The sequence below is a fragment of the Rhodococcus sp. IEGM 1351 genome (genome assembly GCF_030056875.1).
Lineage (GTDB): Bacteria > Actinomycetota > Actinomycetes > Mycobacteriales > Mycobacteriaceae > Rhodococcus_F > Rhodococcus_F opacus.
Genome location: NZ_JASHKU010000003.1, coordinates 285,195 through 342,865, shown reverse-complemented (window position 1 = coordinate 342,865; position 57,671 = coordinate 285,195). Strand labels below are relative to the sequence as shown.

Below are 57,671 nucleotides of genomic sequence, written 5' to 3'. Positions count from 1 at the left end.
GCGGCGCCACAACCCCGGTGGCCGGGTCGAATCGGGCCGACAGTGCCGTGATCGCGGCGTCCCGGTAGGCCAAGGTCCGCAGGGTCGCCATCACCTGCGCCGTCACCACCCGGGTCACCCGCGACGGCACATAGACCCCGTCCGGAAAGATCGGGTTCCAGCCGAGACGTGCCGCGGCGGCATGACCTTGCACGGGCAACCTACGGTCATGACGGTCACGACCGGCGGCAAGCACATCGAACGTCGCCGGCAGCCACAGCCGCGACACCAACTCGGCGCCGGCCGCGGTGATCAGGTCGAGGAGCCACCCCACCCGGGTATCGACGTCGTCGAGGCCGATCGGCTCACCGGTCGCATCGTCGACTGCCCCGTATGGGCGGGTGGTGAAGGCGAATTGCCGCGGCGCAGTCGTTCCCGGCCCGGTCATGCCGGCCAACCAGGATCCAGGCACAGCCGAACGAACCGAGTCACGTCCAGTTGACGACAGTGGTCGCCGCCGCAGCAACCAAAACCGAATGGTGGGCCGATGCCGTCGCATCCGCGAGGGTGTAGCGGGCAGGTGCTGTGATCGCCGGGATCAACTCCCGCCGCCCGCCAGACCGCCAGCGCTGCGTCGGACAGAACGTCCGCCCACGGCCCCCTGGCACGATCTTTCATCGCACGGAAAGCGACGCCGCGGACCGTCAGCATCGCTAATTCGGTATAGCGACGGCATCGTCGAGAAGCCAGAGTTGATTCCGTTTCGACCGCAGCCGATCGAACCGGCCGGACAACGATGCCAGCAACCATGACGTCATCCACCAACCCTCCACCAACGATTCATCGGCCTTGTCTCACAAGACCTCGACTGTAACGCCGACCCCCGACAAGCACCGCTCGGTCCACGCCACCTGCGAACCGGGCCAACCGATCTCGCCACACCCCCGGCCACACCGTAAACCGACCCCTTGGTCGCGTCGTCGAGCATCCGGCCGCACCCCGCCCGCCGGTCCCTCGAGACCCGAACCGCGATCCGTATAGACCCAATACACCTCGCCACCAATATTGCGACAACAGTTGGCGGCCTCCGGGATCGAACGCCCAGGAGAGGGCGGCTTCGAATCCCAGTCTTCTCTCACCCGCCGCAATACACACGAGTAGCGGACCACTCGGTTTGCAACTTTTTCGTCGGGCCGCGGGGGTCAGCTCTGCGCGAAGTTGAGGTAGGCCTTCGACGGCGTCGGGCCGCGCTGGCCCTGGTACTTGGAGCCGACGGCGGAGCTGCCGTACGGGTGTTCCGCCGCGCTCGACAGCCGCAGCAGGCACAGCTGGCCGATCTTCATCCCGGGCCACAGGGTGATGGGCAGGTTCGCGACGTTGGAGAGCTCCAGCGTGATGTGCCCGTTGAAGCCGGGGTCGATGAACCCGGCCGTGGAGTGCGTCAACAGCCCGAGGCGGCCGAGCGAGGACTTACCCTCGAGGCGTCCCGCAAGGTCGTCGGGCAGCGAACACACCTCCAGCGTGGAGCCGAGAACGAACTCACCGGGGTGCAGAACGAACGGCTCCCCCTCGGCCGGCTCGACCAGCGTCGTCAGCTCGTCCTGCCGCTGAGCTGGGTCGATATGCGTGTAGCGGGTGTTGTTGAACACCCGGAACAGGCTGTCGAGGCGCACATCCACGCTCGAGGGCTGGACCATCGAATCGTCGAACGGGTCGATGCCCAGACGTCCAGCGGAAATTTCGGCACGGAGATCGCGATCGGAGAGGAGCACAGGTAGAGGTTAACGGGTGTGGATGGCCATCGAGAGCAGCAGTTCGGTGCAGGTGTCCACGAGCTCCTCCTCGGGGAGGGTCACCGTGCCGTTCAACCACGCCGTCAGGGTCTGCGCCAGGCCACCGACCATGAAGTGCGCGGCCAGGTCGAGGCGCGGGCTCTCGGCCACCTCGTAGTACCCGACCGTCTGCTTCGTGACCAGGCCCGCGAACAGCCGCGAACTGTCGAGGCGGCGCTGCGCCAGCACCGCGCTCGACTGCGCCACCGAGAACATCAGACGGCCCTGACGCGGATCCTCGGCGACCTCCCGCACAATGTTGCGGACCCCGGCGCGCACGATGTCGCGTTCACCGGGCCCGGCGTTCGACACGGCATCCAGGGTGCTGGTGGCGATCCGATCCACGACGTGGTCGTAGACGGCGACGGTGAGCGCGTCGCGGTCGGTGAAGCTCTCGTAGAAGTAGCGGGTGGCGAGTCCGGCCTGCTTGCAGACTCCGCGCACGGTCAGGGCGTGGTCGCCCTCCGCGCTGCCCAGCAGGTCGAGTCCGGCCTCGATGAGCTGGCCACGTCGTTCCGATGTGCGCTGGTCGCGCTCCTGGCCGCCATAGACGCGTCCGCCGTCGCCCGTCGAGTGTCCGACCTTCGCGTTCACCGGTGCGGTAGCCATGCGCACCATCTTTCCACTGGACTCTGGACGGCGAACATATATGTGAGTACGGTCGTGTTCAGATAGCGAATCCGTGGTGGGGAGAGGGAACAAGAATGTCGACGTCACTCGAAGTACCGGACCGTCTCGATCAGGTCATGGACGGCGCCGGACTACTGGCAGGCGCAGCGAACATCATCATGCAACTCGCCCATCCCGGGGTCGGGTACGGCGTATACGAGAGCAAGGTCGAGACCGGCCAGCTGTTCAGGCATCCGATCAAGCGAACCCGCACCACGCTGACCTACCTCGTGGTGGCGGCCCGCGGCACCGACGAGGAAAAGGCGGCCTTCCGCAAGGGCGTCAACCGCGCCCACGCCAAGGTGCGCTCCACCCCCGACAGCCCCGTGCAGTACAACGCATTCGATCCCGAACTGCAGCTGTGGGTGGCCGCCTGCATCTACCGGGGCTTCGAGGACGTCAACCGCGCCCTGCACGGCGACCTCTCCCCCGCGGCCGCCGAGTTCTTCTACAAGGAAGGCGCCACGTTCGGCACCACCCTTCAGGTACCGCCGGAGATGTGGCCCGAAGACCGCATCGCGTTCGACGAGTACTGGAACAAGGCCCTCGACAAGGTGTCGATCGACGACACCATCCGCGAACACGTCCTCTCCATCGCACGCCTCGAATTCCTGCCCGCCATCGTCTCCCGCCTGTTCGGCCGGCTCAACATGTTCTTCACCAACGGCTTCCTCCCCCAGCAGTTCCGCGACGAAATGCACCTGACATGGACCGACAAGAATCAGAAGCGCTTCGACCGGACCCTGCGCACCATCGGCGCCGTCAGCAGGCGCATCCCCGTCCGAATCCGGGAGTTCCCCTACAACCTGCTCATGTTCGATCTGCGACGCCGAATGAAGGCCGGCAAACCGCTCGTATGACACACCGCGTGTGCGCCCGGGTAGTCCGGATCACCATCTGATAATGTTTCCGCCGCAGGGTGTTGGGCCTGCCTACGGGCGCCCAATATCGTGCGCGCCGATGTAGTTCAATGGCAGAACATCAGCTTCCCAAGCTGAATACGCGGGTTCGATTCCCGTCATCGGCTCCATCCATGGGGTGTTTACCCATTCGAGCCTGTTGGGTTCACCTATTAGGCCCAGGATCGGATTCGGACCCTACTTTCTGCGCATTCGACGCGGTTACGCCCGCTTCTTCGGTCGGTGTGCGAGACGTTCGACGCTGTAGCGCGGTGAATCTGGCGAACCGGTGCCTGATAATGGGTCATTTTCGACGGACAGGCGAGGTCGGCTACCGGGATCCGTGGATTCCGTTGCCGGGGCGGGGTAGCTATCTGCCGGGACGGGTGGCAGGCGACGATTCTGTGTGACACGTGGTGGCTCAATTGATGTGAGGCCGCCGGCGCGGGGTGCGCTCGGGTTCCGGTTCGCCGAGGAACCGGCCCCAACAGTCGAGCGTTCCGCGGCGGGTGGCCGCGTCGTGCAGGATCAGCAGGTTCAACGCAGCGAGGGCGAACCCGGCGAGCAGGGTGTAGCGGCGGATCCCGAAGCCGCGGAAGAACCCACGATGCATTGTCATCCGGTTCTTCTTCAGGTCGGCGAAGACGCTCTCGATGCCGACCCTGCGGTGATAGGAGGCCTCCCAGGCGAGGGTGCCGTGCTGGAACGGCATCCGCATGTTCGGGTAGTCCGAGTCTTCCAACGTAATGGTGCGCCCGCAACCGCATGCCGTGCCCGTTGGGCAGGAGGTCGTCGGCACGCTCTGCGGTGCGCGCATCGAGATCGGGTTGTTCGGGCAGCGCACCCGCGCCGGTGAAACAGCCGGCCCGCGGTAACGGCGGGACCCGTCCGGGCGCCGGGCCCCGTGCGGAACGAAGGCGTAGGCCTGCCGTGCCTGGTGACGTCGCTCGGTTCGGGCACGGACCTCGTCCTTCATGTCGACGTCGATCGGGTCGAGATCCTCGAGCCCCGCCGGCAGGCTCGCCGAGTACAGGGTGCCGTCGATCCATATCGTGTGTGTACCGTCGGGTCCCGGGTGCGTCCCGCGCTGGTTCGGGTGCAGGTCGTAGATGGTGGTGTAGCCCAGCCTCCAGACCGGGATCGCGAACTTGTCGTCGGTGACGAAGTTGTAGGCGCGGTCGGCGATGAGATGGCGCGGCTTGCCGATGCGGTCACCGAGCGCCTCGACAGCGGGCAGGCCGCTGAGTCCCTTGTTCGACCCCGCCGGCGAAAGGTTCATCGACCGCGCGACGTGCACCACCGGTAGTTGGCCGGGCGCCGACACAACATCGGTGACGACATGGAGATCGAACCCGCAGAAGAACATCGTTTCCTCGAACTCCGGACTGCGCCATCCCATCCGGGCGTCAATGTCGACCGTGTAGATGTAGCGCCCGTCCGCCCCGACCGGGGCATCCGGGAGGTGATGACCACTCCGGCGGGCATGCGGATAGTTCGGATCCGGTGGGGCGAGCGGATGATCGGGTGGCGGAGGCGAGTCGGGGTCGGCGTCGACGACCGGTTTGCGATGCCGCACCCGCGCCCACGTCGAGAGGTCGGTCGAATCCAGGGCGCCGGCACCGGTCGGCGGGAAACATCACAACGAGGCATCGAGCAGTGCCTGCGCGAAACGGCGCTCGTCCCACTCCGGATACCGCGGCGAGCGGCATGCCTTCATCAACCGGCGCAGCGCGTCGTTGACGCTCTTGTAGCTGACGTCGACGTCCGTCTGCAGCATTAGGACGCCGCGTTGCCAGTCCGACCATCCCCGCACGACTTCCGCGACCTTCGTCTGATGCAAGGGCAACCCGAGCATCGGGGTCAGCAGGTATCCGGCCAGGAACGCATCCGCGTTGAACACTCTCTTGGCTCCGCGATGGTGGTCGAACACCTCCCGCACGAACTCACGCGCCGCACAGTGTTCGATCACCGCGATCACCCGCTTGAACTGCCACGGCTCGGTCCGGTGAACAGTGGCGGACACCTCGTGCAGCCGCCGAACTCTCTGCCCGCGCAGCCTCGACCGTGAACGGGATGTCGGTGCGGGCCTTGTTTGGCTCACCACGGCGCCGCCTCGGCGAGGGCATCGAGTTCGGCCGCCGTCCACCGACGTCGCCGCCGGCGCGTTGCGCGCTTCACCATGGCATCGATCTGCCAGATCCCCGTCAGCCCCGACAGGTCCCGAAATACCGGCAGCGGGACCGCCTGCACCATTACCACCTCCCACGTGGACCGCAGACGCAACGACGTCACCGGCCTTAACCCGGTCGGCACCTCGCAACTCCCCAGCACCTTCCCCACGAACTCCACCCGAGGCACCGGGTCCCGGAACAGGTGCCCACCACCCGCATTTTCGAGCGCCGCGAGCACCGCGCCGCAATACTGCGGACGCACCGGAACCTCCCGCCCCCTCCGGCCACGAACCCGCACGATCACATGCTCGCCGCGGACCCGCACATCCGAGGCCCCGACGCCCAACATCTCGGTACCGCCCAACCCCGCACCGACACCGAGCGCCACCGCCGCGGCCAGACCCCGCCGACGGACCGCACTCGCCTGCCGCGGCGCCCACCACAACAACTGCGCCACCTGAGCCGGGGTATACGGCCGCCGCGGCGGCGGCGCCCGCAATGTCTCCCGCCGCGGCTCCCACGGCGGCTGACGTGGTGTTTCTCGTAGCCGAGGTGCTCGTCCATTTCGGCTTCGAGTGCGGTTTCGAGAACGTTCGCGGTGAGCTGGTTGAGCAGTCCGTTCGGGCCGACCAACTCGACGCCCTCGGATTTGGCCTGGGCCAACAGTTGTTGGGCCAGCTTCTGGTGGTCAATCTTCGACTGATCCATGGGATCCAGTGTTTCGGTCATCGTCTTGCCTTCTCGCCAAGAGAACTCGGCGTGTCGGCCAGATCCAGTTCAACCGTTATCCCGACAGTCCCACCTACCCCGATGTCAGCGCTCCTTATCCCATGCCAGGGAGCGCTACGCACTGTCCCCCCACTCTTGTGGATCCTCGACGTCCATGCCTGGGCGTGGGGGCGCGGCGGGAGCATGCGCGCGAAGATCGCTCACCGGGTTACCGTCGTAGGATCTGAAACACGAGAATGCCCCTCAGCGAGGAGGGGCGTTCGTCGTCTGTGGGTGGGCGCGCAAGGCTGGAAACCGCTGGCCGGGGCTGCCTATTGGGGTACTTACGCCCCGGAGACCTCCTACACGAACCACTTCCCTCGGCTACTGCCTCGGGGACTCACATTATGTCGGCCTAAATGTTGCACCCAGCGACGTCACCTGCGGGGATGACGACACTAGGACAGCCACCGTCAGGCTATCGGGGTGTAGTGGGCCACTCTCTTGACATAGTTGTCGGCGTTGCGTCGGATCTGGTCGAGTTCGTCCGAGCTGCAGTTGCGCCGGACTTTGCCGGGTATGCCCGCGACGAGTGAGTTCGGTTCGATGACGACGCCTTCGGAGACCAGGGCACCTGCCGCGATGATGGTTCCTCTCCCGATTCTGGCGTGGTTCATCACGATCGCGCCCATGCCGATCAGAACGTCGTCGTCGATGGTGCAGCCGTGCAGGACGGCGTTGTGCCCGACGGATACTCCGGCCCCGATGGTCAGAGGAGCTCCGGGGTCTGCGTGGAGCACGCATCCGTCTTGGATGTTGGTGCGCGATCCGATGGTGATGCGGTCGGCGTCGGCGCGTACGACGGCGTTGTACCAGAGGGAAGCTTCGTCGCCGAGGTGTGCGTCACCGATGAGGGTGGCGTTCGGTGCCACCCAGGCGGTGGCGGCGACGGTGGGTGTGTGTCCGTTGATGGTGATCGAGGTCGTCATTCGAGGACCTTTCCGGGGTTGAGGATGCCGCGCGGGTCGAGGGCGTTCTTGATGGCGGTCTGCATTGCCTGCACCGGCAGGGGCAGTTCGCGGGTGAGGCCACTCATTTTGAGTGTGCCGATGCCGTGCTCGCCGGTGATGGTGCCGCCGAGGTCGAGCGCGACGTCCATGATTTCCTCGAACGCCCGGTGGGCGCGAGCTTCTTGGTCGGTGTCGCCGGGGGTGGTGACGATGAGCGGGTGCAGGTTGCCGTCGCCGGCGTGGGCGATGGTCGCGACGAGGGTGTCGTGGCGGTGGGCGATGTCCTCGACCGCGGCGAGCATGGCGGGCAGTTGGTCTTTCGGCACGCACACGTCTTCGGTGAGGACGTTGCCGAGTCGTTCGACGGCGGGGTAAGCGAGTTTGCGTGCGGCGAAGAGAGCTTCGGCCTCGTCGGGATCGCTCGAGCGCATCGCCCACGTGGCGCCGGCGCTGGTGAAGCATTCCGCGATCGCGTCGGCTTCCTCGGTACCGGTGTCGCCGGGGGTGTCGGTGCGGGCGAGGAGCAGGACGTTGGCGTCGGTGGACAGGTCCATCTTCTTCCACTGGTCGATCGCTTCGAGGCAGTGGCGGTCCATGAGTTCGAGTGCGGCCGGGGTGAGTCCGGCGCGGGCGATGGCGCGGACGGCGTTGCCGGCGTCGACGGTGGAGTCGAAGGAACCGACGATTGTCGTCGGCGGGGCTTGCAGGGGGCGCAGGCGGACGGTGATCTCGGTGACGATCGCGAGTGTGCCCTCGGATCCGGTGAGGAGTCCGACCAGGTCGTAGCCGGCGACGCCCTTGGCGGTGCGGCGGCCGACGTTGGTGAGCTCGCCGGTTCCGGTGACGATCTCGAGGGCGAGCACGTAGTCCCTGGTGACGCCGTACTTGACGCAGCACAGTCCGCCGGCGTTGGTGGCGACGTTCCCGCCGAGGGTGGACCAGGGGGAGCTGGCGGGGTCGGGTGGATACCAGAGCCCTTCGGCGGCGCAGGCGGCGCGGAGGTCGTCGTTGACGACGCCGGGTTCGACGATGGCGAAGCGTTCGAGGGTGTCGATCGTCTTGACGCGGTTCATCTTCTCGAACGAGATCACCACGGCGCCGTCGACTGCGTTCGCTGCTCCGGCGAGACCGGTGCCGGCGCCGCGGGCGACGACGGGCACGCGGTGCGCGTAGCACGCGCGAACCGTCTGTTGCACTTCGTCTTTGGTGGTGGGGCGGACGAGCGCGATCGGGGTGCCGTGCCTCGCCCAGCTGGCCTCATCACGCGAGTACGTCTCGAGTATGGCGGGGTCGGTCGTGGTGCAGGCGGTGGGGAGTGCGTCGAGCAATGCGGCCGGCGGTGCGCCGGTGGCCAGGGTGTCGGTCATGCCATGCACCGCGTTCCGAGCCCACCGTCGACTGCCAGGCAGACGCCGGTGATGTAGCTGGCATCGTCGCTGGCCAGGAAGCGGGCGGCGTTGGCGAGTTCCCACACGGTGCCCATGCGGCCGATGGGAGCGATCGCGTTGCGGGCGGCGACCATCTCGTCCGCATCGGCGTACTGGCCGGCGATCTGGCGGTAGATCAGGGGGGTATCGATCAGTCCCGGCATGATGGCGTTGATACGGATACCGTGGGCGGCTTCGTCCACGGCAAGTGTGCTGGTCAGATGGTTGACCGCTGCCTTGGCCGCGTAGTACGAGCTGTACGGCAGTCCAGTGTGCCGGATGGCGGCCAGTGACGAGATGTTGATGATGACCCCAGCTTTGGCCTTACGCATATGGGGCAGCACGTACTTGCAGGAATGGAAGACGCCGGTGAGGTTGATGTCGAGCGCGCGGCGCCAGTCCTCGGTGGAGAGGCTGACGGGATCGCCCATCTTCGTCACGCCGACATTGTTGTGCACGATGTCGACACGGTCATGCTGGTCGATCACCGTGGCGACGGCGGCAGCCACCGAGTCTTCGGCCGTGACGTCGACCTGCAGCGCGGTGGCCTTGCCGCCGTCGTCGGCGATGGCGTCCACCGTGCGGGTCGCTGCCGCGGCGTCGATGTCGCCGCAGATGACGGTGGCACCGGCGCGGGCGTAGGTCAGCGCGGCGGCGCCACCGTTGCTCCACCCGTCGGCGGCTGTACCCGCACCGAACAGGAGGGCGATTTTCCCCTCGAGTGAGGTGTCACCGGTGGTTCGCGGCGGGATGGACTGTCGGAGTGTGTCGGTCATGGGAGGGTACTTCCTGGTTCGGACATGGCGAGTTCGAAGGTCATGGCGATCGGGTTGTGGCCGCGCACCACCGAGCCGGTGTACACGTTCCCGTCGACGGCGACTGCGGCGCAGGACAACTCGGCGTGCGGCCGCCCGTCAGCGTCTCGGGTGACCGCCCCGTCGAGGTACATCACCTCGGTCGCCGGCCCGGGCGCGGTGACGATCTGGTCGCCTTGGGTGAGGGTGGCGCCGACGAAGGAGCCGACCTTGCCGCGCACGATCGCATGGTCGAACCCGTGGGTTTCGGCGAGGTCCTCGACGGCTGCCACGATATCGACGTTGGGGTGGATGCGCGCTACGACCGAGCGCATCCCGCCCACGTATGTGGTGGTGGGTTGATGAACCGGTTGTGGCTGGAACACGGGGAAGTTGATCTCCGGGTCCGGGGTTACAGTCATGGCGACGTCGGCGGTGGCGTACAGGTCGGCCCGCACGCCGGCGCCGAGCACCACGGAGTCCGGGATGAGGTGCCCGGCGCGCATGATGCCGTCGGCGCCGACGAACATGGCGTGGCAGTGCGCGAATACCTTCCCGTCACGCTTACCGATGGTCACCCCGCCCCGGACGAACGCGGCGGGCCCGTGTCCGCGCCGGGGTTCGCTGAAGGTGGCCACGCTCGTGCCTGCGTGGCAGATCGAGGGAATGTAGTAGTCGAATTCAGCGAATGTTCCTCCGCGCAGTTCCCCGAAGGCGCTGGCGAATCCGCGTGCGAACACCGCGTCATGGAGTGCCGGGAGGAGGTCTCGGCCCTCGAGTAGTTCGGTGTCGACGTGGTGGAGTGTGGCCGGATAGTCCTCCACCCGCTGGGCCGCGGGTGGACCCGGGTGCGTGAGTCGCGGTACTCCGGTCAGCGAGGAGGTGTCGGTGGTGCTCACGATTCGACCTCTCCGGGCCACAGCCCCATCCGAGTGAACTCCGCCTTGAGCAGGATCGTGGTGACCTTGCCGTATCCGGAGGTGGGCAGTGCGGAGATGAATTCGATCCGCTTGGGCACCTTGTAGCGGGCCATGTTCGTTCGGCACCAGGTCGCCAGCTCGTCGGTGGTCAGCTCCGATCCCGGGCGCAGCACGCACAGGGCGTATCCGACTTCACCCCAGGTCGGGTCGGGGGCGCCGACGACTCCGGCGGCGACGACGTCCGGGTGCTTGAGCAGCTTTTCCTCCACTTCCCGGGGGTCGATGTTCGAGCCACCGGAGATGAACATGTCCGAGGCGCGGCCGGTGATGTACAGCAGTCCGGAATCGTCGAGGTAGCCGAGGTCGCCGGTGCGGAACCAGCCGTCGCGGAACGCTTTCCGGTTGGCCTCGGGATTGTCGAGGTAGCCCGCGAAGACGGCCGGTCCGGCGGCGCAGATCTCGCCACGCTCACCGGCGGGCAGTTCGCGGCCCTGGTCGTCCTGGATGCTGATGGTCATGCCGGTGCGGGCGTAGCCGGCAGTGCCGATGCCGTCACGTTCGGGTGTCTTGCCGTGAAGCTCGGGCGGCAGGACGGTGATGTTGCCGGTCACCTCGCACAGGCCGTAATACTGGACCAGGACCTCACCGAGCACGTCCAGAGCGATCCGCTGGTCACGCGAGGTCATCGGGGCACCCGCGTAGACGACGTAACGCAGGCTGCTGGTGGCCGGATCATGATTGTCGGCGGCCTGAACGAGCTTGTTGAGGATGGTCGGGACGGTGAACATCGTCGACACGGAGTGCTGGTCGATCAGTGCCCACGCCTCACCGGCATCGAGCGTGTCGCCGGTGGTCAGCACGACCGCGGCGCCACGGGCGATGTGCGTCAGGACGTGGACCCCGGCGCCGTGCGAGAGCGGCGCCAGCGCGAGGGTGGCGTCGCGGTCGGTCAGGTGCGGCATCAGATCGCACAGATGGTTGGTGACCACGAACGCCATCTGATCGTGGTTGAGCATCGCGGCCTTCGGCCGTCCGCTGGTCCCGGAAGTGAAGAAATACCAGGCCGGGGTCCCGACATGAACCGGGGCGTCGACGCTCACGGGGTCGGTCTGGTGCTTGTCGATCAGTTCGGCGACATGCGCGCTGCCGAAATGCGCGGCGTCGCGGTCGTCGCCGATCGCCCACGTCTCGTACCGGTTCAGGGCTTGGGCGTGGGATTCACAGGTGTCGTGGCAGATCACCAGGTCGGGTGCCACGGTCTCGGCGAGGGGGATCACGTCCTCGGGCACCAGCTTGCAGTTGGTGGGCACGATGATCGCGCCGAGTCGCCAGGTGGCGAAGAAGACGGTGAGGGTGTCCATGCAGTTGGGGCTGTGCAGCAGCACCACCGACCCGGCGCCCAGTCCGTGGCCGCGCATCGCGGCGGTGAGAGCGCTGACGCGCTCGTCGAGCTGCGCCCACGTCCAGGTGGTGTCCCCGCGGATGACGGCGGGCCGGTCCGGCAGCCGGGCGGCGGTCTGGGTCAGCAGAGTGGCCAAATTGGTGGTGCGCTGCGGTGCGGTGTTGGTGATCTCGAGGGTAGACATGCTGGTCACCACCTCTCCAGGATGGAGGCGTAGTTGGTGACGGCCGTACCGCCCATGTTGAAGATGCCCCCGAGGTCCGCGGTGGGCAACTGGAAGGTGCCGGCCTCGGCGGTGAGCTGCATGGCCGCGATCGCGTGCATCGACACACCGGTGGCCCCGATCGGATGGCCCTTCGCTTTCAGGCCGCCGGACCGGTTGATGGGCAGCTTGCCGTCGGGCAGGGCCAGTCCCTCGTCGACCACCTCGTGGCCGCGGCCGCGCTCGGCGAGCCCGAACACCTCGTACTGGATCAGTTCGGCGATGGTGAAGCAGTCGTGGGTCTCGATGAAGTCGAGGTCGACGGTCGAAGTCGCCGCCTGCTCGAGCGCCCGGCTCCAGGCCAGACGGGCGCCGGCGAACTCGATCGGATCGCGCCGCGAGAGCGGGAGGAAGTCGTTGGCGTGGGCACGGGCGCGGAACGCCACCCGGCGCGGTGCGGCCTTCGCGCGGTCAGCACTGGTGATTACCAGCGCCACCGCACCGTCGGAGAGCAGGGAGCAGTCCGTGCGCCGCAGCGGTTCGGCGACGTAGGGGTTCTTGTCGGAGACGCTGTTGCAGAATTCGAAGCTGAGATCCTTGTGCAGCTGGGCGTACGGGTTGCTCATGCCGTTGTGGTGGTTCTTGGCGGCGATGGCGGCCATCGCCGCGCTCGGATCCCCGTACCGTTCGGCGTAGGCGCGGGCGATCCCGGCGAAGACACCGGCGAATCCGCCGGTGACGTTCGATTCTTCGGGCCGGTAGCAACCGGAGAGCAGGATTTCCCCGGCGCGGGGGGTGTCGACTGCGGTCATCTTCTCGGCGCCGATGACCAAGGCGACGTCGCCGCGTCCGGAGTCGATGAAGTCGCACGCGGCGTACACTGCGGCACTTCCTGTGCCACAGGCATTTTCCACGCGCATCGCCGGGGTGTGCTGGAACTCGGGCATCGACAGGGACACCAGGGACGCCTGGAAGTCCTGGTCGGAGAAGCCGTTGTTGTAGACGCCGACGAAGATGCCGTCGACCTCATCGGGCGCCACCTGAGCATGGGTGAGTGCTCCCGGAACGACGGACCCGATCAGGGCGGTCACGTCGGGCTGGTCGAGTCTGCCGAATTTCGAGTGTTCCCATCCGATGATGGAGGTACGAGATGTCATGTTCTCTCCGTTGTCAGTGGTGCGGCGACGGGCTGGAGCCGCAGACGGTGGTAGTTAGGCTGAGGATTCGGTGCGCAGGGTGGGGGCGAGCCGCGCGGCTTCCTCCTTGAGCAGGATCGCCAGTCGGGCTTGCCGGTCCGGTCCCATCCGCGAGCTGATGGCCGCGATGCTCAGCGCGAGTGCGGGTTCGCCGTGTGCGTCGAGGACGGCGATTCCGATCGCCCACGATTCGGGGACGACCATGCCCTCATTGACCGCGATGCCGCCGCGTCGCCGGGTCCGCTCGGCTTGTTCGAGCAACCGGTCCGGGGTCAGCTCGGGATACCGCTGGGCCAGTTCGGGTGCATTGGCCGCCATCACACTCGCGGCGACCTGCGGCGGCAGGGCCGCCAGCAGGGCCATGCCGTGCGCTCCGACGCCGAGCGGATACCGGTCACCGGCCTGCAGTACATGGCTGCGGATCGGCCACGTTCCCTCCTCCCGGTGCACGCACACCGAATGGGTGCCGCGGCGCACCGAGATGAATGCCGCGTCTTCGGAGACCTGCGCGAGCCGCACCACCGAGGCCAGAGCCTGCTGTTGCAGTCCGTGCCGCCGTTCGGCGGCGCTGCCGACGGTGTACGCCTCCGGGCCGAGCAGATACCGCCGGTCCTCTGCCTGCTCGAGGTAGCCGGTGCTCACCAACTCCGACAGCAACCGGTGCACCGTCGGCTTACTGAGCCCGCTCTCGGAGGCCAGCTCCGCCAGGGACAGACCGCCGACGCGATCCCAGCCCGCCACCATCGAGAGCAGATCGAGGGCTCGGCGCACACTCTGCGAACCCGGCAGCGCGTCCCGGCCGGCCCGGGCCGACACCGATTCGCTGGAATCGTTCCGCATTGTGAAATCTCCCTTGAATCCGCATTGTGCGCGATTGGAATGGACTCCGGCCAGATGGCCTTGGGAACGACAGTAAAAGGTGATCTGGATCTCGGTCAACAATTTCATAATGTGGACCGATTTCCTGGGGCTTTTCCTCCCTGCTTGACTCCGCATGCCGAAAGGGAACACAGTCACATCGCAGCGTGACTCAGATCACGCACTCGGTCTCCGGGAAGGAGGGCGGTGCAGAACCCGCCAGTACTTCTTCCGCCCCCGTGCTCAGGAAAGACAGGACCCGCAATGACTCCGACGTCCGCGGCTGAACGCCCACCCCGCATCGACATCCGACAGGTTCGGTGGGCACGCATCGGAATCCCGCTGTTCGTGACCTACTTCATTTGCTTCATGGACCGCACCAACATCAGTGTCGCCTCCCCCCACATGGCCGACGAGCTGCAGTTGAGTGCGGCCGCGATGGGCCTGGTGTTCTCTGCCTTCTTCTGGGGCTACGTCGTCAGTGGCATTCCCGCCGGGGCCTGGGCGGGCAGGGGACACGCCAAGACCATCATCGTGGCGTGCATGGTCGTCATCGGGCTGTCCGCGGCGGTGACCGGCGTCGTCCACAACCTCCCGGTTCTGATGGCGGCGCGCATCGTCCTCGGACTCGCCGAGGGCGCCATCTTCCCCGCTTTCGCGGTCATGTTCATCAGCTGGTTCCCCTCCCGCGAACGCGGTCTCGCCGTCGCCTTGACGATGTACACCGTGCCGCTGTCCTCGGCGGTGATGGCACCGCTGTCCGGATGGCTGATCGAGGTCACCAGCTGGCGCGCCATGTTCATCATCCAGGCCGTTCCCGCGATCCTGGTCGCGGCCTGGCTGCACTTCTCGGCCACCGAGAAGCCCGAGGACCACCCGAGGCTGAGCGCCGAGGAACGGGACTACATCATCGCCACCCGCACCGTCGAGACCACCGACGAGTCGACCCTGATGCAGGTATTCATGCGGCCGGTGGTGTGGTTGCTGGCGCTGATCTACTTCTTCTGGGTCATGGGCATCTACGCACTCACGCTCTGGCTGCCCACCGTCATCGGCGACCTCACCGGACAGGGCTCGTTCCTCGTCGGCCTGCTGACCGCCATTCCGTTCCTCGTCGGCACCCTCGCCCTGTATCTGGTCACCAAACGCGCCGTCGCCAGCGGCCGATCCCTCGGCTCGTACATCGCACTGCCCATCGCGATCAGCGGCACCGCCATGATCGTCCAGCATTTCGTGGACCTCGGGGCCGTCTTCAGTTTCGCGATGCTCGTCGTGGCCGCCGGAACCATCTACGCATCCCTCGCGCTCTGGTGGACCTGGGTAATGCAGATCGTCCCCCGCAACCAGGCCGGAGCCTCGGTCGGTTTCGTCAACCTGTGCGGAAACTTCGGCGGCCTGGTCGGCCCCCTGCTCATCGGTCTGGTCGCCACCACCGGCAACACCGCATCGGGCTTCTGGATCATCGGCGTCGGAGTCATTCTCGCCGCGGCGATCGTGGCAATCCTCGACGCCCGGCGCACCAAGACCCACGCTGAATCCGACGACGCCGGACACCGCACGGCGGCCGACCCGGAGCACGCACCCCATCCCCATTGAAGACCGCTCCGGCGCGGGCGTCACCGCGCCAGCCGGCACCGAACCCCCTGACCGCCACGAAAGAACGCAGGAACCACGATGAATGAACGCATTGCCCTTGTCACCGGATCCGGGGCAGGGATCGGGGCCGCCATCGCCGAACGACTCGGTGAGCACGGGCGGCACGTCGTGCTGGCCGACCTGAATCACGAGGCCGCCCAGGCGCACGCCGCCGACATGACCAGCCGCGGCATGAGCGCGGACGCACTGACGATGGACATCGGTGACCGCGCCTCGATCGAGGCCGGCTTCAAATGGGTTACCGAAACCTACGGCCGCTGCGACATCCTGGTCAACAATGCCGGGATCGCCAAGACGCTTCCGTTCCTCGACTACCCCGACGATCACTGGGAAGCGACGCTGAACGTCAATCTCACCGGGGCATTCCGGTGCGCGCAGCATGCCGCCCGCCTGATGCTCGAACAACGCTGGGGTCGCATCATCAACATCGCCTCCACCAGCGGGATGCGTGCCGGCACGGGCCGCACCGCCTACGGCACCTCGAAGGCGGGGCTGATCGGCCTGACCCGGCAGATAGCGGTCGAGCTGGCCCCGCACGGCATCACCGCTAACGCCGTCGCACCCGGGCCCATCGAAACCCCGCTCTCGCAGGCCGTGCACACCGCCGCCACCCGCGCCGCCTACAACCGCCTGGTTCCGGCGCAGCGCTACGGCACCGCCGACGAAGTCGCCGCCGCCGCCAGCTTCCTCGCCTCCGACGACGCGGCCTACATCAACGGCCACGTCATTCCCGTCGACGGCGGATTCCTCGCCGCCGGCATGCTCAGCGACTGACAGTCCCGACGCTGCGAATGCGTAATTGGACGCAACTTCGTTGCAGCACAACATCGTTAACCAATAGGGATCGGCTCATTCCATCCGGCCGGACCATCACAGTGAAGGAAAGCAGCACACGTGCTCACCACAGAAACCAGCGACATGGCAGTCGAGATGTTCTACGACGACGATGCCGATCTGTCGGTCATCCAGGGCCGTAAGGTCGCTGTGATCGGTTACGGAAGCCAGGGCCACGCGCACTCGCTGAGCCTGCGCGACTCGGGCGTCGATGTGCGTATCGGCCTGAAGGAAGGCTCGAAGTCCCGCGCGAAGGCCGAGGAGCAGGGCCTGACCGTCGGCACCCCCGCCGAGGTCTCCGAGTGGGCCGACGTGATCATGGTGCTCGCACCCGACACCGCGCAGGCGTCGATCTTCACCAATGACATCGAGCCGAACCTGAAGGACGGCGACGCGCTGTTCTTCGGACACGGCCTCAACATCCACTTCGACCTGATCAAGGCTCCGGAGTTCGTCACCGTCGGCATGGTCGCCCCCAAGGGCCCCGGCCACCTGGTGCGTCGTCAGTTCGTCGACGGCAAGGGTGTTCCCGCGCTCATCGCGATCGACCAGGACCCGAAGGGTGAGGGCCAGGCCCTCGCACTGTCCTACGCCAAGGGCATCGGCGGCACCCGCGCCGGCGTCATCAAGACCACGTTCAAGGAAGAGACCGAGACGGACCTCTTCGGCGAGCAGGCCGTGCTCTGCGGCGGCGTCGAGGAACTGGTCAAGACCGGTTTCGAGGTCATGGTCGAGGCCGGCTACGCGCCCGAGATGGCGTACTTCGAGGTGCTGCACGAACTCAAGCTCATCGTCGACCTCATGTACGAGGGTGGCATCGCCCGCATGAACTACTCGGTGTCCGACACCGCGGAGTTCGGCGGCTACGTGTCGGGTCCGCGCGTCATCGACGCCGGCACCAAGGAGCGCATGAAGGAGATCCTGGCCGACATCCAGTCGGGTGAGTTCACCCGCCGCCTCGTCGCGAATGTCGAGAACGGCAACACCGAGCTCGAAGGACTGCGCAAGGCCAACGCCGAGCACCCCATCGAGGTCACCGGCAAGAAGCTGCGCGATTTGATGAGCTGGGTCGACCGCCCGATCACCGAAACCACCTGAGCACATGCCTCGATTCCGCCGGACACCCAGTTCATCGACACCGTCTCATCACGCCGGTCACGAGTCTGAGGTTTGTCATCTGCCGATCGATAAAGCCAGGCGGCGCGTTTCAATAGGAAAGGAAAATCGTGGTGACTTCTGGGCACGGTAATGCCGGAAACCCGTCGAATTCGGACGAGGAATGGTTCGCCGACAAGAATATGACCGTCGAGGATCGCATGGGATACGCGGCATGCGACGACACCCTGCCCGAGTACAGTCTCAGCCCGTACTCGCATCGGCGCGAGGGCATTCCACAGGGAAGTGTCACCCAGCACACGCATCGAAGCGAGGTGTCTTATCCGGGGGTCGAGCGGGACTACACGCTGTACGTTCCCAGTCAATACGATGAATCCGTCCCCTTGGCGCTCATTGTGTTCCTGGATGCAGCCGAGTACCTCGCCGCCGACTTCGGTGCCATCGCAGCGCTGGACAACCTGAACGCCGAGGGGCTGATTCCCCTCACCGCCGCCCTGTTCATCGACGCAGGCAAGACCGGGCCCGGATACCCCATCTTCGGCGGTTCCGATAACCGGAGCATCGAGTTCGATTCGATCGACGACACCTGGGTTCAGTTCTTGGTGGACGAGTTCTTCCCCACGGCGATCGGGCATCTCAACGTCTCTTCCGAGGCCGCCGATCGCGTCATCGTCGGATACAGCTCCGGTGGGAACGCAGCGTTCACTGCGGCGTGGCATCGGCCGGACGTGTTCAGAAATGTAATCTCTCACTGCGGGTCGTTCGTCGACATCCGTGGTGGACACAATCACATTCCGCAGGTTCGCCGGTCCCCGCGTAAGCCAATTCGCATCTGGATGCAGACCGGTCGACGAGATGCCCGAGTCGTGTTCGGCGATCTCGTCGCGGCGAACCGCGAGATGGCTGCCGCGCTCGAGTGGAGTTACTACGACTACAAGTTCGTCTTCGGTGAAGGCGGACACACATTGCGTCACGGCGGCTTCGAGTTCCCTCGAACGCTCCGATGGTTGTGGCGGGATCATCCAGCCACTGCACGGACCTACTGAATCAGCTCAGACATTGGAGATTTAGGTGAGCACAACTACCACCGCATCGGGGCCCGGTAATACGATCCCGTCGACGGCCGGCGACTCCACCACCCTGAAGGGCTCCCTCGGCACGTTCGGCCTGTTCTTCAGCATCATGTCGTTCAACGCTCCGCTCGTTATTGTCATGGGCGTCATTCCGATCATGGTCGCGACAGGGAATGGGATTGGGACGCCATTCATCTTCATCGCGGGCGGTGCTGTCGTGGCCTGCTTCGCAACCACCTTTCTCAGGATGTCCGCCGTATTGGATCGCCCCGGGGCGTTCTATGCCTACGTGACTGCCGGTCTGGGAAGGAAGATGGGACTGGGTGCGGGATTGACGATGCTCTTGGCGTACTTCACCTGCGCATGCGGATATCTCGCATTCGCCGGCACGTCCGTGGGCTCGCTCGTTTCCAGCACTTTCAACGGTCCCAGTCTCCCATGGTACGTGTGGGCTTTACTCATCTGGGCGCTGGTGGGCATCCTGGGTTACCTGCGTATCGATGTGTCAGCCAAAGTGATGGCCGTCATCCTGAGCCTGGAGATCGTCGTTGTCATCGTGTACGACGTCGTCGTCTTCGCTGCCGGCGGTGCCGATGGCCTCAGCACCGCACCGTTCGCACCGGCGCACTGGTTCGACGGTTCGTTCGCCACCGGGCTGCTCCTTGCGTGCGCGATGTTCGGTGGTTACGAGATGACGGTGTTGTTCCGCGACGAAGTGAAGCGGCCGGAACGAACTATTCCGCGTGCGGCGTTCGGCCTGATCGTGTTCGCGGTGGTCCTGTACGCAGGTACGAGTTGGCTCTACGTGAATGCGCTCGGTGTCCACGACGCCGTGGCGGTGTCGACCGCCGAGGGGACCGCCGCGTTCGACGCGACGATCCTCGAGTTCGGCGGACGCCTTCTGCTCGATGTCGCCACCGTCCTGCTTGTGACGAGCTCGTTGGCCGTCATCATCTGTGCGCATAACGTGGCAGCGCGGTATCTCTTCAACCTGGGTGCGGACGGGGTCGTATCACCCTCTGTCGCCGTGGCGCATCCCCGGTTCGGTTCACCGTATCGAGCGTCCATGGTGGTGAGCGTCGCGGTGTTGATCGCCAATCTGATTGTGGTCGTCGCGGGGATCGACTCAATGGTGTTCTACGGCGCACTGCTGGGGATCGCGGCATTGACAGGCATCTCCGTGATGGTTCTCACCTCCATCGCGGTACCTGTGTACCTGATCCGACACGACAAGTGGAGAGGTCACGTCTTCGCCTCGTTCGTAGCGCCGTTCGTGGCGCTGATTGGTTTCGGATGGTCCGTGGTGATGTCGATCGTCGACTTCTCGGTGCACACCGGAGGCGTGATGTGGTTGTCCAGCTTGCTGATCGCGATCGTGTACGGAACCTTCATCAGCGGATTCCTCGTCGCGATGCGGCTAGAGCGTACCAAGCCGGACATCTATCAACGGATCGGTCGCCAATGAGCACAGACCGTACCTACTGAGCCCAGTCAGAGGCGGGAGCCGGCGATCAGAGCGCGTGCCTCAACGCCAGGCTTCCCACCTCTGGCCCCCGCACCGGCTCGAGCACGCGCTGTGAGCCGGAACAGAAAGAGAGATCGATGAGCGGCACGAACCTGCCTCTGATGACCTCCGATGGCGTGACCATTCGGTACGACGACGAGGGTGAAGGTCGTCCCGTCGTGTGTGCTTCCGGCTTCGCAGATCAGGGCTCGAGCTGGGTTTTCCAGCGCGACGCCTTGGTGGAGGCCGGCTACCGCGTCATCCGATTCGATCACCGCATGCACGGCCGATCCGATTCGCCCAGTCACGGTCAGAGGATGAGCCGTCTCGGCCTCGACCTCGGCGAACTGATCACCACCCTCGACGTCCGCGACGTGGTCCTTGTCGGTCACTCCATGGGCGTATCGGTCAGCCTGGCGTACTTCTCGAGCGCCGCCGACGCATGGGACCGGGTCACCGCCTTCGTCGCGATCGATCAGTCCCCGAAGATCGTCAACGAAGGGGACTGGCAGTGGGGGGTTCGCGGCATCACCGGTGAAAACCTCTACGACGCCGCTGACTTCCGATTTGACTGGTCGAACGCGGACCGTGAACCCGCCGTCCCCGATCATGTGAAGCCCCTCCGACCGGCGGGTGACGAGTGGTGGGAACAGTTCCCAGTGGCAAGGGCCCGTCCTCTGCTGATCGACCATTTCGTCGCCGACTGGCGCGATGCCCTGCCCCGCATCCCCGTCCCCACCTGGATCGTCACCGGCCGACACTCGCCCTACTACGAGCTCGACGGCATGCGCTGGTTCGCCGACACCGTCCCACACGGCAGCCTCGCGGTCTTCGAACACAGTGGACACGAACCCCACCTGAACGAGTACAAGACCTTCAACGCCCAGCTGCTCGACTTCATCGGCCAGCACTGACAGCGGCCACCGATCGACGGGGAACAGCATGAACGGCGCCACGCTCCAGGAACACGCAAAATCGCGGGCCGACGAACTTCCGGGCGCGAATCTCGAGCACCCGTTCGGACCGGAATGGGAGGTATACAAGGTCCGGGGCAAGGTGTTCATGCTGCTCACCGCCGCGACCGGCGAGCCGATCGTAATCCTCAAAGCCGCCCCGCCGACGGCGAGGCATTGCGCAGCGCCCACACGGACATCACCGCCGGCTACGACATGAACAAACGGCACTGGATCACACTGTCACCGGGAGGGACGATCGACAAAGGCCTAGTGGACGATCTGGTGACCGAGTCGTACTTACTCGTGGTGAACAACCTTCCCCGCCCCGAGCGGCCGGTCGACCCGGAGACCTTTGGTCAAAGATCGGTCAAGTCAGAATGGCCAATGTCCGGTGCAACGGGGGACCTCTGCCGCAGGCGCTAGGGGGGAGCTACTCGATGCGCGAACTTCGCACTCCGCGTACAGGATGCGCTCTGTGCGAGCAATATCTTGCTGGGCCGTCGTCCACGCGCGCCCGCTTCCGAAACAAGGAAATCATGTCTGAGAACACAACGACCGGGTCTGAGACCGAAAACGGCGAAGGGAAAGAACTATCGATGGCGTCCGGCATGCTCGCTCTGGGAGTCGAATGGATGGGCCGCCGGACCATACATGGCAGTCGTGAATATGCGCGGGTTGACGCGTGATCGCCTACGTCCTGCTCATTGGGGCCATCGTCTGCGAAATCGTCGCGACGATGTCATTGAAGGTGTCCGAGGGCTTCAGCAAGCTGTCGCCCTCGATCCTGGTGGTGATCGGATACGTATGCAGCTTCACTCTGCTCGGCTTGGCACTTAACCGCGGGTTGCCGATCAGCGTCGGCTACGCCATTTGGGCTGCCGCAGGCACCACGGTCGTCGCGATCCTGGGCGTCGTATTCTTCCGAGAATCATTGTCCGGTATGGCGTTAGCTGGCATCGCGCTCATCATCGTCGGAGTAGCCCTATTGAATCTCGGCAACAGCCACGGTGGTTCGTCTGATCCCGCGCTGGACGATCACAGCGCGCACGACGTCGTGGAGAGCTGAAGTCTAAAGTAGTACGAACGCCGACCCGGATACACTCGAATTATCGGATCGACGGCTGCTATCCAGGCTCGTCAACCACCTCGAGGCCATCGGTGACCGCTCCGGCCTGCTGTCAGCGTGCGAGTGCAACAGCCCGGCCGACCTCACGCTTATCGAACCCCTGTGACCCGTGCCCAGGAGACCGACCGCATCCCGTTCCAAGCACGAAGACCCTGCACCGGATATCCGGTGTGGGGTCTTCGTGCCGGTAGAAACTAGCTGGCGAACGCTACGATTCGCGCTCAACACCTCCTGTGAGGGATCCGCCCTCACGGTGGAATGATGATCGACATGCCGAAGCCGTACCCGGAGTAGTTCCGCCGCGACGTCGTCGCCGTGGCGCGCAAACGTGAAGCCCCGCTGGAGCAAACGCGAAAGATTTTGGGATCTCCGATACCTGCCTGAAGAACTGGCTGCGCAAGGCCGACATCGAGGACGGAGCCGGACGAGGACGAACCTACTTCGAGCAGTTCTGGCGAGTTCCGCTCGGCCGCGATCGGTGACCAGCAGCCTCACGCTCCAGCCTCGGGTCAGAACGCGGCGATGTACTCGAGTGCGTCCTCCGGCGAAACCTCGACGAAACTCTCGTGGACCCGAACGCCGGTCGCGTCGAGGCGATTACGGTAGCGATCCCAGTGCTCGTCTCGGGTGTCCTTCGGAACCTCCAGGTGGCGGTCGAGCACCCGACTGGCCCAGCCGACCATATCTGAGGTGACCGAGGATCCGGGTGATTGGACGGGCCGTTCGTGGGCGATATCGTCCAGCATCTTCGTCGCCACCCCAACCGGATAGATGGTTTCGAAGACGTTGCTCTGTACCCGAGGATCGGACGACGAAATCTCGATGGTCGCATCGAGCACGTAACCCTCCGGACGATACGCATAGCAACTCTTCATCCGGTCCAGGAAGCTGGCGGGGTCGGCCCAGGTGTTGATTCCGCCTTCGCGCAACAACTGAAGCGAACCCGGTCCTCGCTGTGGCACAGCCAGTCTGGTGATGCCCTGATTCTCGATCGCGTTGAGTAGCTCCGCGGGTTGGCCACTCGCGAGTTGAATCTCTTTGCGCGGCGGCCACACGTCGAACATGCTCCAATCGCCGTGTGGACCGCCGACGTGGAATACGTACACTTCCGGATACAGGACCGGCCGAACCCCTTCCAGCCGCCGAATCCGGTAGAATTCGGCGATTGCCAACTGCATCAGCATGCTGGCACCCACCAAGCCCAGAGGTTCGTCCACGACGAACCCGAACCGGTCCGATCGCGACCACTCTGGAAACAGTGCCGACGACTCAATCGGCTTTCCGTCGACGAGGACGTCGAAGCTCGACGTGAAGAGTTGGTTCTCGGCATGCATCGCGCGTTCCTTTCCCAGCGAGCAGCGAAATTAGAGTTCTCGGTTCGCGTTCACCCGCGGTTCGCGGGTGGCGGCAAGAGCCACGCACGCGGCAGCCGCGATGATCGCCAAGGCCAACCAGCCGAGGTTCGATGCCACCTTCTCCGCCATCACTCCGTAGACGTACGGGAAGAGGACTGCGCCGGCGTTGCCGAGAGTCAGAATCAGACCCAGAGCCGTTCCGTAGTCACGAGGTGAGATCTCGTCCTCGTACTCGCCGGGTGCGACGACGACGATGGCGAAGTACATCGACCCGAGGAACCCGATGCCCGCGATGGCGATCGAGAACGTGACGGCGGTCGAGAACGGAAGGACGAACATACAGAGCACCATCAACGTAGCGGGCACCAGCAGAACGGGGATGAATCGCTTCGAGCGGTCGGCGATGTAGCCGGAGAGAATCGAGCCGGGGATTCCCAGGAACAGCATGATCCCGGACAATAATCCCGCGGTCGACGCCGTCAGGCCCAGATCGGAGACCGCGTATCCGGGGCCGAGTTGGGAGACGGTGAACAGTCCGCCGTACGCGCCCACGCTTCCGAGGCCGATGGTCCACATCGACTTCGATCGCAGGCACCGGGTCGTCGAAGTCCACGAGAACTCCTCGTGCTCGGCTGCGTTCGGTGGATTGACCAGGAGAACTGCAGCCAGAACGGTCGCCACCAGTCCGATCATGGCGGCAACCCACATGCCGGATCGCCAGCCGAGGGACTCGTTGACGAAAGTCCACGCGTACAGCGCGACAGCAGCGCCGGCGGTGAAGCCCAGGCCCTGTACCCAACCACCGACTGTGATGCGGACACGATCGGGACGGGCCCAGCCGGCCGCGATCGGAATCGCGGTACCCACCATCATCGACATGGCCACACCGCCCAGCAGTCGAGAGACCAGCAGGAGTGCGAAGCTGTTCGACACGGCGAACAGGGCAGACGAGGCTGCTAACAATCCGGCCCCGGAGACAGCGACGACCTTGAATCCGTACGCCGCTCCGGCGAAGCCTGCAGGGACGTGCGCGACCGCGTACCCGAGGAAGAACGCCGACACCAGCAACGAGACACTGGACAGTCGGAGGTCGAAGTCCGCCGCAATGACGGGGAATGCCGGCACGCTCGCGTACATCTGCAGACCGTAGGAGAAGGCAAGGGCCACCACCATGCCGACGACGACGTTCGAATTACGGCGTGCCCCGGCGTGGGGTGTTTGTGATGTCGTGGACGAGGTCACTGGATCATCGACTTTCGTTCGTGTGCTGAATCTGGGAGTTTCGAGACTGCCGATCGGTGCCGCTCCCTGGGAGTGTCCGGTACGGGGCATCAGCCTGACCCGGACGTACGAACAACCCGGAATCGGTGGGTCGTTCGATGATGTGGGGGCCGACACCTGTTGTACTCGAACGGAACAGAACCGTCTCGAGTGTGATCGGCGACGGTCGAATGAACCGACAGCAGCCGAGTTAATCGTGTTCGCTGTCACGTGTCACGATCGGGGTTGGCTTGTCGGGGATTCGTGCCCCTACAAACTTCTGCTTTCCCGCAGACGAAGACAGCAATTCGTCTGCGTTGACAGATCGGCGCTAGCTCCCGATCCGCATGGTGCCGGGATGCGTCCACTGACCGAGCAGTTTACAGGCCTCGCTCAGCGCGGACTCGGTGTCGAAATCGGGATTGACAACCCGTTGCAACGCAAGACCTCTCATTAAGGCGAGTACCACGGCTGCACCCGACTGATCACCTAGGGCGCGGCTCAGGTGCTGCCGGAACGTCCGATCGGTCTCGGCGATCATGGTCCGAGCGAAGTCGTGGTGGATCGCTTCCGCCAGGAAAGCGATGTAGACCTGCCGCCAGTCGCTGTCGGTCGCCGCCAATCGCACAACGAGCCCCGTTGTTTCCGCGAGATCGGTTCTCTCCGAAACGATCTGATCAGTCGCGGCACTCGCATCCTTCATCGCACTTTGCAGAGCGGATTGGAGGATGTCTTCTTTGTTCTTGTAATGGTGATTGACGACGCCTCGGGATGTACCCATCGCGTCGGCGATACGGGCTATCGTCACCGAGCCCGCCCCTTCCGTTGCGATCAATGTCCGCACCGCGGTCACGATCTGTTGACGTCGGACGCCGCCGACGTCGAGTCGGGCGCGGCGGGTCGAGGCTGGGCGTCCTTGATTTACGAGCACCAGTGCCCTCATCTCCAGGCCGTTCGGTTATCAGATCAATAGCATCACGGCCAGCATGCTAAATGACATGCTCGCATGCCAGTTGTCATGAGTCAATGGTCAACAAGCATTTCGTGCATCCGAGTCCATGAAACACATTGTTGATCTGTTTTTTACGCACAGGGGTTGCGCAAGCCCGGAAAGGCGGGCCATGATTTACGTCACGCCCTTGGCATGGAACAAGAAGTCTTCCCGAGGTGCGGCCCCCAATGACCGCGAACTGTTGAAGTTTGCCGTGGAGCCCGCACGCTCACGGTGGAAGGACTATCGACTATGCGAAGCATGATCACATCACCCCGAGAAAATCGGCCCCGTGACTCCACGGGGCACCTGCGTCTGGACGCAATCGACCGCATCGCCGTTCAGTTCACGAGTGCGTATACCGGATACGTCGCTGCAACACCAGAATTCGGTACGCCATCGATCGCAGGGAGGGCCGACGCATGAGCAATGTCGACAACAATCTCCAGCAACTCTTCCACGATGCTTTCGGCCGCGTAGCGGCACCGGTGGGAATCGTGGGAGTCTGCGACGAGGAAGGACACGTCCACGGCATGACTGCGACGGCGATCTCCTCGCTGTCGAATGATCCGCCCTCACTGGTGGCCCTGGTCAACAACGAGAACCAGACCTCCCGCACCATTCTAGAACGCGGACAGTTCTGCATCAGTTACCTCAAGTTCGAGTCCGAAGCCATCGCCCTGAGACTCTCGCGGCCTGGACAGAGTAAGACGCTGGAGGCTCACGAACTGGTCCAGCCCGAAGGCTGGCCGGTGCCGGTTTTGCGGAACGCCAGCGTAACGATGATGTGCGAGCTGGAGACCGCCCTCCCGCAATACACCCATCAGATTCTCGTCGGTCGGATCACCCACGTCCACATCGGAGACGGCCCGGCCGATCCGCTCCTGTACCTACAACGCGCTTTTCACCGACTGGCTGCTTGATCCGCCGGTCCGCTGGCCGCGGGACCCGCGTCGAGAGTTCGTCGACGCGGTCCCCTTGCCCCACTCATGGATCGATCCCTGGCGCGCCCTCCGCACCAGGCGTTCCCTGTTCGAAGCGTTCCCTGTTCTCAACGCTCCGGTTCCCGTATGGCCGGCCCCGTGCCCGTGCAGACTCAAATCCCCGTGTGGCTCGCCCCGGCGCAGCCGTTCACAGAAAGTTGGAAGTCCGTGACTACTCCAACCACACGACCATCAGATCGACGGCTCATCGCGTCCAGCCTAACCGGAACCACGATCGAGTACTTCGACTTCTTCGCCTACGCCACCGCCGCTTCGCTAGTGTTCAACAAGGTGTTCTTCCCGGACCACGATCCCCTGGTCGGAACGATCCTTGCCTTCGGCGGTATCGCGGTCGGCTTCATCGCCCGGCCCTTCGGTGCCGCCCTGTTCGGGCACCTGGGTGACCGCATCGGGCGCAAGTCCGCACTGTTCATGACTCTGGCCATCATGGGCGTGGGCACCTGCGGCATCGGTCTCGTGCCCAGTTACGACAAGATCGGGGTGTGGGCACCGATCATCTTGATGCTGCTCCGCCTGCTTCAGGGTCTGGCCTTGGGCGGGGAGTGGGGCGGTGCCGTTCTGATCACCCACGAACACGCCAAATCCGGCCAGGAAGGGCGGTTGACCAGTTATCCGTCCGCGGGCATGCCCTTGGGGCTGATGCTCTCGACCCTGTGCTTCCTGGCAATGTCGTCCATGATCTCTGACGCTGCCTTCGAGTCGTGGGGATGGCGGGTGCCGTTCATCATCGGTGTGGGTTTGGTTGCGGTGGGACTGTTCATCCGTAGCAAGATCCCCGAGACCGGAAACATGATCGAGCTCAAGAAGAGCAACAGTGCGGCCAAGATGCCGCTGGCCACGCTGTTTCGCACCCGGACGGCCAGCCTGCTCCTGTGCGCTGCGGCATTCCTGGCCCAGGGCTTCTACTTCTACGCGGCCTACAGCTTCGGTGTCGCGTACGGCCAGAAGTCCGGAGGATTCTCGTACAACTCACTGCTGATCGGCGCTCTGCTCTTCTCGTTCATGTACTTCGTGAGCATCTTGTACTCCGGGCGACTCTCCGACCGGCTCGGTCGTAAGAGGGTGATGTACTTCGGATACGCGGCGACATTCGTCACCGTGATCCCCTTCTTCATGCTGCTCAGTTCGGACTCCTTGGTGTTCGTGGTCCTCGGGTACATCATCGCCGGAACCGCAGCAGGGTTCATGTACGGGCCCTACGCTGCACTGCTGTGCGAGGCCTTCGAGCCCCGAATTCGTTACACCGGAATCTCTTTGGGGTTGACCATCGGCGGAGTTCTGGGATCGGCCTTCTCCCCGATGCTGTTCACCGAGTTCTATCGTCAGACCGGTTCGTGGCTGCCCGTCGCCGCCTGTGTCATGGTTTCGGCCGTGATCAGCGCAGGGGCAGTCGTGGCACTGAAGTCGTCGCCCGCCGCGATCGACGGTCCGGATTCGCCGACCGGTGGCTCGGAGTCGCAGGTCGAGGATTCCTCCGATGCAGTGCCGCCGACAATACGGGCCTGACCCGGGCGGGCGCTCTTCGTTCGAATGCGAAACCGTATCCACAGTGAGTGGAACCGCGTATGTGCCAACTGCACTTCCACAGTACCGCCACGGCGTTGACCTGCTGCTGAGTCAGATATCAAGGCCGGATTCACCTTGACATGTCGCGTGACATGTTTGTATGCTTATCGATATATGAGAGGCGAGTGAAGGCAGCACGAACGATGACCTTCGATGCTCGACGGTGGTCGGTAATCCGACCGCTAGATCCCCAGACTTCAGCGCTTACACGAGAGGACCCCATCTATGCTTCGCACAGGTGACGAGTACCTGGCATCGTTACGAGACGGTCGGCAGGTGTACGTCGGCGGCAAGCTGATCGACGATGTCACGATCTACGACGGCTTCAGTGGATCGGCGAAAACCGTTGCAAGGCTCTTCGATCGAACTGCTTCGGACCCCGCGCTCACCTACGTCGAGCCGGAGACGGGCGAGAAAACCAGCCTGAACTTTCTGCGCCCGCGTTCCCGGGAGGACCTCACCGCCCGCCGCGCCCTGCACACCGCCTGGGCCGAGGTCAGCAACGGACTGTTCGGTAGGTCACCCGATCACGTCGCGGCGATGGTCACCGGCATGGCCTGCCGACCGGAGGTCACGGGCAACGAGCAGTACGCAGAGAATTTGCTGAACTACTGGCGCCACATTCGAGACAACGACCTGTACCTGTCCTTCGCGGTGCTTCCGCCGGCGGGAAGTAAGTCCGGAAAGTCCTCCGCGGTACAGAACGCCATGCGCGTGATCGCGACCGGTGACGAGGGAGTCACCGTTCGGGGCTACAAAATGCTCGCCACCGGCGGCGCACTGTGCCACGAGATCCTGGTGGGTAACGCACAGCCGCTGCGAGCCGGCGACGAATCCGTGGCGGTCAGCTTCGGTATCGCGGCCAACCACCCCGGGGTCAAAATCCTCTCGCGCAAGCCCTACGCGGCGCACGCCGTGAGCAACATCGACGATCCGTTGGCCGACTTCGACGAATCCGATGCAGCGATCTACTTCGACGATGTCGTCGTGCCGTGGAACCGGATCTTCGTCCTCGACGACTGGCGGGCCAGCTACGGGCTGTTCGTGAACACTCCGGCCCACACCCTCGGCAACTCGCAGGCCCACATCCGCCTGCTCGCGAAGATGCGTTTCATGCTGGCGGCCGCCAAGCGCCTGGGTGACGCCCTGGACTTCACCAGCAATCCCGCAGTGCAGGGCATCTTCGGCGGACTGGCAGCCCGGGTGAAGATGCTCGAGGCCTCCGTCCTCGCGCAGGAATTTCAGCCGGAGCGGTGGGACCACGGCTACGTGTCGCAGGACCGCCAGTTCATGTACGCCAGCAGCAACTGGTCGATGGAGTACTTCTCCGAGTTCTCCACCGAGATGCGACGGATGCTGGCGAGCCACGCGTTCCAGCAGCCCGCCGATGTCAGCGCGTTCGAAGACGACTACACCCGACGGCTGTTCCTGGAGCTCAACCGCACGGACGACTTCGAGGTCGCGCTCGGCAACTACCGCCTCATCCGTCTGATGTGGGGACTTGTCGGTTCCGAGCTGGCCAGCCGCAACAACCAGTACGAGCTGTTCTACGCCGGCCCGCCGCATGTCACACGGAGCCGCATGTACGACTGCTTCGACTGGGCGTCCGCCGAGCAGCGCGTCGACGAGTTCCTCGCTCAGAACGCGACGACCGCGGCAGACGCTCAGACGACACGCTGAACATCCTAAGCGCAGGTGGCGCTCGGCAGTTCGCGGTCGAGCGCACCGTCGAGTCGTTACCTCTTCCAGGAGCAGAAATGAATTCAACCGAACGACGCACAGCGCTGGTGACCGGCGCCAATCGAGGAATCGGTCGCGAAGTGGCCCGGCAGCTCGCCGAAGCCGGACTGCGGGTCGTCATCGGCACTCGAGATCTGGCTGCCGGCGCCACGGCGGCCAAGGAGATCGAGGCCGGACTCGCCGAGGGAGGCCACGACGGAGTCGAAGTAAGCGCGGTGCACTTGGACGTCGCTGCCCGCGACGACGAGTTCGGGAACCCGCACGCGGCCGCCCGGGAGATCGACGAGCGCTTCGGCACTATCGACATCCTGGTCAACAATGCCGGCCGGATGGTCGAGGTGCTTCCTCCCGAGATCACCGGCAAGGACCTGGAAGCCGCCTTCAGTACCAATGTCGCCGGCGTCGCCGAAACCACCCACGCCTTCTTACCCCTGCTCACGCGCTCCACGATGCCCAGGATCGTCAACGTCTCGAGCACCACCGCCTCGCTCCAACTGACGAACGAGGGCAAGGATTTCGGCGGAGATCATTCGGTCCGGGCGCCGTACTCGACGTCCAAGGCCGCACTGAACATGCTGACGCTCCACTACCACAAGGCATTTCAGGCCGACGACAACATGCGCCACATCCGGATCAACGCCATCACTCCCGGATACGTCGCCACGGAGATGACCCGCGGGCTCGGGGCCCGCACGGTCGAGCAGGGTGCACGAGCCCTGGTCACACTCGCACTCAAGGGTGACGACTCACCGTCCGGCGGGTACTTCAACGAAGACGGACCCCTGCCCTGGTGACCGACGCGACTCCGGTGGTTCCGGCCACCTCCTCTTCCCGTGACATGTAAGGAAACAACACAGCATGACCAGCTTCGCCGACGACACCCTGTACATGGGCCTGACCACAGGTCCGGATCGACATGCGGTAGCGGACACCTTCGGTGACTGGACATGGCGTGAGCTACACACGCAGGTTCTCGGCGTCGAAACCTATCTGCGCGGATTCGGACTTCCCCGCCGTTCGCGCGTGGTGCTGCTCGGGCCCGACAGCGTGTGGCATCACATCCTGCTCCTCGCCTGTGCGAGGGCAGAGATGATCTTCGTGCCGGTCAACAACCGCTACACCGCCGCCGATGCCGATCACGTCATGCGCTTGATCAAGCCAGCGGTCGGGGTGCTCCATTCCGACTGGAGCTCGATCTTCGCGCACACCGGGTACACCCGCACCGAGGACGGTCTCGGACCGTTCGACGTCGTCACCTGGGACACCTCGGAGACAAAAGACCTCTCGAGGTTCGAGACCGAACGCAACCCCATCCTGATCACCCTCACCTCGGGATCGACGGCGGCTCCGAAGCCGGTGCTGTACAGCTCGGAGGGCGAGACCGCAGTCTCCCGTCTGCACGGTTCGTTGTGGCGACTGAACTCCCGCGATGTACTACTAGCTCCGCCCGCGTTCTCTTGGATCTACGGTCTGGGAACCGCTAATCTCACCGGTCTGATGTCAGGCTCGAAGGCGGTGATGCTGGAACGGTTCAGTCCCACGGTGCTGTGCGATCGGGCCGAGGGCCGCGGCGTCACGGTGTTCATGGGAGTCGTGACGCATTTCCGAATGCTGGTGGAGTACTGCGAGAAGACCGGGCGACGTCCGTTCGGTCCCGAACTTCGCATGGCCGTCAGCGGCGGAGAACGTCGCGACGAGGTGGCCTTCGCCAAGTTCGAGGAAATGTTCGGGGTTCCCGTCCTCGATCTGTACGCCTCCTCGGAAGGCCGGCCCGGGTTCGGGTACGACCCCTTCACCGATCCTCGTCCGGTGTCCGCCTCATGCGGCCAGGTCATTCCTGGCGTCGAGGTCAAGGTGGACACGCCATCGGGTGAGGAACTCGCAGGCGAACTGTTCCTGCGGTCGGAAGGCAACTACATGGGGTACTTCGACCCCGACACTCTCGTCGATCCGGAGGTTACACCCCAGGACTGGCTGCCGATGGGTGACCGTTTCGAAATTGACGATGCGGGTTGGGGATTCGTGGTAGGCAGAAGCAAAGAGGTGATCATTCGAGGCGGCGCCAACATCTCTCCGGTCGAAGTGGAGGCGGCGATCGCCGACCATCCGAACGTCACCGGAGTCGCCGTCGTAGGCATCACAAGCGCCAGTCACGGTGAATCCGTCGCCGCAGCGGTGGTGGGCGACTTCGCCGAACCGGACGAACTCGACAAGGTTCTCACCGCCTACTGCGAATCGCGGTTGGCGAAGTTCAAGATCCCCACCGAGTGGCTCGTCGTGGATCGACTGCCCCGCAACAGCAACGACAAAGTGGACAAGATCGCCGTCAAGGGTTTGTTCAGCGCAACCGTCTGACACGCCCAGTGGGGCATCCCCGCCCACCATCATCTGCAGGAGATTTCCATGGTCAACCAAGCCGAACGTGTTCTGTCCGGACCCGCACTCTGGAGCGCTCAGGCGCACATGCCGTCGGTGCTCGGACGGCAAATCGTCATCGAACGCGCGCAGGGCTCCTACCTCTACACTGCCAACGGCCAACGCCTGTTCGACGGCACCGCCGGCCTGTGGCACGCCAACGTAGGACACTCGCATCCCGAACTCGCCCAGGCAGCGTTTCTGCAGATGCAGACGCTCGAGACCTACCACATCTTCGGCCGGTACCTCAACGACAAGGCCGTACAACTCGGCGAGGTCTTGGCGGACATCTCGCCGATCGCCGACCCCAAGGTCATCCTCAATAGCGGCGGTTCCGATGCGATCGACGTGGCGTGCAAGCTCGCTCGGCGCCACTGGCAAGCGGAGGGACGCACGAGCAAGACACTGATCTTGAGCCGGGACTTCGCGTATCACGGGCTCCACGCGTTCGGAACCAGCATCGCCGGCCTCCAGTTCAACCGCGACGGCTACGGCACCGAGTCCCTGGTGCCCGAGACCGCGCGAATCTCGACGCACGACATCGCTGCGGTCGAGGCGACGATCGCCGAGATCGGCGCGGACAAGATAGCTGCTCTCGTCGCCGAACCGGTTCAGGGCACCGGCGGAGTCAACCCGCCGGCACCGGGCTACCTCGAAGGCCTGCAGCGCCTGTGCCGGGAGAACGACATTCTGCTGATCGCGGATGAGGTCATCACCGGTTTCGGACGTACTGGTGACATGTTCGCCACCGAGCGCTACAAACTCGAGCCTGACCTGATCACCTTCGCCAAGGGAGTCACATCGGGTTACGCCCCGCTGGGCGGGGTACTGGTGTCTCCCTGCATTTGGGAACGCTTCTACCGCAGCGGTGACGACACCCCGATCTTCCGCCACGGTGCCACCTATGCAGGTCATGCGACGGCCTGCGCGGTCGCGCTGCGCCATCTCGAGCTGCTCGAGGAGGAGAAGCTCCTGCCTCGGGTCAAGGAACTCGAGATCGTGCTGACCGACGGACTGCGCCAGTTGGAACGGCTCCCCGGTGTGGCCGACACCCGGGTGGCGGGACTGCTGGGCGGCATCTCGCTGGCCGAGGACATCAGCGCGGAGCGAGTGACCGACGCCCTCGTCGACGAGGGCTTCGTCACCCGACCGCTGCGCGGGAACACCATACAGATCAGCCCGCCGTTCATCACGACGGACGACGAACTCCGTGACCTGCTCGGCGCCATCGAGATCGCACTCTCCAACCAGGACGGGAAGCTCTGACCGTGACCACGACCGACACCATCCTCGAACGAGACTCCTCGGCCTTCACCGCCGCCGCCAAGGTGGTCGCCCGGATCGGCGCGGACCGGGCGGAATCGTCCAGCGACATCGAAGTGCGAGACCCACACGACGATTCCGTCATCGGGTACGTCCGGGACTTCGACGTCGATCGCGCCCTGGAGGCGGTCGCCGCAGCCGATTCAGCCGGTCGCGGATGGGCCGCAACCACGCCCCGACATCGGGCGGACGTCCTGCGTCGCTGGTACGAACTGCTGATCGAGAACGCGGAAGACATCGCGCTGCTGATCACCCTCGAGATGGGCAAGACCCTGGCCGACGCTCGTGCCGAGGTCACCTACGGCGCCGACTTCGTCCGGTGGTATGCCGAGGAGGCGCCCAGGAGCGCCGGCACTGTGCGGGAGGCCCCGTCCGGGGGTGGTCAACTCCTCACTCGCCGAGTTCCTGTCGGTCTGGCTGTGCTGATCACCCCGTGGAACTTTCCGCTCGCGATGGCAACCCGCAAGATCGCGCCTGCCTTGGCCGCCGGCTGCCCGGTCGTGGTCAAGCCCGCCACGCTGACTCCCCTCACGACCTTGTTCGCTGTGCAGCTGGCGGTGGAGGCGGGCGTCCCCGGTGATCTGATTCAGACGGTGACCACCAGCGACTCCGGCGCCTTCAGCAAGGCCGTGCTGGCCGACCCGCGAGTGCGTAAGGTGTCCTTTACCGGTTCGACCGGTGTGGGAAAAGTGCTGCTCCGTCTCGCCGCGGACAACGTCCTCAAATCGTCGATGGAACTGGGCGGAAATGCGCCGTTCCTGGTGTTCGACGATGCCGATCTCGAGCGGGCAGTCGAGGGAGCGCTGCGAGCGAAACTCCGCAACGGCGGACAGTCGTGCATCGCTGCCAACCGCTTCCTGGTCCAGAGCGGTATCGCCGATGCGTTCGTGGAGGGTTTGACCGAACGCCTGGCGGCGCTGCAGGTCGGCAGCGGGCTGTCCGAAGGGGTGGGGCTCGGACCGATGGTCGACCACAAGGCAGTTCACCGCCTGCAGGCACTCGTCGATGACGCCGTGGCCAGGGGTGCAGTACCTCGCACGGAACGATCTGTTCCCGGCAGCCCCGGATCCTACTTCAGGGCAACACTTCTCGACCATGTGCCACAGGACGCCGACGTGGTCACCACGGAGATCTTCGGTCCGATCGCTGCGGTACAACGATTCTCGACGCAGCAGGAAGCGGTGGCCCGTGCGAACGACACCGAATTCGGTCTCGCCGGATATGTTTTCACCGAGAGCCTGGACCGAGCGTTCTCAGTGGCCGACAGCCTGGAGACCGGAATTCTCGGTATCAACCAAGGTGTGCCGTCCAATGCCGCAGCTCCGTTCGGTGGCGTCAAGGAGTCCGGGCTCGGCCGCGAAGGCAGCTCCGAAGGGCTGGAGGAATACCAGGAGACTCGGTTCTACAACCTGGCACTGCGCCACACCGAGTGAGGGATGCACGAGATCGGCCCCGAACCGGACAATCGAGAAGGTAGATATGACCACCACCGTCACCGCCGCCGTAGTTCGAGAAATCGACGCCCCCTTCCAGTTCGAGGAGCTCACGCTCGACGATCCTCGTCTCGACGAGGTTCTCGTCAAGATCGTAGCGGTGGGACTGTGCCACACCGATCTTGCGGTCCAGCACGGGGTCCTCGCACAGGAAATGCCGATCGTGGTAGGCCACGAAGGCGCCGGTGTGGTGGAGAAGGTCGGATCGGCAGTGACCGACGTCGCGGTCGGAGACCGGGTGGTCATCTCATTCTCCGCGTGCGGTGACTGCGCGAACTGCCTGTCCGGGCGACGTGCCTACTGCCTGAAGTTCGGGGAATCCAACTTTTCCGGCTGCCGGCTCGACGGGTCGACCACACTCCGCGACGAGCGCGGCGACGAGGTACACGGATCGTTCTTCGGTCAGTCCTCGTTCGCAACCCACGTGGTCGCCGCCGCACGCGATGTCGTGGTGCTTCCGGAGGATGCACCGCTCGAGCTCGTCGGCCCGCTCGGATGCGGCATACAGACCGGAGCCGGCGCCGTACTGAACTCGCTTGCGGTGCCCGCGGGGGCGACGGTTGCCGTGTTCGGAGCGGGTTCGGTCGGTCTCGCGTCCGTCATGGGCGCGAAGGTGGCCGGCGCCACCACCATCATCGCCATCGATGTGATGGAGGAGCGCCTCGAACTGGCAAAGGAACTGGGTGCCACACACACGCTGAACGGGCGCGACGAGGACATCTCCGACCGGATACTGCAGATCAGCGGTGGTGGAGTGCCCTATGCCGTCGACACCACCGGTGTGGCCCCCGTCATCACGACGCTGTTGAAGGTGACCACGCTCGGTGCCCGGATCGCCTTGCTCGGTGTATCGAAGCCTGGAGCGACAATCGAATTGGGACTGATCACACCGGGCGGAAAAACAATTTTCGGTGTCTATCAAGGAGATTCGACTCCGAAACTGTTCATCCCCGAGATGCTCGCTCTGCATGCCGCCGGGCGGTTCCCGTTCGACCGACTGGTCACTCGATACCGCTTCGACCAACTCGACGACGCCATTGCCGACACCCACAGCGGTGCCGCGGTGAAAGCAGTTCTGACCATGCCCCAGTAGGACCCCCTCGAGGCGGAGTGTCGCCGAAGGATGCACGACCACGAATATCAGCACACGAGAGGAACTGTCATGACTGCTGTGGACGAGTCGGTACAGGTAGGCCACACAAGCTTGCTGAACCGTGCCACCTCGGGTGAGTCCCCGCTCTACATCGACGGAGGTTGGCAGCCGTCGAGCGATGGACGGACGTTCGTCGACCTCGATGTGACCACTCGGTCACAGTGGTCGGTCGCCGCCGACGGCACCGTCGAGGACATGGACGCCGCCATCGCGGCCGCGACCGCCGCACAACCGGCGTGGGAGGCGCTTCTACCCAATGAACGGGCAGCGCACCTTTTTCGCGCCGCGCAGGTCCTCGAGGACAATCAGGAGTACTACGTCGACGCCTTGATCAAGGAGTCGGGATCAACGCGCGGAAAGTCGGAGTGGGAGTGTTGGCTCACCGCGATCGCCCTTCGCGAAGCGGCTGCTCTGACCTCTCGAACTCTCGGTGAAACGTATCCGTCGACCGTTCCCGGAAAGCGGAACTACGTCGAACGGACGGCTGCCGGCGTGGTCGGCGTCATTTCACCGTGGAACTCGCCTCTGTATCTTTCCGCCCGCGGTTTCATCTATGCGGTGGCTCTGGGCAACACCGCGGTGGTGAAGCCTTCCGAGGAGACCCCCGTAACCGGTGGTGCTCTGTTGGCTGAACTGTTCGAGGCAGCCGGTTTCCCGTCAGGGATTCTCAATGTCGTCTCGTGCTCACGAGATCGCGTCGAGGCGGTCGCGGACAAGCTGATAATGGACTTTCGCGTCAAGCGTGTGTGCTTCACCGGATCGACCGCCGTGGGCCGCAAGATCGGGGAGGCCTGCGCGTCGGTGCTCAAGCGCGCAATTCTCGAGATGGGTGGGAAGAATCCGATCCTCGTTCTCGACGATGCCGATGTCGACTACGCCGTGCACGTCGCCTACTACTCGGCATTTCTACATCAAGGACAGATCTGCATGTCGTGCGACAAGGTGATCGTCGCCGAGTCCCTATACCAGACGTTCGTAGACAAGCTGGTCGCCAAGGCGTCGGAGTTGAAGCCGCTCGATCCGGCGAACCCGGAGTCGGTCATCGGACCGATCATCAACGACCGTCAACTGGAACGCATGGAGCGACTCATCCGAGCCGCTGAATCGGCCGGGGCTGACATTCTGGTCGGCGGCACCGTCAAAGGGGCCTACTACACGCCGACCGTCATCACCGGCGTGACACCGGACATGGAGATTTACCACGAGGAGATCTTCGGCCCGGCGACGATGGTCTTCCGCGCGAAGGACGAGACTGAGGCGATTCGGATCGCGAACGACACCCGGTACGGATTGTCCGCTGCCGTCGTCACGAGCGATACCTCGCACGGCCAGGTAGTTGCTCGGCAGATCGACGCCGGCATGGTGCACATCAACGATTCGTGCGTACACGATGAGCCCCACTGTCCCTTCGGTGGCATGAAGGATTCGGGGTGGGTGGGCAAGTGGGGCGGTGCGGGCGCGGTCGAGGCGTTCACCGAACAACGGTGGATCTCGGTGCAGGACAGCCCCAGAGACTTTCCGTTCTAGGAGTTTTCAGGACCCACAGGCGGCCGAGGAATGCAGCATCTCGGCCGCTTGCGCGTGTTCGGGAGTAGTGGCGCGCACCGTGTCGAAGACCTTTCACACCGTTGACATGTCGCGCGACATGTTTATATGATGATTGGCATGATCCGGGTGTTTGCCGCGGCAACATGTAAGGACAACGCGGGAAAGGCGTATCCCAATGACGATTTCTATCCGGACCACACAGGCTGAGAGTGCGTGAGCATGAGAATCGGAGTCCCCAAGGAAGTCAAGAACCATGAGTACCGGGTGGCGATCACGCCGGCAGGTGTTCGCGAGCTCGTCGATGCCGGGCATGCCGTTGCGGTGGAGACCGGCGCCGGCGTCGGTTCACTGATCGCCGACGCGGAGTACCAGGACGCGGGCGCGCAGATTCTCACGAACGCCGACCAGGTCTGGGCCGGAGCAGATCTGGTGCTCAAGGTCAAAGAACCAATCGCCGAGGAATACGGGCGCATGCGTGAGGGGCAGGTTTTGTTCACGTACCTGCATCTCGCCGCTGACCCCGCACTGACCGCAGAACTGTTGGACCGCAAGGTGACCAGCATCGCCTACGAGACGGTGCAGACCGCACAGGGCGCGTTGCCGCTGTTGGCTCCGATGTCCGAGGTGGCCGGTCGTCTTGCGCCCCAGGTGGGCTCGGCGACGCTGCTGCGCAGCGGTGGAGGTCGCGGAATGCTGCTCGGCGGTGTGCCGGGAGTGCTCCCTGCCAAGGTCGTGGTCATCGGGGCCGGGGTGTCCGGTCAGCATGCGGTGCGAATGGCTGTGGGCATGGGCGCGGATGTGACCGTGCTGGATCGTAACCCCCTCGCATTGAAGGCGGTCGACAAGGAATACCAAGGTCGGGTCAAAAACTTGGCATCAAATGCCCTGGCGATTGAACAACAGTGTCTGGACGCCGATCTCGTGATCGGAGCGGTACTGGTCGCCGGCAGCAAGGCACCGACACTGGTCTCGAACAATCTGGTCGCACGAATGAAGCCGGGCTCGGTCCTGGTCGACATCGCGATCGATCAGGGAGGCTGCTTCGAGGACTCCCACCCGACCACGCATGCCGACCCGACGTACCCGGTCCACGGCTCCGTGTTCTATTGCGTGGCCAACATGCCGGGTGCCGTTCCGAACACCTCCACTCACGCACTGACGTCGGTGACACTTCCCTACATCAGCGAGGTGGCAGCCAAAGGTTGGGCCGACGCGTGCCGCGACAACGAAGAGCTGTCCAAGGGTCTGAGCACCCACAACGGCGACCTCACCAACATGCTCGTGGGCGAGGCCCTCAGTCTCGAGGCCGTCGAGCCGGCAGCAGCGCTCGTGTAACCCGTTCGATATCGATTCCGTTCGAAAGGTTGTCTCTATGACTTCAGTCCAAGAAGAATCACTCCCCGCCGACAGTGCGGAAGCGGTCGATCTACTCGAAGGCCGCTACTACGAAGAGGTCTCGACCGGGCAGCGCTTCATCGCTCCGGCGGTCACGATCACCGAGAGCATGATCACCACGGCGTGTGGCTTGTTCCAGGATCTCGCACTGCTGCATCGCGATCATCGGATCGCAGCCGAGAACGGCTTCCGTGGACCGATCGCGCCCGGCGCTTTGACCATGGGCGCCTGCATCGCACCGCTTGCGTTGGTCATCGGCAAGAAGACCGCCACCCACCTGACCGACGAGATCACCTACAAGGCCCCGGTGTATGCCGGCGACACCCTCGACATCGAGATCGTCGCCGTGCACCGCGAAGAGAAGTCGCGTTTCGGTCTCATCGAGTACGCGACACACGTCACCAACCAGGACGGGCAGAAGGTGGCGGAGATCCTGACCAAGATGGGTCACGCCTACGCACCGAAAGGACAGGTATGAGCGACCGCAAGTGGGATGTTGTCGACACGCACGTACATCTCAACCGCACAGCGCAAGAGGGATGGAACGCCCGCACCATCGAGGACCGCTGGGATCGCGGTGGCGACCTTCCCCAGCTCGACCGGTACATGGCCGAGGCCGGTGTGTCCGCGTCGTGGATCATCAACGCATGGCCAACGGAGGCGATGGGGCAAGCGATGCGCGCTCGTGCCCCCCAAGACCTCACCGCCGACGAGCGGACCGCATTCGATGATCGAGTCCGTGAGATCCAGGCGCAGCGGTGCGACCGCAAGAACGCCTGGCTGGTCGAGGTAGCGGCCTCCAACCCCACGAAATACGCGGCGCTCGTGGGCGGCATCGACCCCTACTTCGGTGCCGACTGGGTCGAGGAGCAGGTGGTTAAGCACCACGCAGCAGGTGCTCGTGGCGTCAAGATCATCTCGACCTGGGGGCAGTACTACCCGTCCGATCCCGCGCTCGAGCGGGCCTTCGCCAAGATCGAAGAACTCGACATGGTCATCCTGGCCCACAGCGGCGGCCTCGACGGTCACGTCGGGCATGCCGAGCACGACGACTACGCGTTCCCCGTGCAGTGGCGCCCGGTGCTCGAACGGCACCCGAAGCTGAAGGTCGTCATGGCGCACCTGGGGTACCTGCAACCGCTGACCGGCTACGGCACCGAGATGCACGATCAGCGAGTCCAAATGGCACGCGATTTCGAGAACGTCTATTTCGACCTCTCGTGTGGCTTCGAAGAGGGATTCGACGAGGTGGGCGTCCAGTCCGTGCGCCAGGTCGGTGTCGATCGGTGTCTGTGGGCATCCGACTGGCACAGCCACCGAGCCGTTCTCGGCTTGCAGGGCGTGAAACAGTCGCTTCTCAGCGACGACGAAAAGGCCGCGATTCTCGGTGAGAACGCCCGTCGCGTTCTTCCTCTGTGAAAGGACCACTTCGATGAGCATCATCACACCGACAAGCAATCTGCATGACTCGGCGGTCGAACAGATCGCGCGCAGCATGTTCTCCTTCGCCAACGGTGAGGTGTACCCGGGCCTCGTCAAGCCGACCTGGGGCACCTACACCAACGTCGGCGGCCATAAGAACATGCCCGTCGAGCACCGGTGGGAGCACACCCTCTACCCCGACATCGTCGTCGTGGACACTGCACGCGACAACTCGCCCCGGTTGATCGTCGAGGTGGAGACCGAGGACACCATCACCGAGGAAACACTCGACCGAGTGTGGAAGCTCGACATGGACGAGTGCCCCATCTTCTACCTGTTCGTTCCGGCGGGAACGGCAACCAAGACCGCTGAGCTGCTGTTGAAGTTCCGTGGTATGTGCAAGATCCCTCGCGCGCTGTACACCTACCAGTTCGACGAGCTGTACAACGTGGTCGTCACTCCGGTCTAGAGATCGCGGTAACGAAGCCCGTCGAGGAGCTGTCACCTCCCTCGGCGGGCCTCGCTGCTTTCACCACCGTTGAAACCAACTTCTACCTCCCGCTCGTATCGACCTTGGAAAGTGAGCGTCTGACATGGCGTCGACAGCACGTGCCGCTGTTCTGGAAAGTCCCCGAAATTTCGAGTTCCGTGAGTTCCCCGTTCCTGAAGCCACCGCCGACGATGCCGTGGTCCGCGTCGAAGCCAGCGGACTCTGCGGCACCGACTACGAGCAGTACGTGGGCGGCCTCAGCTTCGGACAGGGCATGCCGATCGTGCCGGGCCACGAGATCATCGGCCGGATCGACAGCATCGGCGATTCCGCGCGGGCACGGTGGGGCGTCGAGGTCGGTGACCGCATCACCGTCGAACCGATCATTCCGTGCGGCGTCTGCTCGGGCTGCATCGAAGGGGCGTTCACCCGCTGTCAGTCCGGACTGGGTTATGGGATGTATCAGAACGTGAATACCGCGCCGGCGTTATGGGGTGGATACGCAACCCATGTGTACCTGCATCCGAGGGCGCTGATCCACAAGCTGCCGAACGACATCCCATCCGACATCATGACCCTGGTCAACCCGCTCTCGAACGCGATCCGGTGGGTGTACGAAGTCGGCGGAGTGGGATTGGGCTCCACCGTGGTGATCGCGGGGCCGGGGCAGCGCGGCCTGCTCGCGGTCGCGGCAGCCAAGAAGGCCGGCGCGAAGGAGATCGTCGTGACCGGGACCTCCGCCGACGAGGGTCGACTGGCGATCGCCCAGCATCTCGGCGCCACCGCGGTCGTCGACGTGGAGAAGGAGGACCCCGTCGCCCGGGTTCGCGAGCTCACCGAGAACCGCATGGCCGACATCGTTCTCGACGTCTCTGCCGGTGCCATGGCACCGATCCTGCAGGGTATCGACATGCTCCGTGCCGGTGGCCGACTCGTGCTGGCAGGCCTCAAGAGCGGCGGGTTGCTCAACGACGTTCCGATCGACAAGATCGTGCTCAGCGAGATCGAACTGAAGGGCGTCGTCAGCGGCGGCTACCGATCGACCGAACTGGCGATCGAGATCATCACCGAAAGCGCCGACACGCTGGCACCGTTGTGCACCCACAACTTCCGCCTCGAGGACGTCGCCGACGCCGTACGGACGTTGGGGCGCGAGATCGGCGACGGCCGGGACGCCGTGCATATCACCTTGACCGTCGACTGACGGTCACTCACCCGCATCTGACACCGGATCACGAAGATGCTGCCCCGTCCAAAAGGTCACGCCGGATCCGGCACACCGCAAGGTCAGAGCCCGCAAAGGTAACGTCAGTGCATTACATCCTCGCACGTGGCCACCGCCGACGACGAACCCCCAGAGAACGTCGCGGGGCGGTCGACCCAGTCCAGTGGGCACGCATACGTCATAGCGGCGTGCCGGTCTTCGAGTTGTGTGGTCAATGTCGGGCAGCTGGCGGGGCTAACCGCCAGCTGCCTCCAAAGTGCCGGTAGTCGAAAACCAGGCAGGCATATCCGGCATGAACAAGCAGCGCTGGATCACACTCCATCCCGGCGAGGGCCTCGACGCGCACACGCTTGACGACCTCGTAACCGAGTCCTACCTACCCACGAGTCGGTGCCGTAGCCGTCGCGGTTGAACTGAAGTCCGGCGATGCTGGTGCCGTACGCGTGGAGCCCGTGGTAGGCGAACTCCCGGCTCAGAATGATCGTGGTGGTGCGGCCCTCCGCCTGCCAGTGACGACGCGCGAGTTTGCATGCAACATCGATCGCGTCCGATCCCCGCTATCGAGAATGACTTTCGGGTTGGGATCGGAGAAAGGGCGGCCAACGCCTCCCCCAGCTCGACGGCCCGATCGTTCAGGTATCGGCCGAAGATGTGGTAGGTCTCGAGCCGTTGCATCTGGGCGTACGCCACCTCGGCGAGTGCAGGGTGGGAGTGTCCGAAGTTGGCGTGCCACACCCGGCGGGGGGAAAGCATTGCAAGCCTCGCACGAACACATCACGCCGGGTTATCACATGAACAAGCAACACTGGATCACGCTGACTCCAGGTGGGGACATCGACGCGCAGCTGGTCGACGATCTGGTGACCGAGTCGTATCTACTGGTCGTTGAAAAGCTGCCGAGGGCGCAGCGGCCGGTCGACCCGACTCGGTTTGGACAGGGCCGGTCATGACGGTCTCAGGGCATCGGGTACAGCAGGCCGCTCGGCGTACGGCCGAGGATCTTCCGGGGTCAGCCACGGGCATCCCTTCACCGAGGGACTGGACGTCTACAAGGTCGCCGGCAAGGTGTTCCTGATCGTCACCGAGGACCCCGCCGAGCGGATCGTCACCGTGAAAGTGCACCCGGATCGCGGGCGCGCGCTGCAGCGCTCCCACGACAGCATCGGCCCCGCCCGATACCTCGACAAACGCCACTGGTTGTCCATAGGCGCAGGGCCGGGCGTTACGACCGATCTGGTGGAGAACCTTGTCGCCGGTTCGTACGAACTCGTCCTCGATCATGTGCCACGCCGTGACCGTCCGCGCGATGCGCAGGACGCCATCGATCAAACCGTGCCGAATCGAACCCACGGCCGCCTGGGCCACCACAGCCGGTTTGTCGAGGTCGGAGTGGCCGTCCCGCTCCGGGAACGATGTGTCCGGCACAGCGGCCCGCTTCGGAACGAAGCATGACGGCAATGTCATTGGCGGCGCGGTTCCAGTCGACGAAGAAGTCGGGTGCCACCGGGTCGAGGTACGGCGACGTAGCGCAGCCGACACACGCAGTTGCAGTTTGGCGGGTCGACATATCCGCAACGACGACATTGCGCGACTTGAGAATTCGTACGCCCGGTTGTAATGGGGGTTCACTGGTATATCGGGTCGAGTCCGCGCCGGCCGCTAAGCCTGGATCCACCGATGCAGTGTCGGGGTAGGTGAGTCGAAACGGCGAGATGCCCTCGCGTGCTGAAAGAATTGGACTTCTCACAGAACCAGTTCGATCGACACGAAGGGCATCTCTAGGGTGCAACTATCCCATACCCCCAACTCGACGCGGTCGCCACCCGATTCCTGCAAGGCCTGGCCGAACGGACACCGCTGGTCGATGGGCCCGACGTCGGTGGGCGGGTGCTGGTCGACCTCGACGACACCATCGTGTCGGTGCACGGGCACGCCAAGCAGGGTTCGGGCTACGGATACACGGGGGTCCGGGGGTTGAACGCGCTGATCGCCACCGCGACCAGCGAGGGGCGGGCTCCGGTGATCGTCGGGCAGCGTCTGCGCCGCGGGGGCTGCGGGTCCCCGCGCGGGGCAGCGCGGATGGTCACCGACGCCGTCGCTACCGTCCGCCGCCTGCACCCGCGCACCCCGGGCGGGGTGTTGGTGCGGGCAGATTCGGCGTTCTACGGGCACAAGATGGTGTCCGCGGCGATCCGGGCCGGGGTGGACGTGTCGGTCACGGTGCGGATGACGGCGAAGGCGAAAGCGGCGATCGCCGCCATCGACGAGACGGCGTGGACACCGATCGAGTACACCGACGCCGTCTACGACGAACAGGCCGGCCGGTGGATTTCCCGGGCCGAGGTCGCCGAGATCGACTTCACCGCGTTCACCCGGCTCGCGTCCGAGCGGACACCGGGCCGGTTGGTGGTGCGCCGGATCCCCGACCTCAATCTGCAGGCCGGGGACGGGCAGGGCACGTTATTCGATACCTGGCGGTTCCACGCGTTTTTCACCACCACCGACCCCGCCGTGCTGGATACGGTGACCGCGGACAAGGTCCACCGCGGGCATGCGATCATCGAGCAGGTCCACGCCGATCTGAAGAATTCCGCGCTCGCGCACCTGCCGTCGGGGCGGTTCGCCGCGAACAGTGCCTGGCTGGTGCTGGCGGTGATGGCGTTCAATCTCACCCGCGCCGCCGCCACCATCACCGGGACCCGCCTGGCACGGGCGACGACCGCCACCATCCGCCGGACCCTGATCACGGTCCCGGCCCGGATCGCGTCCTCGGCACGCCACCACACCTGGAGACGAAAACCGCAGGCCACCTAATCCGCCCGGCCACCCCAGGCCCGACCCGAAAGATCCAGTGGAACAATCCGACACCGAGGTCGGGCGATCACCCACACCCATAAGCCCATCAACGCCCACAACCGGATCCCGACCAACACGTCATCGGTGGATCCAGGCTAAGGTTAGGCTAAGGTACTGCCCACATCTACCGAATCGAAGGCAGTGACGGGAGAGCTGGAACGAGCGCACCCATGAAGAACGCCCCCTCCCACACCCGATCCCTGCCTACGTCCGTCGGCGAGTGCAGTTCCGATTTGAACAATGAAGCCCGCTGAGTCTGAGCGGGCTTCAGCACCACACGAACTCACAGCAGAATATCGGATTGTCAGCCGGTTCTATGGTGCCCTAAAACCAGCTGTGTAAACGTGGTTCGCGGCCGAGTTGGGTGGCCATTGCTCGGATTTGTCTGATCATGAGACCGATGTCGGACCCCAACGAAACCATTCGGAATCCTTGATCCCGTCGAGTAATTGCTTCTTCGGTGCTGCGTGCGACGAGGCCGGCGTGAATGCCGCGTGCTTCGGCCCGTTGCAGGACGTCGAGGTTGATTTCCGCGACGCCGGGACCTTCCCATTCGCCGACCGCACCCCGACTGGCTGACATATCCCCAGGCCCAAGGAAGATCGCCTCGATTCGGTCGACCGACAGGATCGAGTCGAGGTTGTCATAAGCTTCTTGTGTCTCGATCATCGGCAAGAACATCAGTTCGTCGTTGGCGGACTTGACGTAGCTTTCCAACTCGAGACCCCAGGTGACGCTGCGCTCACCGCCAATGCCCCGACGCCCGATAGGGGGGTAATACATGTGCTGGCGGACCGCTTCGACCTCGTCAGCGTTGTTGATGAGTGGCACGATCAGCCCGTGGGCGCCGACATCGAGCGCACGTTTGATCGGTTCCAGGGCTTGGGTGGGGGGTCGCACGAAGACGGACAGTTGGCTACCGCGTGCTGCGGCGAGATGGCCCTGAATGTCCTTGTAGGTCAGGTAGCCATGTTCCATATCGATGCAGATCCAGTCCAATCCCAGGACTGCAGCGACTTCGGTTACGGCGGCGGCTTCCGAGGTGACCCACATACCGTAGGCGGGTTCTTTCGCGGCGAGTCGTGCACGTAACGCTTCGTTCATGTTTTCCATCCTTAATTAAGCTTTATTTTCTTTGGCTGTTTGCATCGGGGAAGTCTATGCATTGTGCGGATATGAAAAATCAAGCAACTGGGCGTTGAACTCGTCCGCTTCGCTCACGTGAGGCTGGTGTCCGCTGTGCTCAAAAATAGTAAATCGACTATCGGGTATTTGGTCGGCAACCCACTGCATTCCTTCCGGGTGATAGTAATTCGTAAATCTAGAAGTAACCACCCAGGTCGGTACGGTTATCCGTGGTAAGACATCTCGCCAGTCGGAGACGAAGTGGTTGAGGAAAAGTTTGGACACCGCAGCGTGGTCGAAGGATGCCCACGGTTCTTCTGCCATCGCAGAGCCGGGAGGCAGTGGAGGTTCCTGATCTTCATTGCTCCATTTGATGCGGAAATTCACACAGTCATCGACATTGCTCCAGTTCACACCTTTGACGCCCCAGTGCCAGTGCTCGTCGTTGATAATTTTCGGTGATTGATCGATATGGACGAAGCGCTCAATCCGATCGAGTCCGGAGATCATGAACATCGCGTGTGACACCGACACCCCCATGGAATGCCCCACCAAGGTCACCTGATTGAGATCTAGCGCCGAAATCAATTCGCGGACGTCCTGACCCATACGTGCGATCGTTTGTCCGTGCGGCGGTTTCTGGGAGTCGCCGTGACCCCTCAGGTCGAGTGCTATCACTCGATGGTCGGCATCCAACAGTGCCTTACGCTGATACTCCCAGTGTCCTCGTCGACAGCCGTAACCATGTAGGAAGACGAAGGCGCGGCCGACACCTTCATCGTCGTAGATCAATTCAACATCGTCGGACGTAATGAACGACAATCCCTGTCCTGACACCTGACCTCCTTCTGAGGGTTTGAGACAAACGGGCGAATGCACTCTGCTCCGATGTCGTGGAGATTGAACCTCTGTACGGTGTAGCTATATGTTCAGCAGTCCTGCAGCGACGAATCCGCCGTCGACTGGCAGGGTGTGTCCGGTGATATAACCGGCCTGTTCCGAAGCGAGAAACCCAACGGCGAAAGCGATTTCCTCAGGGTTGCCATACCGCCGCAACGGAATGTGGCGGTAATACGACTTTCGGGTTTCCTCGCTGTGCGTTATATGAGCGAGAGGCGTTTCGATGGGACCGGGCGCAACAGCGTTCGCCGTGATACCCGCATCCCCGAGCTCGACGGCAAATTGGCGGGTCAAAGCGTCGACGCCGGCTTTAGCCGACCCATATGCGGTCCGGCCGACACCGGCCCGGATCCCGCTGATCGAGCTGATATTGACAATGCGCCCCCACCTGCGCTCGACCATCATCTTCGCCGCCCGTTGGCTGCAACGGAAGGCCCCCGTCAAATTGATGTTGATGGTCTTCTCCCAGACGTCATCCGGGAAGGAAAGTATGTCGTGCACCTGCGATATACCAGCATTATTTACAAGGATGTCGCACCGCCCATGCTTGGTCGCGATAGCGTCAAAAGCCGTCTGAATCGAATCGTTGTCCCCGATATCGATATGCTGAGCTTCCGCACTGTAAGACCGGGCGTTCAACGCAGATGCAACTTTTTCCGCGCTCGAGACATCCCGATCGGCGACGATGATGTGGTGTCCCGCGTCTGCGAGAACCTCGGCGCACGCAGCACCGATTCCAGAGCCCGCACCCGTGACAATTGCTACTCGAGTATCCATTGCTTCCTTCTCTGATGTCAGGCGGTTTCGGTGATCGGCCGGTCGACCCAGCTCATCAAATCGCGCAGCTTCTTGCCGGTGACCTCGATGGGGTGCTCGGCGTTGGCCTTGCGCAGACCCTCGAGCTCGGTGTTGCCGTTCTCGACATTCGCGACGAGGCGGCGGGTGAACTCACCCGACTGGATGTCGGCCAGGATCGCCTTCATCCGCTCCTTGGTGCCGGCTCGATGCCGGCCCGACGGTCCGGACGTCACCAGGGCAATGGCCCGTCCTCGTTGAAGTAGCCACCGGACGGTGAGTCCTCACCTCTCAACGCCAGCGTGACCAGGGCGCGAGCGCCTTGCTCGATGGTGCGGGCGCCGAGGCCGTGGTTCATCTCGGTAGCGACATATCCGGGTGTGATCGCGTTGATCTTGATGTGGCGCAACGACTCATCCGCCTGGAATGCTTTGTTGTAATGCAGCGTAAGCATGTTCAGCGCCGCCTTGGACGTCGAGTACGGCGCCCGCACCGAGTGGTCACCGCCGAAATCCTTGCCCTCGTTGGTCAGCTTCAGGGACGCGGTTGTACTCGACACGTTTACGATGCGCGGAGCGTCCGCCTGTGTGAGCAGCGGGAGGCAGGCGTGGGTGGTTTCGGCAACGCCTGCCACGTTGGTGGTGAACGCCGCCTCTAGGTCCTTGCCGGTGATGTCCGGAGGAAGAACTTCGACCATCCGTCCGGCGTTGTTGATCAGGATGTCGAGCCTGCCGTAACGCTTGCTGATCTCCTCGGCCGCGCTGTGTGCGTTGCCGAACTCTTCGCCTCGCGCCGCCACGTCCAGTTGGACCGCGGTCACTTCCGGGCCGTCTTGGTCGGCCGCGAGCTCGGCCTGGATCTCTTTGGCGGCTCGAGTGCCGGCGGCCAGGTCGCGCGAGCCGATCACGACCGTCAATCCGGCCTCGGCGAGCTGGCGCGCGACCTCGCGGCCGATCCCTCGGTTGCCGCCGGTAACCAGCGCCACTCGTCGTTCACTACTTCCCATCATCTACTCCCGAAGGTGTCTTACGCATGTGGTTACTGCGTTCTACGGCGACTTCCGCTCAGTTGATGCCATCATCAGCCGCGGTCTGGGCGAGGAACTCGTCGACGCGGGCCTCGGCGGACTCCCAGTCGAAGTAGTCGTACATCCGGCTCCGGGTGACGTGCGGCGGCCCGGCGTAGAAAAGCTCGTACTGGTTGTTGCGGCTGGCCAACTCGGAGCCGACCAGACCCCACATGAGGCGGATGAGCCGGTAGCGGCCCATAGCGACCTCGAAGTCGTCGGTGCGGTTGAGCTCCAGGAAGAGCTTGCGCGTGTAATTGTCGTCGAAGGCGCTCACGTCCGCCGGCTGCTGAAACGCGTGGCTGGCCAGCATGCGTCGCATCTCAGTGGCGAAGTCCGAGAAGTACTCCATCGACCAGTTGCTGTTCGCGTACATGAACTGGCGGTCCTGGGACACGAAGCCGTGGTCCCAGCGCTCGGGCCGAGACTCCTGGGCGATCACAGACGCCTCCAGCATCTTCACCCGTGCCGCGAGTCCTCCGAGGACGCCCTGCACGGCCGGGTTGGTGTTGAAATCGAGGGCTTCACCCAGGCGCTTGGCTGCCGCGAGCATGAAGCGCATTTTGGTGAGCAGACGAATGTGGGCCTGAGCGTTGCCGAGCGTGTGTCCCGGAGTCTCGACGAACAGTCCATAGCTGGCCCGCCAGTCGTCGAGGACGAAGATCCGGTTCCACGGCACGACGACATCGTCGAAGTAGATCGCTGCATCGGATTCGTCGAAGTCGGCGAGGGGGTCGTCGATCTTGCTCACGGCGTGCGCCGCGTACGGTTTACGCGAGAGGATTTTGACCCCGGGGTGGTTGGCCGCGATACCGAAGCTGACCGCCACGGATTCGTCGCCGTCTCGCAGCGGCTGTGCGTTACCCACCAAAATCTCGTGACAGAGGGCACCGCCGGTGGCGAGCATTTTGAAGCCGCGGACGGTGACACCGGCGTCGCTGGTGTCGATCACGCGCATGGCGTTCTGCACGGCGGATGACTTGCCCGCCTTACTTCCGGCAGGCGGAAGGACCGCGAAGGAGAGGTAGAGGTCGTTATCGCGAATGTGGCGCCAGTAGTTGAGCAGGTTCTCTGCGTACTGGTCGTTTCCGGTGACCTCCGGGCGGCACGCCATACCGGTGATCATCGCGGCCACGTGGTCGGGTGAGCGCCCGAACAGACCATTGCTCACATCCGCCCAGGCCGTGTGCAGCGTCCGCCGCAGGGCGAGATCCTCACCCGAGCGCGGACGCAGAAAGTTCACGCTCGTTTTCTCCGCGGTCTCCTGCTCGACATAGGCCAGTGACGGGTCCGAAGAGGTGCGGTCGAAAAGCCGGGCAACGGTGTTTGCCGCACCGCAGAAACCGCGGTGGGTCGTGACGTCGTCGACGAGTTCTCCTCCGACGTACACCTGCCGGCCGTCCTGTAGGGAAGCCAGGAATTCATCACCAGTGCGAAGCATTCGAGCGGTCCTTTCTGGAAAAATTCGGCGATCGGAGCACCGAACCCCTGGCTGAGCTCGCCGCTTCTATATAGAACATCGTCGAGAAACCGCACCGCGGAGAGCTACGTTTCCGCCAATTGCATGTCAATAAGCATAGGAACATGTCGTGTGTCATGTCAATAGTTCGATGGTCTGCCGATGACGTATCGAGGATAAGTACGGGGAAATTCAACAAATCGAGTCATGCTCGCCTGTCCCGTCCGGCACTCGCGGATGTGGACTGTCGATGTGGCTGAGTGGTGGGTCAGTGTCGATGTGAACACCGGTTTCGAGGGAGCAACCGGTGGTCACGTCGAGCGATCTAGGAGTGTGCGGCCCTTTCCGGCTCGGCGCGACGCGGAGACTGCTCGTCCCAGTTGTCCATTGAGTCAGAGGTGGCCGAGGCTCTGCTATTAGCCGTCTGCAGCGCTGCGACGGCACCGGCGCTGATGATTGCCGAGACCATCACACAGGCAGCGATAGGCATCCAGGTGTCGGTCAACCGGTAGACCTCGGTGAAGAGCATCGGAGAGAACGCGGAGCCGAGTACGCCGCCGATGGTCAAGCCCAGGGCGATGCCGGTGTAACGGATCCTCGCCTCGAACGCCTCGCACAACAATGCGGCATATGGCCCATACATGAACCCGGCCGAGCCGCCGGCCATAACGAAAGCCAGAACCGCAATAGCCATCGAACCCGAACTCAGCATTGCAAAGAAAGGAATAACGGTCACAAATGTCGCTGCATAGCCGAAATACATGACCGTCTTGCGACCGATCCGATCAGATAGCCAGCCCGAGAACAGAATCGTCACGAAGTACATAAACGAGAAAAGCAACGTCGAAAAAAGTAGCGATTTGTACGAGTACCCGACCGATTCCGTGCCATAGGCGACGCCAAAGCTATAGGCGGCATAAAAGTAAAATCCTTGAGCGAGGAACGCGAAGGCGCACAGCAGCAAGCTGACCGCGCGTGTCCGGAACAGCGTCGCGAGCGGCATTCTGGCCTGCTTGTTGTTATTCTTGAGCTCCATCATGTCGTCGGTCTCCGGGATCCTGCTACGGATGAACAGACCCACACCCACCAGCGCAACGCCGATGAGGAACGGCACGCGCCAGCCCCAGGACTCGAACGATGCGTCGGAGATCATCGCCGACATTCCCAGGAAACACAGCGTCGAAAGCATCAGGCCCAGCGGCATGCCGGCAGATGGGAAAGCCGTGAGCGTCCCCTCCTTGCCCGGCTTAGCGTGCTCGTGCGTGACCAGTACCGCCCCACCCCATTCGCCTCCGAGCGCCAGACCCTGGAGCAGACGCAGCATCATCAACAGTATGGGCGCCCACACCCGATCTGGTTGTAGCTGGGGACCAGGCCGATACCCATCGTGCCGATTCCCATGATCGCGAGCGTCATGAAGAGGGCGGACTTGCGGCCGACACGATCGCCGAGATGTCCGAACAGCGCCGCCCCGAATGGGCGAGCGACGAATCCGACCGCGATACCACCGAAGGCCAGGATGGTGCCAACAAGTGGATCCTGATCGGGGAAGAAGACCTTGTTGAAGACCAGCGACGCCGCCGTCGCGTACGCGAAGAAATCGAAATACTCGATGGTGGTACCGGTCAGGCTCGAAGCTATGAGCGTCCTGTTACTCGGGGCCGGTGGGGCTTGCGTTGAGGCGGTCACGAGACTCCTCCTTTCTATAGAGGGTATGGCGCGGCCACACATGTGCGTGCCTACGCGGGTCCGCCGTCACCGCGTCTTCGGAGTGAGGGCGTAAGTTGCCGGCTGTGATGGCCGGCCCTGCTGACCAGGGTCGCGGGCCAGCACGTATACCGAACCCGAGATCGTATCGAGGGTCAGGCGGTGAGGCGCTGGAACCTGCGCTGTAGATAGAGCAGCGGCTCCGACGGCCCTTCACTGGTGCGCACGTGGGTAATGCGTCCCACGAGGATCTGATGGGTGAACTGAGGAATGCAGTCATCGAGATCACAAACCAGGGTTGCGGTCGCGCTTCGCAGCGCCGGCATCGGCCACCCCGCGGGCTGGTCGAGATGCCCGGCGTCGATAATCTTGCTCTGCCCGGGCCGAGATAGCTGGTGCGCCAACTCTTCAGACCCTGCGGATAAGAAGTTGACGGAGAAGCGCTTACGCTCGTTGATCGTGCGGAACGTCTGGTTCTCATGGTTGAGAAGGACAATCAGTGAGGGCGGGTCGTTGGACAGCGACGAGATGGCAGTGGCTGTCATACCGTGCATGTTCCCGCGCTCGTCGCACACGCCGATGATGCCGACAGTTGCCGCGACCCGGCCGAATGCATCCTGGAAATCCTGTTTCAGGTCGACCTCGACGCCCGTCATGCCGTAGGCCCCCCGTTTCGGGAGGCGGCGACCTCGTCGATCAACCCGGACCAGAGCTTCGCTGTCAGCCCGTCAAACAGGCCCGGTGCGTAGTACTTGCTGAGAAAGTGCATGGAGTCACGATCCTTCCACCGTGGAGCGTGCGGGCTCACGGCAAACTGAACAGTTCGCTGACAAGGACCGCACCTCGGGAAGACTTCTTGTTCCATGCCAAGGGCGTGACGAGAATCATGCAGACAAATGCTGGGGGGCGCAAGGCCTCGCGTGTTATCGGTATGAAAAATTCGTGCCACCTCAGGACCTGGGAGCGCACCCCTGCCTGCGTGCGCCTCTGCGCGTCCAGAACGCCCGGCCCCCAGGTCGAGCTCGACGGTCGCCGATCCACACTTGCGCCCATTGACCTATGCCGAGCAACATGGCAACATGTCGACGTGTCACTCATTATGGGGACCGCGCTAAACTTAGGGCACTGCAACAGAATCGGAGGCAACGAGTGAGTTACTCTGCGCCGTCGGACTTTGACCGCCTGGTCGCCGGAGATTCCGGACGTCTCGACGTCGGTGGGGTCCGCAGGCATCAGATCGTGATGGCCGTGCGCAAACTCATCGCGACTGAAGGGGCAGGTTCCGTCACCATCGCGCGCATCGCGGCAGTTATGGGCACCTCACGCGGAGTGGTGAACCATCACTTCAAGAACAAGGAGGAGATTCTGCGGGCCGCGCTGCAAAGCGCGGCCAAGGATGCCAGTGCCGCCACCGACCAGATCGTCGCGGAGTCAACGGATCTGGGCAGTATCACAGCGCTAGTGGTCCGTCTCGCATCGACAGCGAGCGACTGGTGGCACGTCTATATCGCCTTCTTGGCGGAGGCAACTCACGACGATTTCGCCAAGACGATGATTCAGGAATCCGACCGCAGCTTCCGCGCGAACCTTGGACAGACTCTTGGTGACGACGCACGAGCAGCAGTCGTGCTGGCCCTGATGAAGGGCCTGGCCCTTCAGCGCGTGGTCGACGCGACATTCGATACCGAGGGCGCCCTTACTGCAGCTTCTGAGCTACTCGCGCCGTGGCGAGGCGCGAATCCTTAGTGGACTGATTCATAAGTTCGTCGGGGTTGTTGCCAGGCGGTGGGGTCGGCGAGGTAGAGCCCGCAGGCGCAGTCGAGTCCGTCCTCAGGGCTGCCGGCGAAGTTTCCGTTGGGCAGGACCGAGTCCTGGTATTGCCGGTGCTGCCGAGGTAGATCGCGAACCCCCACACACTGGCGGATCCGACGTAGCGCAGTCGCTCAATGGCATCACTGTCCCGTCGGTCAGCACGCCGTCGACGGAGGCGAAGTTACCGCGGAAGCGGGTGTTGATCGTGGCCAGTTGCGGCCACCTGATCCGGGCCCGATCCAGCAGTTTCCAGCGCAGCGAGCTTTTCGTCGACTCCGGTGGTGTAGGCACGTCTCTGATGGTGCCCGATCCTGCTGACCTTCGTGGTCGGGGGCGCAACACTTCCCACTCCACGCTTTCGTCGGAGGGTTTCGTGACGGGTCGGATGCACCGTGAGGAATTGGGCGGGTCACGGGTCCTTACAGGTAGGGTCGATCTCACAGATTCATCGGAGTCAGTGCGCGCATACGGCACCCGAGGATCTAGTGAATTGAGTGGTCGATGATCGAACGCAACCACCCCCGCGCGACACGCGACGACCTATCCGGTGCGTTGGTCGCGGAGCTAAGGGCGGCCGGATTCGACGATCCGCACGAGATCGGTCATGGAGGCTTCGGTGTCGTTTTCCACTGCCGGCAACCGTCTCTCGAGCGCACGGTTGCGGTGAAAGTTCTGACGTCGAGTCTCGACCCGGACAACGTGCAGCGTTTCTGGAGGGAACAGCGGGCGATGGGTCGACTGTCCGGGCACCCAAACATAGTCGAAATCCTGCAAGTAGGTTCTACCGGTGACGGCTCGCCCTATATTGTGATGCCCTACCACCGGCGGGATTCCCTCGACGCACAGTTGCGCCGCAACGGGCCGATAGCCTGGCCGGATGCGCTGACGCTAGGTGTAAAGATGGCCGGAGCGCTCGAAACCGCACACCATCTCGATGTACTGCACCGCGATGTCAAACCTGCAAACATCCTCTTTACCGACTACGGGGAACCACAGTTGACCGACTTCGGCATCGCCCACATGGCCGGCGCGTTCGAAACAAGCGCAGGCATGGTCACTGGCTCGCCGGCATTCACCGCACCCGAAGTCCTCGTCGGCGACTCACCCACCTCCGCATCGGACGTCTACAGCCTCGGCGCAACCCTGTTCTGTGCCATCACCGGGCACGCCCCTTTCGAACGCCATGAGGGTGAGCAGGTCGTCGCCCAGTTCTTGCGGATTACCACACAGCCGGTACCCGACCTCAGCTCCAGCGAGGTCCCCCGCGACATCAGTGGGCTGATCGAACAGGCGATGGCACGGACCGTAGGTGCTCGTCCCGCCAGTGCGGCCGAGTTCGGCGAACAGCTTCGGGCGGCCCAGCGGCGACATCAGCGACCCGTCGACGACATGGCATTGCTCACGACCCGTACGAATGTCGATCCTCCAAGCGAAGAGCACACCCAGACCGGCCCTGCGGGAAGTGAGCCGACTGAGCTGTCCCCGGCCACGCCTGAACCCACCGCAACGACCTCGAACCTCGATTCGCGTATTTCAATGCCGGTCCGAGTGCGAGACAAGGAGGGAAACCTGCCCGTGGAGCTGACCAGTTTCGTCGGCCGCCGCCACGAGGTTGCAGGCGGGAAGAAGCTGCTCTCCTCGTCCCGGCTGGTGGCACTGACTGGGATCGGCGGCGTCGGCAAGACCCGCCTCGCCCTGCGCATCGCCACCGACTCGCGGCGAGCGTTCACCGACGGCGTCTGGCTGATCGAGCTCGGCGAACTCACCGACCCTGAGCTGGTGGCCAGCGCTGTCGCGACAGCCCTCGGACTCCGAGATCAATCGGCAACACCACCGTTGGTTCTGCTGACAAACTATCTCGTCCACAAACAGCTTTTGCTGGTCCTCGACAACTGCGAGCACCTGATCCGATCGGTGTCGACGCTGGCGGACACCGTGTTGCAGACCTGCGCGGAAGTTCGAATTCTTGCAACGAGCCGCGAACCACTCGCAATCACCGGTGAAACTGTGATGCGAGTACCGCCGATGACCGTTCCCGACCCATCGCGCGGGTCGGCGCTTCGCGGGCTGCCCAGCTACGAATCGGTGACATTATTTGTCGATCGGGCGGCTGCAGCCGTCCCCGGGTTCGAACTTACTGAGGACAATCAGGCTGCGGTGGCTCAGATCTGTGCACGCTTGGACGGTCTGCCCTTGCCGATCGAATTGGCCGCCTCCCGGCTCCGCGCCATGTCCGTGCAGCAGATTCTCGAGCGCTTGACCGATCGATACCGAATCCTGACCGGTGGCAGCCGCGCCGCACCCACCCGTCAGCAGACACTCCGGTTGTCTATCGACTGGAGTTACGAATTGTGCACTGCAGCGGAGCAGCAGCTGTGGGCCCGCCTCGCCGTATTCTCCCGCAGCTTCGAACTCGATGCTGCCGAAGCTATCTGCTCCGATGCCGACCTCCCTGAAGATCTGCTCGACCTCGTGGCATCGCTGGTCGACAAGTCGATACTGATCCGGGAGGAAGTCGGCGACGTGGTCCGATACCGGCTGCTGGACCTCCTGCACGACTACGCCCGGGAGAAACTGCAGTCCACGGACCAATATCCCGGCCTGATCGGGAGGTATCGGAACTGGTACGAGCAGTTGGTGCTGCGCGCAGAGGCCCACGCGAGCAGTCCGCAGCAGCTATCTTGGCTCAACCGCCTCGATCGAGAACAGCCGAACCTACGCGCCACTCTCCAGTTGTGCCTATCCGACGCAAATGACTTCGACACCGGCCTACGCATTGCGGGCGGGTTGTTCCCCTTCTGGCTCTGCCGTGGATACCTCCATGAAGGCCGACTGTGGCTTGACCGAGTCCTCGCCGCACACAACGGTGAACTCACACCAACACGAGCCAAAGCCCTCTACCTAAACAGTATTTTGGCGGGCGTCCAAGGCGATTCGTCTGAAGGATCGCGCCTGCTTGCCGAGGCTGACGCCATCTTCGCGCGAGATCCCTCAATGTCCGCGCTCAGGGAATTCGCCAGCGGCTGTCTGCCCCTCTACCGTGCCGAACCTGCACAGGCAGTACCCCATCTTCAATATGCCAGCCCCTCTGCACAGGACGATCCCGACCGCTTTTACCACGTCGGAAGCCTGCTAGGCCTCGGACTCGCCTTCATGCAGCTCGGCGATACAACGCAGGCGCTCGCCTGCCACGAAGAGATGCTTGCGCTCACGGAAAAGCACGGCGAGATGGTGTTCCG

51 protein-coding genes, 1 tRNA gene and 4 pseudogenes (2 of these 56 cut by a window edge) are annotated in these 57,671 nt (G+C 63.8%); 30 read left to right on the top strand and 26 right to left on the bottom strand.

Annotated elements, in window-relative coordinates; translation table 11 throughout:
• From QM806_RS07650 to QM806_RS07640, 3 genes are all read right to left on the bottom strand, one after another.
• Positions 1 to 427 carry the beginning of a zinc ribbon domain-containing protein gene (locus tag QM806_RS07650; protein WP_283290921.1) on the bottom strand. 1,379 nt of this gene lie to the left of the window's left edge, so only the first 427 of its 1,806 coding nucleotides appear in the window; the start codon lies at positions 425 to 427; the stop codon falls past the left edge of the window.
• Between the two features lie 754 nt (positions 428 to 1,181).
• Positions 1,182 to 1,751 (bottom strand): dCTP deaminase, encoded by a 570-nt coding sequence (gene dcd / locus QM806_RS07645; RefSeq protein ID WP_005238072.1) that lies wholly within the window; start codon positions 1,749 to 1,751, stop codon positions 1,182 to 1,184.
• Between the two features lie 9 nt (positions 1,752 to 1,760).
• Entirely contained in the window at positions 1,761 to 2,429 is a 669-nt protein-coding gene (locus tag QM806_RS07640; RefSeq protein WP_005257373.1) for a TetR/AcrR family transcriptional regulator, read from the bottom strand.
• A gap of 86 nt (positions 2,430 to 2,515) precedes the next feature.
• On the opposite strand from QM806_RS07640, the gene QM806_RS07635 reads away from it, so the two are divergent.
• Positions 2,516 to 3,340 (top strand): oxygenase MpaB family protein, encoded by an 825-nt coding sequence (locus QM806_RS07635; protein WP_169693848.1) that lies wholly within the window; start codon positions 2,516 to 2,518, stop codon positions 3,338 to 3,340.
• 96 nt (positions 3,341 to 3,436) lie between these two features.
• Positions 3,437 to 3,510 (top strand) — tRNA-Gly (locus QM806_RS07630).
• Positions 3,511 to 3,800: 290 nt separating this feature from the next.
• Here QM806_RS07630 and QM806_RS07625 read toward each other — a convergent pair.
• From QM806_RS07625 to QM806_RS07575, 11 genes and pseudogenes are all read right to left on the bottom strand, one after another.
• Entirely contained in the window at positions 3,801 to 4,955 is a 1,155-nt protein-coding gene (locus tag QM806_RS07625; protein WP_249343858.1) for a hypothetical protein, read from the bottom strand.
• Between the two features lie 60 nt (positions 4,956 to 5,015).
• Positions 5,016 to 5,402: a hypothetical protein gene (locus tag QM806_RS07620; RefSeq protein WP_249343857.1), complete on the bottom strand. Its 387-nt coding sequence runs from the start codon at positions 5,400 to 5,402 to the stop codon at positions 5,016 to 5,018.
• 74 nt (positions 5,403 to 5,476) lie between these two features.
• Entirely contained in the window at positions 5,477 to 6,007 is a 531-nt protein-coding gene (locus QM806_RS07615; RefSeq protein ID WP_249343859.1) for a hypothetical protein, read from the bottom strand.
• A 23-nt stretch (positions 6,008 to 6,030) separates the two neighbouring features.
• A pseudogene (locus tag QM806_RS07610) lies at positions 6,031 to 6,279 on the bottom strand (transposase); the annotation flags it as partial.
• A gap of 452 nt (positions 6,280 to 6,731) precedes the next feature.
• Positions 6,732 to 7,247, bottom strand: coding sequence for a gamma carbonic anhydrase family protein (locus QM806_RS07605; RefSeq protein WP_169693847.1), 516 nt, complete (start codon positions 7,245 to 7,247; stop codon positions 6,732 to 6,734).
• Positions 7,244 to 8,635 (bottom strand): FAD-binding oxidoreductase, encoded by a 1,392-nt coding sequence (locus QM806_RS07600; protein ID WP_283290919.1) that lies wholly within the window; start codon positions 8,633 to 8,635, stop codon positions 7,244 to 7,246. Before QM806_RS07600 ends, QM806_RS07605 begins: the two co-directional genes overlap by 4 nt.
• The gene (locus QM806_RS07595) at positions 8,632 to 9,471 is read right to left on the bottom strand and encodes an SDR family NAD(P)-dependent oxidoreductase (RefSeq protein ID WP_169693846.1); all 840 of its coding nucleotides are present in this window, start codon (positions 9,469 to 9,471) and stop codon (positions 8,632 to 8,634) included. The genes QM806_RS07600 and QM806_RS07595 overlap by 4 nt, the downstream gene beginning before the upstream one ends.
• Positions 9,468 to 10,388 carry a PCC domain-containing protein gene (locus QM806_RS07590; RefSeq protein WP_283290918.1) on the bottom strand — a complete coding sequence of 307 codons (921 nt, stop codon included), beginning with the start codon at positions 10,386 to 10,388 and terminating at the stop codon, positions 9,468 to 9,470. The genes QM806_RS07595 and QM806_RS07590 overlap by 4 nt, the downstream gene beginning before the upstream one ends.
• Entirely contained in the window at positions 10,385 to 11,995 is a 1,611-nt protein-coding gene (locus QM806_RS07585) for an AMP-binding protein (protein ID WP_212636243.1), read from the bottom strand. Before QM806_RS07585 ends, QM806_RS07590 begins: the two co-directional genes overlap by 4 nt.
• Before the next feature lie 5 nt (positions 11,996 to 12,000).
• A pseudogene (locus QM806_RS07580) lies at positions 12,001 to 13,185 on the bottom strand (acetyl-CoA acetyltransferase); the annotation flags it as partial.
• A 39-nt stretch (positions 13,186 to 13,224) separates the two neighbouring features.
• Positions 13,225 to 14,049, bottom strand: coding sequence for an IclR family transcriptional regulator (locus QM806_RS07575; RefSeq protein WP_169693842.1), 825 nt, complete (start codon positions 14,047 to 14,049; stop codon positions 13,225 to 13,227).
• Positions 14,050 to 14,331: 282 nt separating this feature from the next.
• Here QM806_RS07575 and QM806_RS07570 point away from each other — a divergent pair, with 282 nt between their 5' ends.
• The 9 genes from QM806_RS07570 to QM806_RS07535 all read left to right on the top strand — a co-directional run bounded on the left by QM806_RS07570 (position 14,332) and on the right by QM806_RS07535 (position 22,272).
• Positions 14,332 to 15,663, top strand: coding sequence for an MFS transporter (locus tag QM806_RS07570; RefSeq protein ID WP_169693841.1), 1,332 nt, complete (start codon positions 14,332 to 14,334; stop codon positions 15,661 to 15,663).
• Between the two features lie 78 nt (positions 15,664 to 15,741).
• Positions 15,742 to 16,497 carry an SDR family NAD(P)-dependent oxidoreductase gene (locus QM806_RS07565; protein WP_169693840.1) on the top strand — a complete coding sequence of 252 codons (756 nt, stop codon included), beginning with the start codon at positions 15,742 to 15,744 and terminating at the stop codon, positions 16,495 to 16,497.
• A 144-nt stretch (positions 16,498 to 16,641) separates the two neighbouring features.
• Positions 16,642 to 17,655: a ketol-acid reductoisomerase gene (gene ilvC, locus QM806_RS07560; RefSeq protein ID WP_283290983.1), complete on the top strand. Its 1,014-nt coding sequence runs from the start codon at positions 16,642 to 16,644 to the stop codon at positions 17,653 to 17,655.
• A gap of 131 nt (positions 17,656 to 17,786) precedes the next feature.
• Positions 17,787 to 18,719: an alpha/beta hydrolase gene (locus QM806_RS07555; protein ID WP_169693363.1), complete on the top strand. Its 933-nt coding sequence runs from the start codon at positions 17,787 to 17,789 to the stop codon at positions 18,717 to 18,719.
• 25 nt (positions 18,720 to 18,744) lie between these two features.
• Positions 18,745 to 20,211: an APC family permease gene (locus tag QM806_RS07550; protein WP_169693364.1), complete on the top strand. Its 1,467-nt coding sequence runs from the start codon at positions 18,745 to 18,747 to the stop codon at positions 20,209 to 20,211.
• 137 nt (positions 20,212 to 20,348) lie between these two features.
• Positions 20,349 to 21,164 (top strand): alpha/beta fold hydrolase, encoded by an 816-nt coding sequence (locus QM806_RS07545; RefSeq protein ID WP_169693365.1) that lies wholly within the window; start codon positions 20,349 to 20,351, stop codon positions 21,162 to 21,164.
• Positions 21,165 to 21,192: 28 nt separating this feature from the next.
• Positions 21,193 to 21,423 (top strand): MmcQ/YjbR family DNA-binding protein, encoded by a 231-nt coding sequence (locus tag QM806_RS41645; RefSeq protein ID WP_430459364.1) that lies wholly within the window; start codon positions 21,193 to 21,195, stop codon positions 21,421 to 21,423.
• Positions 21,420 to 21,629 carry an MmcQ/YjbR family DNA-binding protein gene (locus QM806_RS41640; RefSeq protein WP_430459363.1) on the top strand — a complete coding sequence of 70 codons (210 nt, stop codon included), beginning with the start codon at positions 21,420 to 21,422 and terminating at the stop codon, positions 21,627 to 21,629. The genes QM806_RS41645 and QM806_RS41640 overlap by 4 nt, the downstream gene beginning before the upstream one ends.
• Before the next feature lie 259 nt (positions 21,630 to 21,888).
• Positions 21,889 to 22,272 (top strand): DMT family transporter, encoded by a 384-nt coding sequence (locus QM806_RS07535; RefSeq protein WP_283290917.1) that lies wholly within the window; start codon positions 21,889 to 21,891, stop codon positions 22,270 to 22,272.
• Positions 22,273 to 22,841: 569 nt separating this feature from the next.
• Here the strand turns inward: QM806_RS07535 and QM806_RS07530 are convergent.
• From QM806_RS07530 to QM806_RS07520, 3 genes are all read right to left on the bottom strand, one after another.
• On the bottom strand, positions 22,842 to 23,549 hold the full coding sequence (locus QM806_RS07530; RefSeq protein WP_283290916.1) for a hypothetical protein: 708 nt from the start codon (positions 23,547 to 23,549) through the stop codon (positions 22,842 to 22,844).
• Positions 23,550 to 23,696: 147 nt separating this feature from the next.
• Positions 23,697 to 24,929 (bottom strand): MFS transporter, encoded by a 1,233-nt coding sequence (locus QM806_RS07525; protein ID WP_169693367.1) that lies wholly within the window; start codon positions 24,927 to 24,929, stop codon positions 23,697 to 23,699.
• 349 nt (positions 24,930 to 25,278) lie between these two features.
• A complete protein-coding gene (locus QM806_RS07520) occupies positions 25,279 to 25,890 on the bottom strand; it encodes a TetR/AcrR family transcriptional regulator (protein ID WP_283290915.1) in 612 nt (203 codons plus the stop codon).
• Positions 25,891 to 26,360: 470 nt separating this feature from the next.
• On the opposite strand from QM806_RS07520, the gene QM806_RS07515 reads away from it, so the two are divergent.
• The 17 genes and pseudogenes from QM806_RS07515 to QM806_RS07435 all read left to right on the top strand — a co-directional run.
• On the top strand, positions 26,361 to 26,861 hold the full coding sequence (locus tag QM806_RS07515; RefSeq protein WP_169693369.1) for a flavin reductase family protein: 501 nt from the start codon (positions 26,361 to 26,363) through the stop codon (positions 26,859 to 26,861).
• 228 nt (positions 26,862 to 27,089) lie between these two features.
• Positions 27,090 to 28,448, top strand: coding sequence for an MFS transporter (locus QM806_RS07510; RefSeq protein ID WP_169693370.1), 1,359 nt, complete (start codon positions 27,090 to 27,092; stop codon positions 28,446 to 28,448).
• A gap of 285 nt (positions 28,449 to 28,733) precedes the next feature.
• The gene (locus QM806_RS07505) at positions 28,734 to 30,188 is read left to right on the top strand and encodes a 4-hydroxyphenylacetate 3-hydroxylase N-terminal domain-containing protein (protein ID WP_169693371.1); all 1,455 of its coding nucleotides are present in this window, start codon (positions 28,734 to 28,736) and stop codon (positions 30,186 to 30,188) included.
• Between the two features lie 77 nt (positions 30,189 to 30,265).
• Positions 30,266 to 31,042 carry an SDR family NAD(P)-dependent oxidoreductase gene (locus QM806_RS07500; RefSeq protein WP_169693372.1) on the top strand — a complete coding sequence of 259 codons (777 nt, stop codon included), beginning with the start codon at positions 30,266 to 30,268 and terminating at the stop codon, positions 31,040 to 31,042.
• A 64-nt stretch (positions 31,043 to 31,106) separates the two neighbouring features.
• Positions 31,107 to 32,603 carry a class I adenylate-forming enzyme family protein gene (locus QM806_RS07495; protein WP_169693373.1) on the top strand — a complete coding sequence of 499 codons (1,497 nt, stop codon included), beginning with the start codon at positions 31,107 to 31,109 and terminating at the stop codon, positions 32,601 to 32,603.
• Positions 32,604 to 32,651: 48 nt separating this feature from the next.
• Entirely contained in the window at positions 32,652 to 33,929 is a 1,278-nt protein-coding gene (locus QM806_RS07490; RefSeq protein ID WP_169693374.1) for an aminotransferase family protein, read from the top strand.
• Positions 33,930 to 33,931: 2 nt separating this feature from the next.
• Positions 33,932 to 35,419 carry an NAD-dependent succinate-semialdehyde dehydrogenase gene (locus QM806_RS07485; protein ID WP_283290914.1) on the top strand — a complete coding sequence of 496 codons (1,488 nt, stop codon included), beginning with the start codon at positions 33,932 to 33,934 and terminating at the stop codon, positions 35,417 to 35,419.
• 46 nt (positions 35,420 to 35,465) lie between these two features.
• Positions 35,466 to 36,572: an NAD(P)-dependent alcohol dehydrogenase gene (locus QM806_RS07480; protein WP_169693375.1), complete on the top strand. Its 1,107-nt coding sequence runs from the start codon at positions 35,466 to 35,468 to the stop codon at positions 36,570 to 36,572.
• 69 nt (positions 36,573 to 36,641) lie between these two features.
• Positions 36,642 to 38,159 (top strand): aldehyde dehydrogenase family protein, encoded by a 1,518-nt coding sequence (locus QM806_RS07475; protein ID WP_283290913.1) that lies wholly within the window; start codon positions 36,642 to 36,644, stop codon positions 38,157 to 38,159.
• Positions 38,160 to 38,399: 240 nt separating this feature from the next.
• Complete coding sequence (ald, locus tag QM806_RS07470; RefSeq protein WP_169693377.1) at positions 38,400 to 39,515, top strand: alanine dehydrogenase; 1,116 nt, start codon at positions 38,400 to 38,402, stop codon at positions 39,513 to 39,515.
• A 37-nt stretch (positions 39,516 to 39,552) separates the two neighbouring features.
• Positions 39,553 to 40,053 (top strand): MaoC family dehydratase, encoded by a 501-nt coding sequence (locus tag QM806_RS07465; protein ID WP_169693378.1) that lies wholly within the window; start codon positions 39,553 to 39,555, stop codon positions 40,051 to 40,053.
• A complete protein-coding gene (locus tag QM806_RS07460) occupies positions 40,050 to 40,994 on the top strand; it encodes an amidohydrolase family protein (RefSeq protein ID WP_169693379.1) in 945 nt (314 codons plus the stop codon). Before QM806_RS07465 ends, QM806_RS07460 begins: the two co-directional genes overlap by 4 nt.
• A gap of 13 nt (positions 40,995 to 41,007) precedes the next feature.
• The gene (locus QM806_RS07455) at positions 41,008 to 41,466 is read left to right on the top strand and encodes a hypothetical protein (protein WP_169693380.1); all 459 of its coding nucleotides are present in this window, start codon (positions 41,008 to 41,010) and stop codon (positions 41,464 to 41,466) included.
• A gap of 124 nt (positions 41,467 to 41,590) precedes the next feature.
• Positions 41,591 to 42,691: a zinc-dependent alcohol dehydrogenase gene (locus QM806_RS07450; RefSeq protein ID WP_169693381.1), complete on the top strand. Its 1,101-nt coding sequence runs from the start codon at positions 41,591 to 41,593 to the stop codon at positions 42,689 to 42,691.
• A gap of 587 nt (positions 42,692 to 43,278) precedes the next feature.
• Positions 43,279 to 43,662: an MmcQ/YjbR family DNA-binding protein gene (locus QM806_RS07445; protein ID WP_169693382.1), complete on the top strand. Its 384-nt coding sequence runs from the start codon at positions 43,279 to 43,281 to the stop codon at positions 43,660 to 43,662.
• Positions 43,643 to 44,164: an MmcQ/YjbR family DNA-binding protein gene (locus tag QM806_RS07440; protein ID WP_212636114.1), complete on the top strand. Its 522-nt coding sequence runs from the start codon at positions 43,643 to 43,645 to the stop codon at positions 44,162 to 44,164. The genes QM806_RS07445 and QM806_RS07440 overlap by 20 nt, the downstream gene beginning before the upstream one ends.
• A gap of 351 nt (positions 44,165 to 44,515) precedes the next feature.
• A pseudogene (locus QM806_RS07435) lies at positions 44,516 to 45,526 on the top strand (IS1380 family transposase); the annotation flags it as partial.
• 366 nt (positions 45,527 to 45,892) lie between these two features.
• Here QM806_RS07435 and QM806_RS07430 read toward each other — a convergent pair.
• The 9 genes and pseudogenes from QM806_RS07430 to QM806_RS07390 form a co-directional block, all read right to left on the bottom strand.
• Positions 45,893 to 46,672 carry an HpcH/HpaI aldolase family protein gene (locus QM806_RS07430; protein ID WP_169693383.1) on the bottom strand — a complete coding sequence of 260 codons (780 nt, stop codon included), beginning with the start codon at positions 46,670 to 46,672 and terminating at the stop codon, positions 45,893 to 45,895.
• Positions 46,673 to 46,726: 54 nt separating this feature from the next.
• A complete protein-coding gene (locus QM806_RS07425) occupies positions 46,727 to 47,530 on the bottom strand; it encodes an alpha/beta fold hydrolase (protein WP_169693384.1) in 804 nt (267 codons plus the stop codon).
• A gap of 84 nt (positions 47,531 to 47,614) precedes the next feature.
• On the bottom strand, positions 47,615 to 48,370 hold the full coding sequence (locus QM806_RS07420; protein WP_169693385.1) for an SDR family NAD(P)-dependent oxidoreductase: 756 nt from the start codon (positions 48,368 to 48,370) through the stop codon (positions 47,615 to 47,617).
• 17 nt (positions 48,371 to 48,387) lie between these two features.
• A pseudogene (locus QM806_RS07415) lies at positions 48,388 to 48,594 on the bottom strand (ketol-acid reductoisomerase); the annotation flags it as partial.
• Between the two features lie 26 nt (positions 48,595 to 48,620).
• Positions 48,621 to 49,373 carry an SDR family NAD(P)-dependent oxidoreductase gene (locus QM806_RS07410; protein WP_212636115.1) on the bottom strand — a complete coding sequence of 251 codons (753 nt, stop codon included), beginning with the start codon at positions 49,371 to 49,373 and terminating at the stop codon, positions 48,621 to 48,623.
• 79 nt (positions 49,374 to 49,452) lie between these two features.
• Positions 49,453 to 50,895: a 4-hydroxyphenylacetate 3-hydroxylase N-terminal domain-containing protein gene (locus tag QM806_RS07405; RefSeq protein WP_169693387.1), complete on the bottom strand. Its 1,443-nt coding sequence runs from the start codon at positions 50,893 to 50,895 to the stop codon at positions 49,453 to 49,455.
• A 343-nt stretch (positions 50,896 to 51,238) separates the two neighbouring features.
• Entirely contained in the window at positions 51,239 to 52,240 is a 1,002-nt protein-coding gene (locus QM806_RS07400) for an MFS transporter (protein WP_283290908.1), read from the bottom strand.
• Positions 52,240 to 52,602: an MFS transporter gene (locus QM806_RS07395; RefSeq protein WP_169693389.1), complete on the bottom strand. Its 363-nt coding sequence runs from the start codon at positions 52,600 to 52,602 to the stop codon at positions 52,240 to 52,242. The genes QM806_RS07400 and QM806_RS07395 overlap by 1 nt, the downstream gene beginning before the upstream one ends.
• Before the next feature lie 173 nt (positions 52,603 to 52,775).
• Positions 52,776 to 53,276, bottom strand: a complete 501-nt coding sequence (locus tag QM806_RS07390; RefSeq protein WP_169693390.1) for a flavin reductase family protein — start codon at positions 53,274 to 53,276, stop codon at positions 52,776 to 52,778.
• A gap of 493 nt (positions 53,277 to 53,769) precedes the next feature.
• Between QM806_RS07390 and QM806_RS07385 the strand changes: the two genes are divergently transcribed.
• Entirely contained in the window at positions 53,770 to 54,366 is a 597-nt protein-coding gene (locus QM806_RS07385) for a TetR/AcrR family transcriptional regulator (protein WP_169693391.1), read from the top strand.
• Between the two features lie 567 nt (positions 54,367 to 54,933).
• On the top strand, positions 54,934 to 57,671 hold the 5' portion of the coding sequence (locus QM806_RS07380) for a protein kinase domain-containing protein (RefSeq protein WP_283290905.1). Its footprint extends 655 nt past the window's final position; only the first 2,738 of its 3,393 coding nucleotides appear in the window; it begins with the start codon at positions 54,934 to 54,936; its stop codon lies off the right edge, out of view.

Coding starts and splice junctions, on each gene's coding strand:
- QM806_RS07495 (WP_169693373.1), top strand. CDS start 31,107: ATGACCAGCTTCGCCGACGACACCCTGTACATGGGCCTGACCACAGGT.
- QM806_RS41640 (WP_430459363.1), top strand. CDS start 21,420: ATGAACAAACGGCACTGGATCACACTGTCACCGGGAGGGACGATCGAC.
- QM806_RS07430 (WP_169693383.1), bottom strand. CDS start 46,672: ATGAACGAAGCGTTACGTGCACGACTCGCCGCGAAAGAACCCGCCTAC.
- QM806_RS07480 (WP_169693375.1), top strand. CDS start 35,466: ATGACCACCACCGTCACCGCCGCCGTAGTTCGAGAAATCGACGCCCCC.
- QM806_RS07455 (WP_169693380.1), top strand. CDS start 41,008: ATGAGCATCATCACACCGACAAGCAATCTGCATGACTCGGCGGTCGAA.
- ilvC (WP_283290983.1), top strand. CDS start 16,642: ATGGCAGTCGAGATGTTCTACGACGACGATGCCGATCTGTCGGTCATC.
- QM806_RS07475 (WP_283290913.1), top strand. CDS start 36,642: ATGACTGCTGTGGACGAGTCGGTACAGGTAGGCCACACAAGCTTGCTG.
- QM806_RS07445 (WP_169693382.1), top strand. CDS start 43,279: ATGACTTTCGGGTTGGGATCGGAGAAAGGGCGGCCAACGCCTCCCCCA.
- ald (WP_169693377.1), top strand. CDS start 38,400: ATGAGAATCGGAGTCCCCAAGGAAGTCAAGAACCATGAGTACCGGGTG.
- QM806_RS07545 (WP_169693365.1), top strand. CDS start 20,349: ATGAGCGGCACGAACCTGCCTCTGATGACCTCCGATGGCGTGACCATT.
- QM806_RS07595 (WP_169693846.1), bottom strand. CDS start 9,471: ATGACCGACACACTCCGACAGTCCATCCCGCCGCGAACCACCGGTGAC.
- QM806_RS07515 (WP_169693369.1), top strand. CDS start 26,361: ATGAGCAATGTCGACAACAATCTCCAGCAACTCTTCCACGATGCTTTC.
- QM806_RS07420 (WP_169693385.1), bottom strand. CDS start 48,370: ATGGATACTCGAGTAGCAATTGTCACGGGTGCGGGCTCTGGAATCGGT.
- QM806_RS07500 (WP_169693372.1), top strand. CDS start 30,266: ATGAATTCAACCGAACGACGCACAGCGCTGGTGACCGGCGCCAATCGA.
- QM806_RS07640 (WP_005257373.1), bottom strand. CDS start 2,429: ATGGTGCGCATGGCTACCGCACCGGTGAACGCGAAGGTCGGACACTCG.
- QM806_RS07520 (WP_283290915.1), bottom strand. CDS start 25,890: ATGAGGGCACTGGTGCTCGTAAATCAAGGACGCCCAGCCTCGACCCGC.
- QM806_RS07635 (WP_169693848.1), top strand. CDS start 2,516: ATGTCGACGTCACTCGAAGTACCGGACCGTCTCGATCAGGTCATGGAC.
- QM806_RS07585 (WP_212636243.1), bottom strand. CDS start 11,995: ATGTCTACCCTCGAGATCACCAACACCGCACCGCAGCGCACCACCAAT.
- QM806_RS07565 (WP_169693840.1), top strand. CDS start 15,742: ATGAATGAACGCATTGCCCTTGTCACCGGATCCGGGGCAGGGATCGGG.
- QM806_RS07505 (WP_169693371.1), top strand. CDS start 28,734: ATGCTTCGCACAGGTGACGAGTACCTGGCATCGTTACGAGACGGTCGG.
- QM806_RS07465 (WP_169693378.1), top strand. CDS start 39,553: ATGACTTCAGTCCAAGAAGAATCACTCCCCGCCGACAGTGCGGAAGCG.
- QM806_RS07450 (WP_169693381.1), top strand. CDS start 41,591: ATGGCGTCGACAGCACGTGCCGCTGTTCTGGAAAGTCCCCGAAATTTC.
- QM806_RS41645 (WP_430459364.1), top strand. CDS start 21,193: ATGAACGGCGCCACGCTCCAGGAACACGCAAAATCGCGGGCCGACGAA.
- QM806_RS07600 (WP_283290919.1), bottom strand. CDS start 8,635: ATGACCGACACCCTGGCCACCGGCGCACCGCCGGCCGCATTGCTCGAC.
- QM806_RS07575 (WP_169693842.1), bottom strand. CDS start 14,049: ATGCGGAACGATTCCAGCGAATCGGTGTCGGCCCGGGCCGGCCGGGAC.
- QM806_RS07570 (WP_169693841.1), top strand. CDS start 14,332: ATGACTCCGACGTCCGCGGCTGAACGCCCACCCCGCATCGACATCCGA.
- QM806_RS07605 (WP_169693847.1), bottom strand. CDS start 7,247: ATGACGACCTCGATCACCATCAACGGACACACACCCACCGTCGCCGCC.
- QM806_RS07390 (WP_169693390.1), bottom strand. CDS start 53,276: ATGACGGGCGTCGAGGTCGACCTGAAACAGGATTTCCAGGATGCATTC.
- QM806_RS07490 (WP_169693374.1), top strand. CDS start 32,652: ATGGTCAACCAAGCCGAACGTGTTCTGTCCGGACCCGCACTCTGGAGC.
- QM806_RS07400 (WP_283290908.1), bottom strand. CDS start 52,240: ATGATGCTGCGTCTGCTCCAGGGTCTGGCGCTCGGAGGCGAATGGGGT.
- QM806_RS07405 (WP_169693387.1), bottom strand. CDS start 50,895: ATGCTTCGCACTGGTGATGAATTCCTGGCTTCCCTACAGGACGGCCGG.
- QM806_RS07460 (WP_169693379.1), top strand. CDS start 40,050: ATGAGCGACCGCAAGTGGGATGTTGTCGACACGCACGTACATCTCAAC.